The 57,671-nt window shown below is 59.0% G+C and carries 52 protein-coding genes (1 of these 52 running past the window's edge); 30 read left to right on the top strand and 22 right to left on the bottom strand.

Features of this window, described 5'->3' with window-relative positions:
* The 5 genes from ICA15_RS04230 to ICA15_RS04210 form a co-directional block, all read left to right on the top strand.
* Positions 1-114: the end of a retention module-containing protein gene (locus ICA15_RS04230; RefSeq protein ID WP_210553726.1), read on the top strand. It extends 9,243 nt beyond the left edge of the window; the window shows 114 of its 9,357 coding nt (coding positions 9,244-9,357); its start codon lies off the left edge, out of view; the stop codon is at positions 112-114.
* 542 nt (positions 115-656) lie between these two features.
* Positions 657-2,597 (top strand): hypothetical protein, encoded by a 1,941-nt coding sequence (locus ICA15_RS04225; protein WP_210553725.1) that lies wholly within the window; start codon positions 657-659, stop codon positions 2,595-2,597.
* Between the two features lie 119 nt (positions 2,598-2,716).
* Positions 2,717-4,063 (top strand): hypothetical protein, encoded by a 1,347-nt coding sequence (locus ICA15_RS04220; protein WP_210553724.1) that lies wholly within the window; start codon positions 2,717-2,719, stop codon positions 4,061-4,063.
* A complete protein-coding gene (locus ICA15_RS04215) occupies positions 4,005-4,661 on the top strand; it encodes a hypothetical protein (RefSeq protein WP_210553723.1) in 657 nt (218 codons plus the stop codon). Before ICA15_RS04220 ends, ICA15_RS04215 begins: the two co-directional genes overlap by 59 nt.
* Before the next feature lie 239 nt (positions 4,662-4,900).
* A complete protein-coding gene (locus ICA15_RS04210) occupies positions 4,901-7,669 on the top strand; it encodes an autotransporter outer membrane beta-barrel domain-containing protein (protein ID WP_224450848.1) in 2,769 nt (922 codons plus the stop codon).
* Positions 7,670-8,001: 332 nt separating this feature from the next.
* On the opposite strand, the gene ICA15_RS04205 is transcribed toward ICA15_RS04210, so the two are convergent.
* Together ICA15_RS04205 and ICA15_RS04200 are read right to left on the bottom strand one after the other, a co-directional pair.
* Entirely contained in the window at positions 8,002-8,397 is a 396-nt protein-coding gene (locus tag ICA15_RS04205) for a YbaN family protein (RefSeq protein WP_150617709.1), read from the bottom strand.
* 10 nt (positions 8,398-8,407) lie between these two features.
* Complete coding sequence (locus ICA15_RS04200; protein WP_150602977.1) at positions 8,408-8,995, bottom strand: YecA family protein; 588 nt, start codon at positions 8,993-8,995, stop codon at positions 8,408-8,410.
* A 378-nt stretch (positions 8,996-9,373) separates the two neighbouring features.
* Here ICA15_RS04200 and recQ point away from each other — a divergent pair, with 378 nt between their 5' ends.
* The 3 genes from recQ (at position 9,374) to ICA15_RS04185 (ending at position 14,175) form a co-directional block, all read left to right on the top strand.
* Positions 9,374-11,503, top strand: a complete 2,130-nt coding sequence (gene recQ, locus ICA15_RS04195; protein WP_150602976.1) for a DNA helicase RecQ — start codon at positions 9,374-9,376, stop codon at positions 11,501-11,503.
* A gap of 319 nt (positions 11,504-11,822) precedes the next feature.
* The gene (locus ICA15_RS04190; protein WP_150618563.1) at positions 11,823-12,257 is read left to right on the top strand and encodes a MarR family transcriptional regulator; all 435 of its coding nucleotides are present in this window, start codon (positions 11,823-11,825) and stop codon (positions 12,255-12,257) included.
* Positions 12,258-12,384: 127 nt separating this feature from the next.
* A complete protein-coding gene (locus ICA15_RS04185) occupies positions 12,385-14,175 on the top strand; it encodes a FimV/HubP family polar landmark protein (protein ID WP_210553722.1) in 1,791 nt (596 codons plus the stop codon).
* 183 nt (positions 14,176-14,358) lie between these two features.
* On the opposite strand, the gene ICA15_RS04180 is transcribed toward ICA15_RS04185, so the two are convergent.
* Positions 14,359-16,548: a patatin-like phospholipase family protein gene (locus ICA15_RS04180; RefSeq protein ID WP_210553721.1), complete on the bottom strand. Its 2,190-nt coding sequence runs from the start codon at positions 16,546-16,548 to the stop codon at positions 14,359-14,361.
* A gap of 71 nt (positions 16,549-16,619) precedes the next feature.
* Between ICA15_RS04180 and ICA15_RS04175 the strand changes: the two genes are divergently transcribed.
* Complete coding sequence (locus tag ICA15_RS04175) at positions 16,620-16,907, top strand: SelT/SelW/SelH family protein (RefSeq protein WP_093442622.1); 288 nt, start codon at positions 16,620-16,622, stop codon at positions 16,905-16,907.
* On the opposite strand, the gene ICA15_RS04170 is transcribed toward ICA15_RS04175, so the two are convergent.
* Positions 16,901-17,794: a DMT family transporter gene (locus ICA15_RS04170; protein ID WP_210553720.1), complete on the bottom strand. Its 894-nt coding sequence runs from the start codon at positions 17,792-17,794 to the stop codon at positions 16,901-16,903. The two genes, ICA15_RS04175 and ICA15_RS04170, sit on opposite strands and share 7 nt — an antisense overlap.
* A 153-nt stretch (positions 17,795-17,947) precedes the next feature.
* Positions 17,948-18,712, bottom strand: coding sequence for a helix-turn-helix transcriptional regulator (locus tag ICA15_RS04165; protein WP_210553719.1), 765 nt, complete (start codon positions 18,710-18,712; stop codon positions 17,948-17,950).
* Between the two features lie 135 nt (positions 18,713-18,847).
* Between ICA15_RS04165 and ICA15_RS04160 the strand changes: the two genes are divergently transcribed.
* Positions 18,848-19,663, top strand: coding sequence for a UDP-2,3-diacylglucosamine diphosphatase (locus tag ICA15_RS04160; RefSeq protein WP_150602970.1), 816 nt, complete (start codon positions 18,848-18,850; stop codon positions 19,661-19,663).
* Positions 19,664-19,748: 85 nt separating this feature from the next.
* Here ICA15_RS04160 and ICA15_RS04155 read toward each other — a convergent pair whose 3' ends face one another.
* Together ICA15_RS04155 and ICA15_RS04150 are read right to left on the bottom strand one after the other, a co-directional pair.
* A complete protein-coding gene (locus ICA15_RS04155; protein WP_150618568.1) occupies positions 19,749-20,339 on the bottom strand; it encodes an HD domain-containing protein in 591 nt (196 codons plus the stop codon).
* 26 nt (positions 20,340-20,365) lie between these two features.
* On the bottom strand, positions 20,366-20,677 hold the full coding sequence (locus ICA15_RS04150; RefSeq protein ID WP_210553718.1) for an Mpo1-like protein: 312 nt from the start codon (positions 20,675-20,677) through the stop codon (positions 20,366-20,368).
* Between the two features lie 164 nt (positions 20,678-20,841).
* Here ICA15_RS04150 and ICA15_RS04145 point away from each other — a divergent pair, with 164 nt between their 5' ends.
* Entirely contained in the window at positions 20,842-21,903 is a 1,062-nt protein-coding gene (locus ICA15_RS04145) for an AraC family transcriptional regulator (protein ID WP_210553717.1), read from the top strand.
* Here ICA15_RS04145 and ICA15_RS04140 read toward each other — a convergent pair.
* Positions 21,860-23,314 (bottom strand): TrkH family potassium uptake protein, encoded by a 1,455-nt coding sequence (locus ICA15_RS04140; RefSeq protein WP_150602967.1) that lies wholly within the window; start codon positions 23,312-23,314, stop codon positions 21,860-21,862. The genes ICA15_RS04145 and ICA15_RS04140 overlap by 44 nt on opposite strands.
* 121 nt (positions 23,315-23,435) lie before the next feature.
* Between ICA15_RS04140 and ICA15_RS04135 the strand changes: the two genes are divergently transcribed.
* Positions 23,436-24,002, top strand: a complete 567-nt coding sequence (locus ICA15_RS04135; protein WP_210553716.1) for a nitroreductase family protein — start codon at positions 23,436-23,438, stop codon at positions 24,000-24,002.
* 113 nt (positions 24,003-24,115) lie between these two features.
* On the opposite strand, the gene ICA15_RS04130 is transcribed toward ICA15_RS04135, so the two are convergent.
* The 6 genes from ICA15_RS04130 to ICA15_RS04105 form a co-directional block, all read right to left on the bottom strand.
* Complete coding sequence (locus tag ICA15_RS04130) at positions 24,116-25,456, bottom strand: sensor histidine kinase (protein WP_150602965.1); 1,341 nt, start codon at positions 25,454-25,456, stop codon at positions 24,116-24,118.
* Between the two features lie 170 nt (positions 25,457-25,626).
* Positions 25,627-26,076, bottom strand: a complete 450-nt coding sequence (locus ICA15_RS04125; RefSeq protein ID WP_047300241.1) for a Spy/CpxP family protein refolding chaperone — start codon at positions 26,074-26,076, stop codon at positions 25,627-25,629.
* Positions 26,077-26,332: 256 nt separating this feature from the next.
* Complete coding sequence (locus tag ICA15_RS04120) at positions 26,333-27,010, bottom strand: response regulator transcription factor (protein ID WP_150602964.1); 678 nt, start codon at positions 27,008-27,010, stop codon at positions 26,333-26,335.
* Positions 27,011-27,017: 7 nt separating this feature from the next.
* Complete coding sequence (locus tag ICA15_RS04115; protein ID WP_150602963.1) at positions 27,018-27,428, bottom strand: translation initiation factor 2; 411 nt, start codon at positions 27,426-27,428, stop codon at positions 27,018-27,020.
* Between the two features lie 431 nt (positions 27,429-27,859).
* Positions 27,860-28,159 carry a YciI family protein gene (locus tag ICA15_RS04110; RefSeq protein WP_096512859.1) on the bottom strand — a complete coding sequence of 100 codons (300 nt, stop codon included), beginning with the start codon at positions 28,157-28,159 and terminating at the stop codon, positions 27,860-27,862.
* A 1-nt stretch (position 28,160) separates the two neighbouring features.
* A complete protein-coding gene (locus ICA15_RS04105; protein ID WP_150594295.1) occupies positions 28,161-28,757 on the bottom strand; it encodes a septation protein A in 597 nt (198 codons plus the stop codon).
* An 87-nt stretch (positions 28,758-28,844) separates the two neighbouring features.
* On the opposite strand from ICA15_RS04105, the gene ICA15_RS04100 reads away from it, so the two are divergent.
* From ICA15_RS04100 to rluB, 6 genes are all read left to right on the top strand, one after another.
* Entirely contained in the window at positions 28,845-29,708 is an 864-nt protein-coding gene (locus tag ICA15_RS04100) for a PHP domain-containing protein (RefSeq protein WP_150602962.1), read from the top strand.
* Positions 29,709-29,721: 13 nt separating this feature from the next.
* A complete protein-coding gene (locus ICA15_RS04095) occupies positions 29,722-30,351 on the top strand; it encodes an L-threonylcarbamoyladenylate synthase (protein WP_041478985.1) in 630 nt (209 codons plus the stop codon).
* Positions 30,352-30,474: 123 nt separating this feature from the next.
* Positions 30,475-31,173: a segregation and condensation protein A gene (locus ICA15_RS04090; RefSeq protein ID WP_181818527.1), complete on the top strand. Its 699-nt coding sequence runs from the start codon at positions 30,475-30,477 to the stop codon at positions 31,171-31,173.
* Positions 31,174-31,184: 11 nt separating this feature from the next.
* Positions 31,185-32,186, top strand: coding sequence for an SMC-Scp complex subunit ScpB (scpB, locus tag ICA15_RS04085; RefSeq protein WP_210553715.1), 1,002 nt, complete (start codon positions 31,185-31,187; stop codon positions 32,184-32,186).
* A gap of 106 nt (positions 32,187-32,292) precedes the next feature.
* Positions 32,293-32,484, top strand: coding sequence for a DUF1289 domain-containing protein (locus tag ICA15_RS04080; RefSeq protein ID WP_007919669.1), 192 nt, complete (start codon positions 32,293-32,295; stop codon positions 32,482-32,484).
* A gap of 154 nt (positions 32,485-32,638) precedes the next feature.
* The gene (rluB, locus tag ICA15_RS04075) at positions 32,639-33,856 is read left to right on the top strand and encodes a 23S rRNA pseudouridine(2605) synthase RluB (RefSeq protein ID WP_150594291.1); all 1,218 of its coding nucleotides are present in this window, start codon (positions 32,639-32,641) and stop codon (positions 33,854-33,856) included.
* Between the two features lie 232 nt (positions 33,857-34,088).
* Here the strand turns inward: rluB and ICA15_RS04070 are convergent, their stop codons facing one another.
* Positions 34,089-35,054 carry a leucyl aminopeptidase gene (locus ICA15_RS04070; protein WP_150618574.1) on the bottom strand — a complete coding sequence of 322 codons (966 nt, stop codon included), beginning with the start codon at positions 35,052-35,054 and terminating at the stop codon, positions 34,089-34,091.
* 72 nt (positions 35,055-35,126) lie between these two features.
* Entirely contained in the window at positions 35,127-35,264 is a 138-nt protein-coding gene (locus tag ICA15_RS04065) for a hypothetical protein (RefSeq protein WP_042558177.1), read from the bottom strand.
* 893 nt (positions 35,265-36,157) lie between these two features.
* On the opposite strand from ICA15_RS04065, the gene ICA15_RS04060 reads away from it, so the two are divergent.
* Together ICA15_RS04060 and arfB are read left to right on the top strand one after the other, a co-directional pair.
* The gene (locus ICA15_RS04060) at positions 36,158-37,579 is read left to right on the top strand and encodes an amino acid permease (protein WP_150602958.1); all 1,422 of its coding nucleotides are present in this window, start codon (positions 36,158-36,160) and stop codon (positions 37,577-37,579) included.
* Between the two features lie 178 nt (positions 37,580-37,757).
* Positions 37,758-38,171: an alternative ribosome rescue aminoacyl-tRNA hydrolase ArfB gene (gene arfB, locus ICA15_RS04055; RefSeq protein WP_095122751.1), complete on the top strand. Its 414-nt coding sequence runs from the start codon at positions 37,758-37,760 to the stop codon at positions 38,169-38,171.
* Here the strand turns inward: arfB and ICA15_RS04050 are convergent.
* The 6 genes from ICA15_RS04050 to phhA form a co-directional block, all read right to left on the bottom strand.
* Positions 38,168-39,367 (bottom strand): MFS transporter, encoded by a 1,200-nt coding sequence (locus ICA15_RS04050; protein ID WP_210553714.1) that lies wholly within the window; start codon positions 39,365-39,367, stop codon positions 38,168-38,170. The genes arfB and ICA15_RS04050 overlap by 4 nt on opposite strands.
* 102 nt (positions 39,368-39,469) lie before the next feature.
* Positions 39,470-39,652, bottom strand: a complete 183-nt coding sequence (locus ICA15_RS04045; protein ID WP_042558181.1) for a hypothetical protein — start codon at positions 39,650-39,652, stop codon at positions 39,470-39,472.
* A 72-nt stretch (positions 39,653-39,724) separates the two neighbouring features.
* Entirely contained in the window at positions 39,725-39,856 is a 132-nt protein-coding gene (locus ICA15_RS28490; protein ID WP_263480689.1) for a hypothetical protein, read from the bottom strand.
* A gap of 312 nt (positions 39,857-40,168) precedes the next feature.
* Positions 40,169-41,362 carry an amino acid aminotransferase gene (locus ICA15_RS04040; protein WP_150602956.1) on the bottom strand — a complete coding sequence of 398 codons (1,194 nt, stop codon included), beginning with the start codon at positions 41,360-41,362 and terminating at the stop codon, positions 40,169-40,171.
* Positions 41,362-41,718, bottom strand: coding sequence for a 4a-hydroxytetrahydrobiopterin dehydratase (locus ICA15_RS04035; RefSeq protein WP_042558183.1), 357 nt, complete (start codon positions 41,716-41,718; stop codon positions 41,362-41,364). Before ICA15_RS04035 ends, ICA15_RS04040 begins: the two co-directional genes overlap by 1 nt.
* Positions 41,719-41,828: 110 nt before the next feature.
* Positions 41,829-42,620: a phenylalanine 4-monooxygenase gene (gene phhA / locus ICA15_RS04030; RefSeq protein ID WP_150602955.1), complete on the bottom strand. Its 792-nt coding sequence runs from the start codon at positions 42,618-42,620 to the stop codon at positions 41,829-41,831.
* Positions 42,621-42,992: 372 nt separating this feature from the next.
* Here phhA and ICA15_RS04025 point away from each other — a divergent pair, with 372 nt between their 5' ends.
* The 10 genes from ICA15_RS04025 to ICA15_RS03980 form a co-directional block, all read left to right on the top strand.
* A complete protein-coding gene (locus ICA15_RS04025) occupies positions 42,993-44,555 on the top strand; it encodes a sigma-54-dependent transcriptional regulator (protein WP_210553713.1) in 1,563 nt (520 codons plus the stop codon).
* 275 nt (positions 44,556-44,830) lie between these two features.
* Positions 44,831-45,571 carry a flagellar basal body rod protein FlgF gene (locus ICA15_RS04020; RefSeq protein WP_150618486.1) on the top strand — a complete coding sequence of 247 codons (741 nt, stop codon included), beginning with the start codon at positions 44,831-44,833 and terminating at the stop codon, positions 45,569-45,571.
* Positions 45,572-45,616: 45 nt separating this feature from the next.
* Positions 45,617-46,402, top strand: a complete 786-nt coding sequence (gene flgG / locus ICA15_RS04015; RefSeq protein ID WP_042558187.1) for a flagellar basal-body rod protein FlgG — start codon at positions 45,617-45,619, stop codon at positions 46,400-46,402.
* A 52-nt stretch (positions 46,403-46,454) separates the two neighbouring features.
* Positions 46,455-47,150: a flagellar basal body L-ring protein FlgH gene (flgH, locus tag ICA15_RS04010; RefSeq protein WP_150602952.1), complete on the top strand. Its 696-nt coding sequence runs from the start codon at positions 46,455-46,457 to the stop codon at positions 47,148-47,150.
* Between the two features lie 27 nt (positions 47,151-47,177).
* Positions 47,178-48,266, top strand: a complete 1,089-nt coding sequence (locus ICA15_RS04005; RefSeq protein ID WP_224450856.1) for a flagellar basal body P-ring protein FlgI — start codon at positions 47,178-47,180, stop codon at positions 48,264-48,266.
* Positions 48,267-48,277: 11 nt separating this feature from the next.
* The gene (gene flgJ, locus ICA15_RS04000) at positions 48,278-49,567 is read left to right on the top strand and encodes a flagellar assembly peptidoglycan hydrolase FlgJ (protein WP_210553712.1); all 1,290 of its coding nucleotides are present in this window, start codon (positions 48,278-48,280) and stop codon (positions 49,565-49,567) included.
* 23 nt (positions 49,568-49,590) lie between these two features.
* Positions 49,591-51,636: a flagellar hook-associated protein FlgK gene (gene flgK, locus ICA15_RS03995; RefSeq protein ID WP_210553711.1), complete on the top strand. Its 2,046-nt coding sequence runs from the start codon at positions 49,591-49,593 to the stop codon at positions 51,634-51,636.
* A gap of 13 nt (positions 51,637-51,649) precedes the next feature.
* The gene (locus ICA15_RS03990; RefSeq protein ID WP_150618489.1) at positions 51,650-53,218 is read left to right on the top strand and encodes a flagellar hook-associated protein 3; all 1,569 of its coding nucleotides are present in this window, start codon (positions 51,650-51,652) and stop codon (positions 53,216-53,218) included.
* Positions 53,219-53,326: 108 nt separating this feature from the next.
* On the top strand, positions 53,327-56,929 hold the full coding sequence (locus ICA15_RS03985; RefSeq protein WP_210553710.1) for a glycosyltransferase: 3,603 nt from the start codon (positions 53,327-53,329) through the stop codon (positions 56,927-56,929).
* A 231-nt stretch (positions 56,930-57,160) separates the two neighbouring features.
* The coding region (locus ICA15_RS03980; RefSeq protein ID WP_411959644.1) for a calcium-binding protein at positions 57,161-57,671 on the top strand (511 nt) is incomplete at its 3' end.

The following is a 57,671-nucleotide window of genomic DNA, read 5'->3' as shown; positions in this document are numbered from 1 at the left end:
AGCCACTACGGCGTCACGCCTGGCGCCGGTGGGATGATTGCCAGCGGGCACGACACAGCGACGATCATCAGCGGCATGTTGAATGATCATTCGTTGAAGGTGGATACGGTTTGATCTGAGGCAGAAACGACAAAACCCGCCGTCCCGATCATCGGGGCGGCGGGTTTTTTCATGCCTCAGACAGGTGACCCGTGTAGGAGTTGCCGAAGGCTGCGATCTTTTGATCTTGCTTCTAAAAAAGTCAAAAGATCGTCCGATCGCGGCCCGAGCCTTCGGCAGCTCCTACAGGGAGGTATTTGCCCTCAGGCATAAAAAAACCGCCGTCCCGTTCAATCGGGACGGCGGTTTTTTGTTTCATCACGAAACGTCAGGAATCGCGGCGCACAAGCCGGCGGATTCTGGCGTAGCTGTAGGCAACGACGCAAGAATCTGTGGCCGAAATCCGTGTCGGCAGGTTTCCTTTAAACGTTTGTTGTTTATTCCGTGTCGACCTGCCAGTTCGGCGAAATCTCCGACGAGCGGTAGCAATACCTGTAATTTCTGACAGTAGCCGCTTTCTGACGATGCGCGCTAAATGAAGCCAGCCATTCGAAAGTTGTCGCAGTGCGACAGCTTGCGAACCAGCAAGCCTCAACATTCGTCAGGGAATACGTGCGATGTCAGCTCACAAAACGCCGAACGATGAAACGACTCTCCCGAGTGGGCCGCGTGCTGATATTCCAGCCCCCAAGGTGCCCTTGGTGCTGGATCCGAATGATCCTCTGGGGCTACTGCCGCTGCGAGCATTGACGCGGGATCTGGAGGTCACGTTTGAAGGCCTGGACTTCAGCACCTTTCCCGGGAGCGTCGATTTGGTGGAACTGGGTTTCATGGCGCGTGGCGCCGATTTCATCGCTGTCAATGAGCGTGAGTACCCATCCAGTATTCCTGTGCAACAGCCGCAAACCCTCACTATTCCCAGGAGCCTTTTAATCCAGGGAGCTTACGACGTTTCGATCTGCTTTTCTCCCAGCATGGTCAACCCTGCGGAGTCCCTGAGGAAAAGCATCACTATTGACACCACCCAGCCCAATTTTGGCCTCCAGCCCCATGCGGTCATTTTTCCTGACGAGTTGAACGGTGCCATCACAGAAAGTTATCTGACGCAACACGGACAGGTCATCGTCGAGGTGCCGTTTTACTTAGATGTCACAACGGGCGATCGAGCAGTCTATTTCTGGACGGACACGCAGGATCCGAGTGACCGCGAAGTTGAGATCGGCGAGCAGGAATTCAGCGAGCAGGAGATTATCGACGAGCGTTTGCTGATCACGGTGCATGCCGATGAGATCCGCGCGTGGGGACACGGTGATCGCTATATGTATTACCGGCTCAGGGATCGCGCGGGTAATACCGGGCCGAATTCGAGGCGGGCGGGAATCTTTGTCGATCTCTCGCCGCTTCCAGGCGCGCTGCTACCTCCCGAGGTGCCTTTGACGCGTAAATTGCTCGACCGTCAGCAGGCCCGCGAAGGCGTTCAGGTGAAAATTGAACGTTATGATTTCGCGGACGCGGCGCATCGAGTCGCCATCGACTGGGACGGCACCGCACTGGCAGAGATACCGGTCGAGCCCAGCGGTTTTCCGTTGGAGACCACTGTCCCGTGGACGGCCATTCACGCACGGGGCAATGGCCCTTCACGACCCAAAGTGAGTTATCGCATCCGTCTGGCAGATGGCAGCTACACCGCATCTTCGCCTGACATTTCCGTGGCACTGGACTTGACCATAGCCGGCCAGGATCACGTGGACGCCCCGGCATTGCTCAATGAAACCCTGGTCAAACTGGAAATTCGCGGGCAAAAGTCCGATCTCGCCAACCAGTTGCGCAGTGTGGACTTCGGACTGCCGGCAAGAGCGTTACTGGTGCTCTACGACAATCCTCAGCCTTATGAGGAAATCGATGTGTATTGGGGGCCGATTCCGACGCCCGTGGCGACTTATCCGGTGAAGGCGGGTGATGTATCAGGCAGCCTTGTCGAGGTTGAAATCCCCTGGGAGCACATCCTGCCAGAACTGCAGAATCCGAATTTGCCGGTTTACTACGTCACCCGCAATGGTGTGAATGAACAGTACTCACGCAAGACCGAAGTCAAGGTGTCGATTGTCATCATCGAAAACCTGAAGGCACCGACATTCCCTCATGCAGGAAAAGAAGGCGTCTTGCATTGTTGTTCCGTTCCTCGCTTGTGGGAAGGCGTTACGGTTCATATAGCGGGCAACCCACACTTCGCAGCAAGGGATGAAGTGATTGTGCACTGGCAAGGATGTCGTGGGCTAAACGGAACTGACCCGATTGTGGACGCCTATCACGAATTTTCGAAAATCATTGATCCTGCGGAAGTTGCAAATGGCTTCGATATCGTCGTAGCTGATTACGAGAAGTTGATAGCACCTATGGTGAATAACGGTTCGGCCCTTGTCTGGTACATCTTGTACAAAGGAGATGATGGTATAGGTCGGTCGCGTCCGGATTTTGTAATTATCAATAGAACCATGCCCAGTGGTGAGATCTGTTCGCCAACGAATGAGGTTTTTTGCCGGGAAGTGAATTCCTGAGCAAATAAGCAGTAGGTGGAAGTCAGGTGTGGCGGATCAAGTTTTTATTGATCCGAGCGTTTGGTTGTTTCGCGAGTATGAGTTTTCAAATATCTGCTTTAATGATCAGGAGATGGATAATGACTGTCTATGAAAAGAATGCTAAGGGAAAATCCGGCAGAGCTGCAGTAAATACCATCCGTGCCGCCAAATCGGCTCGAGCGATAATGCCGCCGGTGTTTCAGGGGTTGTTGCCATCTGTTCCAGGAGATGAAGATAACAAGTTACCGAAAGCTCGGCAGAATGTTGATAATGACATCGTTATCACTCTGCCGGTGTTGTCTCCTCCACCGGTAGACCGTACGCCGGTAGACTTGCGTTTGTTGTGGCAAGGTGTGCCAGTGGGCGAGCTCAAGGAGCTGGAAACACCGTTAAACCTTCAGGAAACACTGACGTTGCCTTCACTTTATACAAGTGCTGAAGGCCTGTACCTGTTGAGCTATGAAATGTTAGTTGTTAATGATCCCACCAAAGATATCCCCTCTGTCCAGATTCTTATTGATAAGACAGCGCCTAATCAGAATGGCAAGGGAGCGGTCATACAGCTACCCGCCGAATATGATGATTTGCGTATTACAAAAGAGCGCCTGGAGGACAATCCAGAGATTATTTTAACGATTCCTCTACACCCTGATCGAAGAAACGGTGATATTGCCAACGTCTATATGGGGGCGAGTTTCCCGGCCGCGTTTATTGGCGCCTATGTGGCCCCCGATGACGGCAGTAGCGCAATGACGGTAACACTGAAAAAGCTGCAGGTCGAAAACGGCCGCGAGGGCGCGCGAATCATCTATTACACCTGGACGGATCGTGTCGGTAATGAGGGGCCGCCCTCCAGTGAACTCAACATTGTTGTCGAACTTACTTCGGCCCCCGCCAACCTGAAACCACTTGTAGTGCCTGCGGCGGACGCCCCTGACCATCTAATCACCCTAATGGAAGCCTACCCCAATGTTGGCGTAACCATTGAGGCGTATGACAACGTAGGTCCGCTCGATGAAGTGGCTTTGCTTTGGGATGGAATTGCGCAATCACGCCAACGGGTCGTCGATGCAGGTTTCCCGATAATTTTCGACATTCCCTATGAGCATGTGAAACGAAACGGCCTCGGGCATAGACCTGTCTCTGTGCGCTACTCCGTATGGCGGGGGGATCAGGAATACCCTGAACTGACTGCGGTGCCTGTGTTTATCGATCTGCGACGCCCAGGTACAGCGCCACCTGATCCTGAGAACCCGGAAGTCGGAAATCCAAACCTGGCACCTGTGTCGATTCAAGCGGCAAATACTGTCGAGCCCAACAAATTTGAACTGGACGATGCGGGGCATGATGGTACGGCGACGACAATTATTGATAACGTCCGCGTGGATGGGGATATTTATCAATTGTATTGGGGGGGGCGTAGCTGTTCCAGGAGGACGTTATGAAGTTGACGGGACGGAATTAGATGATCAAGAAATAGAGTTCATCATTCCACACGACTTTATTACAGCTCAAGGTAATAATCCGGCAGTACCGGTGCATTACGAAATTACCAACCCATCGTTGTCGGATGACAACGCCAACCCGTCGTTACGTCAACTTGTCAGTGTCTACGTCGTTGCAATTACCCTGCCTGAGCCGGTGATTAACTTTACTGAATTCAAGCGTGGTCAGGAATATTTAACCTGCTCGTCATTAAGGTCTATTGCTGGTCAAGGGCTTGTAGCTGTAATCACTGTACCCGGAGGAGCGCCTCTTGAGGATCAAATGGAGTTGAAGTTTATCTGGGATGGTTTTGGTTGGGATGGCACGGCGCCTGTTCCATTACCGCCCTATGAATTCACAAAGATATTGTCCAACAACGAGCATCTAAACGGGTTCACAGTGTATTTACCATACGACAAAGCATTGATGCCGATTCAGGATGGCACGGGAAGTATCAGGTATCAGGCTACAGTCGGTGCGCGTGAGGAAACCTCGGCTAAGCACGAGTTGCGAGTCATTGCGCGCGATGGTGCTGGAGCTGTCTGTCGGATATTTTGATGAGTAAATAAGTAGTTCATTAAAAAGGAAGACGTCAGTCTTCCTTTTTTTATTTCTACTGTCGTGTTTGTTTGCGGTCTGGAGTTTCTGCAAAGACGTCGTGCGGAAGTAGGACGCCAGCTGTGGAGAATTCGCTATTCAGTATCGGACTAATCCTACATTCGGCGGGAAGTTTTCGCATTAAGCTGCCGGCGGCTAAATAGCCATCCTCATCGGGCGGCAAAAAACTGGAGCATGTTGTGAAAATTCTACGAACGAAATTGGTGCTTTTTTCTCGAGGGCCTATAACTTTTATGGCGCTTTCACCTCTGTTGTTTATCAGTCCACCCCTGATGGCATTGACAAGCGTGGGAGCGGGCGAAAATGTAACTATTGTTGACAGTACGCCTGTTGATAATTATCTGGTGCGCAACGGCGGGGTGTTAAACACCGAAAATGCGCAAACCCATGAAGTGTTTGTACAGAGCGGTTCAACCATCAACGCGACAGGCGGCGCTTTCGTGGGGCGCAATCGCAATAGCGGCATTACCCTGACCAACAGTCAGGCATCACTGACCGGGGTAACGTTGAGCAGTGATGGGTCGGCGCTGACGCTGAGGCGTGAGATAGGCTCACCCACTGGTTCTTCTGCCGTGGTCACGGACAGTGTCATACGGGGCGGTAAATCGGGTGTACTGATCACTGGATTGAGTACGCTGGAACTTAACGGCGGTGAAGTCACGGGTTTGCTGGCGGACAGCGTCGGAATCGACATTTTCGCAGGCGAGGTTCGCGCCAACGGCACAACCATCAGTGGCGGCGCCAACGGTGTGCGGATGGCTGCAAGCAGTGGCAATCTGACTGACACCCTTCTGACGCTCAATGGTGCCACGCTGGAAGGACGGGAGTCGTCGGCCATTCTCGTTCAGGAAGGCGTTCAGGCACAGATCAGCGTTCTGAATAACTCGCAACTACTGGCTGGCAACGGCATTCTGCTCGATGTTCAAGATGCATCGGCGGCGGCCATGACGGTTATCGGCAGCGCGTTACAAGGCAATATCAACGTTGCTGGCGGCAGCACTGCCAATCTCACCTTTGATCAGAGTTACATGACGGGCGACGTACTGGTCGATGACAGCTCGAAAGCCAGCCTCACTCTGGACAATCATTCGCAGTTCACCGGTCGCCTGGACAATGTCGCCAGCGTCATCCTGGATAATTCTTCCCAGCTCACCGGCCAACTGGACAACGTTGACAGTGTCACTCTGCAAAATCATTCGCAGCTCTCCGGTCACTTGAGCAATGTCGACAGTGTCATCGTGGATAATTCTTCACGGCTCACCGGTGACCTGGAAAATATCGGCAGTGTCACTTTGCAAAATCGTTCAGAGCTCTCCGGTAACCTGGAAAATGTCGACGTCCTCGCCCTGGATAATTCTTCACAGTTCACCGGTCACCTGGACCATGTCGACAGCGTCACCCTGGACAATTATTCACAGCTCACCGGTGACCTGGAAAATGTCGGCAGTGTCGCCCTGCAAAATCATTCACAGCTCACTGGTGACCTGGAAAGTGTCGACGGCGTTACCCTGCGAAATCGTTCACAGCTCACCGGTCGTCTGAACAATGTCGACAGCGTCACCCTTCAAGATCATTCCCAACTCACCGGACGCCTGGACAATGTCGGCAGCGTCAATATCAGCAGCAACTCGAACTGGACGATGACCGCCAACGGTTCGATCGGTGCCTTGAGTCTGGATGGGGGCAGTGTCACTTTTGGCGCAGCGGATGCGCCCACTTCTTATCGCCAGCTGAACGTCGGTACGCTTTCGGGCAACGGCACGTTTGTCATGAAAGGCGATTTTGCCAGCGGTGAGCGTGACTTCCTGAATGTGACGGGCGCTTCGGCGGGTGATTTTGGTCTCGCAGTGGCTGCGTCGGGGCTGGATGCAGCCTCGCCACAGCAATTGATACTGGCGCGTACCGCCACGATCGATGCGGCGCAGTTTGCCTTGGCGGGCAACGGTGTTGTAGACGTCGGTACCTGGTCTTACAGCCTGAACAGCCGAGAGAATGACGACGGCGGCAAGGATTGGTTTCTGGATCCTGCCACCGAGGTGATCAGCCCGGGTGCGAGTTCCGTGCTGGCGTTGTTCAACACCGCACCCACCGTGTGGTACGGCGAGCTAAGTTCGTTACGCAGCCGCATGGGTGAATTGCGATTCAACGGTGGCGAGGCGGGCGGCTGGATCCGCACCTACGGCAATAAATACAACGTGGCCGCCGGGTCGGGTGTGGGCTATCAGCAACAGCAGCAAGGGTTGTCCCTTGGCGCTGATGCCCGGATCGGTGAAAGTCAGGTATTGGTCGGGGTGCTGGCGGGGACGAGCAAGTCCGATCTGGACCTGGACCGTGGCACTTCAGGCACGGTGAAAAGCTACTACGTCGGTCCGTATGTAACCTGGCTCGACAGCGAGACCGGTTACTACTTTGACGGCGTGCTCAAGTTCAACCGGTTCCGCAATGAGTCCAAGGTCAATCTCAGTGATGGCAGCCGCACCAAGGGTGACTATGACAATTGGGGCGTGGGCGCATCCGCCGAGTTCGGTCGGCACATCAAACTGGCTGACGACTACTTCATCGAGCCGTTCACACAATTGTCGGCAGTGCAGATTCAGGGCAAGCAATACACCCTGGATAACGACATGGACGCCGATGGCGACCGCATGCGTTCGTTGGTCGCCAAGGCGGGGGCCACGGTCGGGCGCAACTTCGCGTTCAATGATGGCGCCATCGCCCAGCCTTACCTGCGTGCGGCAGTCGCACATGAGTTCGCGTCGAACAACGAAGTGAAGGTCAACGACAATGTGTTCAACAACGACTTGTCAGGTTCTCGTGCCGAGTTTGGTGCGGGGGTGGCCGTTGCCCTGTCCGCGAAATGGCAAGTGCATGCCGATTTTGATTATTCAAAGGGTGAGCACATCGAACAGCCTTGGGGGGCGAATGTGGGCGTGAGGTTTAATTGGTGAGGTGCAGTTAAAGGATTGGTGTGCTGGCCTGTGACAATAAAAAACAATTTATCGGGACTTTCAAAAACCGCTGCTCTTTGACCTGAGCAGCGGTTTTTTTGTGTTGCCAATGGGGCGAACCATGCCCGCGAGCAGCAGGGGACGAAGCGGGGGTAGCAGTTAAAGGCTTCCGGATGCCGTGTCGCGACTCCTTCAGAGCGGTGTCGGTTGTCGGTGGGGCGGTTTGATTGATTAAACCTTTGCGTGGAGAGTTGCACACCTGTCAGATCTGACAGACGCGTGATGATTTCCGATGAATGGCGGGGCGCTTGCGGGGATTGTTGGAGAGTGACTCAATGCTTGCGCAGAGTTTTTTGCCGCAAAATGTAGACCGTGACAAGCACTGCGCTGGTCAACATGAACCCTCGCGCCCATGGGAGTGGCACCAGATAGCAAGAGAACAGAATGCTCGCCCACATCAGCCCGATCGCGTAGACCTTGCCCTTGAGTGGAATGCCGTTGCCATCGAGATAATCGCGAATCCATGGCCCGAGCCGGGGATGCTCGACCAGCCAACGATAGAAACGCGGAGAACTGCGGGCGAAACACGCGGCCGCGAGTAGCAGGAAGGGAGTGGTGGGCAAAACGGGGAGAAAAATCCCGATCACCCCCAATGCCACGCTGAGCCAGCCGATGGCCAGCAGGCAGTAGCGCAACATCAGGGGGCGGTTGCCTATGGGGTTGTCCATAGGCTGAATCTTAGTGGTGACGTGGCTTGAGGATCGCCGGTTTTTCGTCTGGCGCCTGGCACAGCAGGTACAGAGCTGTCAGGGCTTCCGGGATCTGCACGATCATGTCGTCCATCAGATTGGCGTCACTGGCGATGTCTTCGAACTCTGGCTGCTCGTCGAACAGGCCCGAACCGACCATGATCGGCAGGAGCATTTCGCTGACTTCTTCTTCGGCAGTTTCGAACCAGGCGGCTTCACGCAGGAACACGCCTTCCATGAAGCCGATGCACCAGCCGCGCAATTCCGAATCGTCCGGATCTTCGCCCAGATCCAGCTCGCACGGCAGTTCGAACTCTTCGTCGGACGCCAGTTGACGGGCGATGTGCGCCTTGAGGCCGATCAGGGTGGCTTCGATCTCGGCACGCTGAGCTTCGTCGCTGTAACGCGGCTCTTCAGCGAACAGGGCGTCGATCCATTCACGCTCCGGGACGTCTTCGGAGCAGATCGACAACGCGGTCAGGTAACCGTGGGCGGCCACGTAATCCAGCGCCTCGTCGTGCAGCTCGTCGGCGTCGAGGAAGACTTGCAGGCGGGTCAGTTGCTCAGCGAAGGACATTACGTTGCTACCTTGGGGAATCAATAATGCGGGAATTCTAGGCCTTCTTGCGTGCTCAAGCCAGCCGCATGGCATTTTTACAGGGCTGACCCCGTGTAGGAGCTGCCAAAGGCTGCGATCTTTTGATCTTGTCTTTAAAAACAGAATCAAAAGATTGTCCGATCGCGGCCCGAGCCTTCGGCAGCTCCTACAAGGGCGCAAAGAAACTGTCGACGGGTGTCGCCCTGTGCAGGGGAGGGCTCGGGTATACTGCCGCGTTTTGCGATCCCTGCCCGCATTGCGGTTGTCGTGCAATGCGTTCTTACGTTTTGTTTAAGCGGCCTTGGCGGTTCTGAACCAGCCTGAGCAGGGATGTATCGGTAGATTTTTGGAGTTTTTATGCTCGAACAGGCACAACGCGTCCTCAAGGACATCTTCGGCTACGACAGTTTCCGTGGCCGCCAGGGTGCAATCATTGAGCGCGTGGCCAGTGGCGGTGACGCGCTGGTATTGATGCCTACCGGTGGCGGCAAATCCCTGTGCTTCCAGGTCCCGGCGCTGCTGCGCGAAGGCCTGGCGGTGGTGGTTTCGCCGTTGATCGCCTTGATGGACGATCAGGTCGCCACCCTCGAAGAGCTGGGCGTGGCGGCCGCCGCGCTGAACTCTACGTTGAGTGCCGAACAGCAGCGTGATCTGGCAACGCGGATCAAGCGCGGCGAAGTGAAGATGCTCTATCTGGCGCCCGAGCGTCTGGTGCAACCGCGCATGCTGTCCTTTCTGCAAAGTCTCGACATAGCGCTGTTCGCCATCGACGAAGCGCACTGCGTATCGCAGTGGGGTCATGACTTCCGTCGCGAGTATCTGCAGCTCGGGCAACTGGCCGAGTTGTTCCCGACTGTGCCGCGCATCGCGCTGACGGCCACCGCCGACAAACGTACCCGCGAAGAAATCGTCGAACGCCTGCATCTGCAGAACGCCGAGCGCTTCCTGTCGAGCTTCGACCGACCGAACATTTTTTATCGCATCGTGCCCAAGGAACAGCCGCGCAAGCAGTTGCTGGCGTTTCTTGCCGAGCGACGCAGCGATGCCGGCATTGTCTATTGCCTGTCGCGCAAGAAGGTTGAAGAAGTTGCGACATTCCTGAGCGATCAAGGCTTCCCGGCGCTGCCGTATCACGCCGGTCTGCCCAACGAGCTACGCGCCTTCAACCAAAAACGTTTCCTCAACGAGGAAGGCCTGATCATGGTCGCCACCGTGGCGTTCGGCATGGGCATCGACAAGCCCAACGTGCGTTTTGTGGCCCACCTCGATCTGCCGAAATCCCTCGAAGCGTATTACCAGGAAACCGGGCGCGGTGGTCGTGACGGTCTGCCGGCGGATGCGTGGATGGCCTACGGTCTGCAAGACGTGGTGATGCTCAAGCAGATGCTGCAAAACTCTGAAGGCGACGAGCGCCACAAGCGTCTGGAGCAACACAAGCTCGACGCCATGCTCTCGCTGTGCGAAGAGACCCGTTGCCGTCGTCAGACGCTGCTGGCGTATTTCGACGAGCAGATGGCCGAACCTTGTGGCCATTGCGACAACTGCGTCGACGGCGTGCAGACCTGGGACGCTACCGAGCCTGCACGTCAGGCGTTGTCGGCGATCTTTCGCACCGGTCAGCGTTATGGCGTCGGCCATCTGGTCGATGTGCTGCTGGGCAAGGACAACGAAAAGGTTCGCAGTTTCGGTCATCAGCATCTGTCGGTGTACGGCGTAGGCAAGGCACTGAGCGAAAGTGAATGGCGCTCGCTGTTCCGTCAATTGGTTGCGCGTGGGCTGGCCGACGTCGACCACGAAGGTTATGGCGGCTTGCGTTTGAGCGACTCCTGCCGACCACTGCTCAAGGGCGAAGTGACCCTGGAACTGCGCCGCGATCTCAAACCGCAAGTCACCGCCAAGAGCGGCAGCAAGAGCCAGGCCAGCCAGCTGGTGCGCGGCGAGGAGCGCGAGCAGTGGGAAGCCCTGCGTGCGTTGCGGCGCAAACTGGCCGAAGAACACGGCGTGCCGCCGTATGTCATCTTCCCGGATTCGACACTGCTGGAGATGCTGCGCAGCCAGCCAACCTCGCTGGCGGAAATGGCCCGGGTCAGCGGCGTTGGTGCGCGCAAGCTGGAGCGCTACGGCGATGCTTTCCTCGAAGTGCTCGGCGGCGAGGTCGAGGCACCGAAAGTGGTGGCCGATGTGCGGCACGAGCTCATCACCCTGGCCCGCGCCGGCATGACCCCGATGCAGATTGCCGGGCAGTTGCAGTGCTCGGAAAAGAACGTCTACAGCATGCTCGCCGAGGCGATCGGCAAGCAGCAGTTGTCGCTGGAGCAGGCCCTGGACTTGCCTGAAGAACTGATGGGCGAAGTGCAGGACGCGTTTCTCGACGGCGAAGGCGAATTGCCGCCGGTCGCCGAAATCGCCGAACTGTTCGCCGGTCGTGTTCCGGAAGGCGTGCTGTATTGCGTGCGGGCCGCGCTGCAATCCGAGTTTGAAATGTAATTCGGGCCCGAGCCCCTCATCGGAACGCCGCCCGCCCAGCCCTCTCCCAGAGGGAGAGGGAGCCGACCGAGGTGTCTTGCGTCCGACATCGACCTGAAAGCCTGAGTCGATTACGGATTCAGTAAAGCCCTTTCAGGTCGACGAAATTCTCCAGCATCCCCCAATCAGTCCCCTCTCCCTTTGGGAGAGGGTTAGGGTGAGGGGCTTTTCAAGATGTAACGATTCAGTACAGAGCGACACTTGCCTATAGCTGCAGCTCATGCTTAGCTGACTAATAATTAGTTTTTCTCTATTACATCAGTCTAACCACGAGTGTTTTATGCCGTTAACCGATCAACACCGCTTTGGCATGCAGTTGGCCCAGATGTCCCGCGGCTGGCGTGCCGAGCTGGACCGGCGTCTGGCCGGCCTAGACCTGTCCCAGGCACGCTGGCTGGTGCTGCTGCATCTGGCGCGTTTCGCAGAAGCTCCGACCCAGAGTGAGCTGGCGCGAAGCGTTGGTGTCGAAGGCCCGACCCTCGCACGCTTGCTTGATAGTCTGGAAAGCCAGGGGCTGGTGCAACGCCAATCCGTGATGGAAGACCGCCGGGCGAAAAAAATTGTCCTTTGTGCACCGGCTCTGCCGCTGATCGAACAAATCGAAACCATTGCTACCAAACTGCGCCACGAATTGTTCGACGGTGTCGACGAGGCGGATTTAAAGGTGTGCATGCGTGTTCACGGGCACATTCTGGCCAACCTGGAAAAATCTTGAGGCATAACCGCGCACCAGTTTTTTGAGAGATCGCACTGAGCAGACTATAAGAACTACTAGGCAATATCGTGTTCGTACCGGATGTGCGAACGCATAGAAGTCGGTTTTGCTTATTTAAGGGATGCTCATGCTCGCAAGTTGGCACATGGTACTGCGCGTTTACGCCAAGGGATTATTGGTGGCTGGCGCATTCGGCTATTCGACCTTGTCGATGGCTTTGGGGCTGGGCGAGATCTCGGTTCACTCAGCCCTCAATCAACCGCTCAAGGCCGATATCGCTCTGCTCGATGTCGGCACGCTGACGCAGAACGATCTGTCGGTGAGCCTGGCCACGGCTGAAGAGTTTGGCCGTGCCGGGGTCGAGCGGGTGTTTTTCCTCAACGACCTCAAGTTCACGCCGATCCTGCATGGCAATCGCCAGATGATCCGGGTGACCTCCAGCAAACCGGTCAACGAACCTTTTCTGAATTTTCTGGTGCAGCTCAATCAGCCCAATGGCCGCTTGCTGCGCGAATACACGGTGCTGATCGATCCGCCGGGCTCACCGGGTATCGTCCCGGCTACCGATGAGCCAGACCCGCGCGCGCAATCCTCTGCATTCCCCACCGTCGAACCCGTGAGCGCGCCACCACAGGCAGCACAGGGCAAACGCGTCATGCCTGCCGCGCCTCAAACTGCATCGACGCCATCCAACGATGCACTGGCCGAACAACTGGCCGCCAGCGTGTTGCAGAACCAGCAGTTGCAAAAGTCCCTTGATGAGCTGAACGCCAGACTGCAGGCGCAGGATGTGCAGATTGCCGACGGCAGGAAGCAGGTCAGTGATCTGCAAACACGCTTGATCGAGCAGCAAAAGGCACCGCCCGCGCCCGCAGCGACACCGGCGCCAACACCGATAACTGCCGCTGCGCCAATCGAGTCCGCAGAGGACGGTTGGAATTGGCCATTGCTCGGTGGCTTGGTGTTGCTGGGGGCATTGGCCGGGTTGCTCGTGCACCGTCGACGCCTGCAACAGCAGCAGGGCGATGCACCGATGCCGTTGTTACCGTTGCGCAATGAGCCCGATGTGGACGAAACCGATTCCTCACAAGAATCGGCCGAACCGGTCAGGACGCAGGCCTCCGCCGATCACCGTGAAGAGCCAGCGGCGGGTGATGTGCTGGAAGCCGTGGCGATTTACCTGGCCTATGGGCGCCTCGGCGAAGCCGCCGGACTGTTGCGCGATGCGCTGCACAAAGAGCCGGAGCGCACTGATCTTGGTTTGCAGCTACTCGAAGTGCTAGGGCGTCAGGGCGATAGTGCCGCGTTCGAGCAGCAGGAAAGTCATTTGCGTGAGCAGGGGGTTGGTGCACAAGCCTTGCAGGATATCCGCGCTCGGCATCCGAAGCTGCTGGGTACTGCGCCGTTGGCGGCAGCCACGCCATCGGCCATTGGCATTGCTCCGGTCATCGTCACCGCCCCCGCGTTGCCCGAGGACAATTTCGAGTTGAATCTGGATGCGTTGTCGATGGACTCCAGTTGGGATCTGGAAGATAGCCGTCCGGCACAGGCTCAGTCCGCAACAGACGACTCCAGTTTCTCTTCCAGTTTGAAAGTGTTGCCACAGGACTTTGACCTGCCGGAGACCGCGGCCAGTGAAGACGCGGAGCTTGAATGGATCCCGGAGCCCGAGGCGCAGCCGCTGGACGATGACTTCCTTGAAGCATTTTCCGATCCGCTGCCGTCGCTGGCGTTGGAGCCGTTGGATTTACAGATGCCAGCACCAGACGAGGCGGGGGCGGGGAAGCTCGAACAGGCGCAGACCTGCATCGATGACGGAGACATCGACAGCGCGATTACGCTGCTCAATGAGTTGCTCAAGGACGGGGATGAGCCGTTGAAGCAAACCGCACGAACGCTTTTGGCAGGGATCCGCTGATCCCTTGTAGGAGCTGCCGCAGGCTGCGATCTTTTGATCTTGATTGTAGAAAGCAGGATCAAAAGATCGCAGCCTCGTTTCACGAGACAGCTCCTACAGGGTTTTGTCAGCAACGCTGAAACCTGTGGGAGCGGGCTTGCCCGCGATGGCAATAGTCCAGGCAACGTCCATCCTCAATCTTGATCAAAACGTCTGCCCCAGATTCAAATACACCGCCTGCTCATTCGCATCATTGAGCCCGTAACTGAAATTCAACGGCCCCAGCGGTGTATCGAAGCCGATAAATACACTCGCCGCATTGATGTAACCACTGTCGAACTCGTTGTCGTTGTTCCACGCTCGCCCACGTTCCAGCGATCCGCCGGCGTACAGCGGGAAGTCCAGCGGCAGATACGAGCGCGGTGTCAGCCGGCGGTAATACACCGCCCGCATCAGACTGATGTTCTGCCCGGAAATAGCATCCTCGCGGAACCCCGACAGCTGCCGCGCGCCACCGAGCAGGAAGCTCGACGTCACCACATTGGTGTCGTCGAGGGTACGGCCATAGCGACCGCCCAGAATCAATGTGTCCGGTCCGCGGCTCATGGCTTTATCGAATTTGAACTCCCACTGCCGATAACGCGTATCCGAGCCCAGGCTTGGGTCGAATTGCAGGAATGTCAGGCTGACGTCCTTTCCTTCATGGGGGTAGTAGACGTTGTCCAGTGAATCGTAGGAATACTTCAGCGAATAGAAGCCCTCGTTGAAATTCTCGCTGGGCAGATCCTGGTCGCCAATGCGCACATCGGCCTTGCCCCAGGCCTCACCGACGCCGAAGCGCACTTCGCCGTTGTTGCCGATTTGCCGGCCGACATTCAGGGCCATGCCGTAACGCTCGACGCGGTACTGGGCAACCGGATCATTGTCGAGCACCGCATCGACGTTTTGCGCCTCAAACACCACCGACGGCGCGATGAAGTAGCGCGAGCCAACGTCCAGCGGCTGATAGAACTCGCTGTACAGTTCCTGCTTGTCGCCAATCTGCACCCGCGTCAGCCATTCCGCGCCGAGACGATTGATGCCGTTTTTGCGGTAACTGGCACCGAGATTGAAAGCGCTGCTGCCGCGCATGTCGTCTGACAGGTTCAGGCCGACCCTCAGGTAATCGGTGCCACTGCGTTTGCCGCGGGCACTGATGACCAGGGTGTGATCCTGCCCCTTGTGCGCCACGCGGTACTGCACCTGTTCGAAGTAGTCGAGGCCGTACAAGGTGCCCATGTCCGAATGCAATCGACCCAGATCCAGCGGCTCGCCGATGTGTTGGCGAATGTAATAGCGGATCACGTCGTCGTCGACTTTCGAATCGTTCTCGACCTTGATCGCGGTGATGATCGGCGTGCGTTGCCCCGGCGCGCGAGCGGCATTGAGTTCGGCGTCCTGGGACTCGGCTGGCTTGAGACTGGCGAGGCGCGCATCAAGGATTCGGGTTGCGCGATAACCCGCATCGATCATTTCCTGGGCGCGGCCGAAATCAGTCACGCCGAAGCTTGCCAGCGCCGGCTGGATCAATACGTCCGTCGGTTTCAGCGCGGCCAGTTGTTCTTCCGAGTTGCGCCGGGTCATCAGGGTGATCGACTGGTTGAGCACATCGACCACAGTGTTCAGTTGCTTACGGCTGCGTAGCGGCGTACCGATGTCGACCACGATGGCGATGTCGACGCCCATTTGCCGCGCGACATCGAGCGGAATGTTGTCGGTCATGCCGCCGTCCACCAACAGGCGGCCGTCGAGTTCGACCGGCGCGAACACCGCCGGGATCGACATGCTGGCGCGAATTACCTGTGGCAGATGGCCCTTGCGAAACACCACTTTTTCGCCGTTGGCGATGTCGGTGGCCACAGCGCGGAAGGGGATCGGCAGCTTGTCGAAGTCTCGCGTGTCGCTGGTGTGAGCCAGCAAGCTTTCCAGCAGCAGTGCCAGATTCTGCCCCTGAATCACGCCCAATGGCAGGCCGAGGCTGCCGTCGTCGCGAAAGCTGAGTTTCTGTTTCACCAGAAAGTCGCGGTCATCCTGTTTGCGCCGAAACGGCACGTCTTCCCGGGGCGGCGCATCGGACAACGCTTGCTGCCAGTCGATGCCAAGGGCGAGTTTTTCCAGTTCATCAATCTTGTAGCCCGACGCATACAGGCCGCCGACCACCGCGCCCATGCTGGTGCCGGCAATCGCGTCGATCTTGACGCCTTGCTCTTCCAGCGCCTTGAGCACGCCGATGTGCGCCAGACCACGAGCAGCGCCGCCGGACAGCACGAGGCCGACTTTCGGTCGCGGCGTTTCGCTGGCAATCACGAACAATGGAAGAAAACCAAGCAGCAGGCAGAACAGCAGACGGCGCATTGTGAGTCTCGGGGCAAGCGATAAAGCCGAGTATTATAGCGGCGCCCTCTGTCTCCGGAGTTTCATTGAACATGACTGTCGCAAAAGCAGAAGTTGTCATCACCTATTGCACCCAATGCCAGTGGCTGCTGCGCGCCGCGTGGCTGGCGCAGGAGCTGCTCAGCACCTTCGGCGACGACCTCGGCAAAGTGTCACTGGTACCGGGCACCGGCGGGGTGTTTCACATCACCTGTGATGGCGTGCAGATCTGGGAGCGCAAGGCCGATGGCGGCTTTCCGGAAGCCAAGGTGTTGAAGCAGCGGGTGCGCGACCAGATCGATCCTGACCGCGACCTCGGCCACAACGACCGCACTCAGTGAGACGCGGCTTCGGCGGCGACGGTTTTTTTGTCGGCATTGCCTGACATTCGCGCAGACACCACGATGGCGACGATGATCAGCGCACCGCCGAGCAGCATGCGTAACGTCGGATTTTCATCGAACAGCCACCAGGCAATTGTGATGCCGTAGACCGGTTCCATGGCGAACACCACAGCGGCGGTGCGTGCCTTGATCACTGCCAGACTGGCAACGAACAGACTGTGCGCGACGCCGGTGCAGAACACGCCGAGCAGGGCGATCCACAACCAGTCCAGCGCGCGCACTTCGCTCAGTTGCGGCGCCGCCACCGGCAGCAGACACAAAGCCACCACGACGTTTTGACAGAGCGCCGCCTGCACTGCCGGGATTCGTCCGGAGCTGGCGCGGTTGGTCAGCGACAACAAGGAAAACAGCAGCCCGGACAACACCGACCAAAGCAAGCCTATGGTCGCGCCGCTACCGAGATCGAACGCGGGGGTTACCAGCACCAGACCGACGCTTACCAGCACCACCAGCAGAATCTCATTGGCGCGGATGCGCTCGCGAAAGATCAGCCCTTCAAGAATCACCGTGAACGCGGGGAAACTGGCAAAGCCAAGCGTCGCGATGGCTACACCCGCGACCTTCACCGAAATGAAAAAACTCACCCAGTGCCCGGCCAGCAATACACCGCTTAGCACGAGACGCCGCCAGTCCACGGCCTGAAGTTTCTGCCAGCCATGCTGGCTGGCGAATCGGGCAAAAAATGCCAGCGCGATGACGGCGAAAGCGGCACGTCCAAACACAATCACGGCAGGGGAGGCAGCGGCGAGTTTGCCGAACACGCCGGTCAGGCCGAACATCAAAGCGCCAATATGCAGGGCGCCGAGGGCGGTACGCGGAGTCATCGCAATCCTTCTATTTCAAACCCAGTCTCAATGTAGGAGCTGCCGAAGGCTGCGATCTGTTGATTTTGTTTTTCCGATCAAGATCAAAAGATCGCAGCCTTCGGCAGCTCCTACATATTGAAACGTGTAGAAGCCAATAAATCTGTCGGCAAACTATCGTCCTTTGTCGCCAGCCTCGCGCCGCAACTGGCCCGGCGATGCGCCAAATTCGCGCAGCACCGCGGCCGCAAATGCGCTTTGCGAGCTGTAGCCGACCCGACTGGCGATTTCGCCAATCGGCAGCACAGTCTCACGCAGCAGGGTCACAGCCTTGTGCAGGCGCCGACTGCGGATGTAATCCATCGGCGTCTGTCCGCATTCGGCCATGAAACGTGCATGCAGACGCGCACTGGACAGCCCGGCGACCCGCGCCAGATCGGCGACTTGCAGCGGATAAGCGGCGTTTTGCTCGATGTGCGCATCCAGCGCCGCGTAAGGCAGGCGTCGGGCGTTGAGTTCGGCAGGTTGCGCATGATTGAGGCTGGCCAGCAGCAGCACCGCGCCTTGCTGTGCAATCAGCGGATCGCTGACCGGGTTGTTCGCCAGCCAACTGACCAACTGGCTTTGCCCGGAATTCAGCGACAGGCGCGCAGGGTTGTCGAGCAAACGACGGCTGGCCTCGGCATGGGCACCGAGAGAGTCCGTCAGCCATTGCCCGTCGGGGATATCCAGCACCAGACAATGGCTGCCTTGCGGACTGCCGCAAGCGTGATGAGCGCCGGATGGAATCACCACGAAACTCTGCTGACGCACCTGACTGCCACAGCCCTCGACCTCGAAATCCAGCGCGCCGGACAAGCCGAACACCAGTTGTGCATGGTCGTGGCTATGGACGATCAGGTCGTGAGTGTAATGACGCAGGGTGAGGATCGGTCGCATGGCAGGTCGTCTCCGAAGTGACCGACAGTCTACACCGGCGCCCCTTGAGTACGTTGTCACAGGACTGACTCACGCTTGTCATGGTCGATTAACCCGGCCGGTGCACTCTTGCGAAAACATCGCAGAGGGTTGCCCATGACCAGCGCCGAGCTCGCCAGACCCAGCCGCAAACAACGGGTGCGAACCTTGTGGATTTCCGACGTGCACCTGGGCACGCGGGATTGCCAGGCCGAGCATCTGTCGCAATTTCTCAAGGGCTATCACGCCGACAAGGTTTATCTGGTCGGCGACATCATCGACGGCTGGAAACTGCGCGGCGGCATGTACTGGCCGCAGGCACACACCAACGTGATCCGCCGCTTGCTGACCATGAGCAAGCGCGGCACCGAGGTGATCTACGTCACCGGCAATCACGATGAATTCCTGCGGCGTTACTCGAAGCTGATTCTGGGCAATATCCAGTTGGTCGACGAGGCCGTGCACGTCACGGCGGACGGTCGCCATTTGCTGGTGATACACGGTGACCAGTTTGATGTGATCACCCGCTATCACCGCTGGCTGGCCTTCCTCGGCGACTCGGCGTACGAAATTACCCTGACGCTCAATCGCTGGTTGAACCACTGGCGCGCGCGATATGGCTACGGTTACTGGTCGTTGTCGGCGTACCTGAAGCACAAGGTGAAGACGGCGGTGAGCTTTATCAGTGATTTTGAAGAAGCCATCGCCCATGAATGTGTGAAGCGCGAGTTGCACGGTGTGGTGTGCGGGCACATTCACCATGCCGAAATTCGCAAGGTCGGCGAGGTGGATTACCTTAACTGCGGCGATTGGGTGGAGTCGTGCACGGCGCTGATCGAGCATTGGGACGGCACGATCGAATTGTATCGACTGGCGGATGCGCAGGCGCGGGAGGCGCAGCTCAAGGCTGCCAAAGTTGCCGAACTCGCCTGAAAAGCAAAAGATCGCAGCCTTCGGCAGCTCCTACAGGGGGACACATTCCAATGTAGGAGCTGCCGAAGGCTGCGATCTTTTGATCTTAGGCCGTGGTGTGTTCTTCCATCGCCGCCTTGTAGATCGAATTCTTCGGCTGGGCAAACAAACGCTCCATCATCGGCTCAAAGAAGCTCAACGGCAGCGTGTCGTACTCCGGATCAAACGCCGCCGCATCGTATTTGGCGCAAAACTCGGCGGTCGCCTGAAACTGCGGGTGCTCCTTGAACTGCTCGCGCAGATGCCGATCCATGCCCAGATGATGAAAGAAGTAGTAGCCCTGAAACACCCCGTGTTTCTCGACCATCCACAAGTTCTCGGCACTGACGAACGGCTTGAGAATTGCCGCCGCAATGTCCGGATGGTTGTACGAGCCTAACGTATCGCCAATATCGTGCAGCAGGGCGCAAACCACATATTCCTCGTCACGGCCATCGCGAAAGGCGCGGGTGGCGGTTTGCAGCGAGTGGGTCAGGCGATCCACCGGGAAACCGCCGAAATCACCTTCGAGCAATTTCAGGTGGGTGGTAATGCGTGCTGGCAACTGCTTGGCGTAGGCGCTGAAGTCTGCGGCGATAATCGCCCAGTCTTCCTGGGTGCCATCCTGCATATGGGTGAAGCGGGCACTCGCGTTCATTGGCAATCCTCGTTGTTGCTTGTTTTTCAGAACGCCACGCGACCCAGAATCATGTCGCGGTACATGACGAAGTCGCCGAGCAGGCTGTAGAGCGGATGCTGGAACGTCGCCGGTCGGTTCTTTTCAAAGAGGAAATGCCCCGCCCACGCGAAGCTGTAACCCGCCAGCGGCAGGGCCAACAACAGCAGCCACGCGCCTTTGGCGATGGTCAGCGCGAGAATGAAAATAACCAGGGTCGTGCCAATGAAATGCAGGCGACGGCAGGTGCTGTTGCTGTGTTCGCTGAGGTAATACGGATAGAACTCAGCGAAGCTGTTGAATTGTTTGATGTTTTCCACGACTGCGTTCTCTGTGGTTATTGTTCTGGCGACGAGTTGTGCTGCGGGTAGCTTATTTGAGTCTAGAGTGAACATTGGTGTGGGCCAGTGACAATCGGCGCCACTTTAGTATCCTTCGCAAATCAGGCCGTAGCATGCGGCCCCTCATGTAAAAGAAAAACACCATGAGCGAACGAACGACTTCTGCAAGCTGGGCGATGGGGATTGTCAAAGCATTGGAGATGGACGGCCTGGATTGCCGGGTTCTGTTCAAGCAACTGGGGCTTGATTACTCGGCTCTGGATGATCCGGATGCGCGTTTCCCGCAAGACTCCATGACCCGGCTCTGGCAACGGGCGGTGGAGGTATCCGGCAATCCGGCCATCGGTCTGAACATGGGCAAAGTGGTGCGCCCGGCCTCGTTTCATGTCGCCGGGTACGCGCTGATGTCCAGTAATACCCTGGTTGAAGGTTTTCAACGGCTGGTGCGTTATCAGCGAATCATCGCCGAAAGCGCCGACCTGAGTTTTCGTCTGCTGGATGAAGGCTACGCGCTGATTCTGACGGTGCACGGCGATCACCTGCCGCCCACCCGGCAAAGCGCCGAAGCGTCGCTGGCCTGCGCGCTCGCCCTGTGCGGCTGGCTGAGCGGGCGCACGCTGCATCCGGTCAAGGTGTTGCTGCAGGGCGATGAGCCGGCTGATCTGCAACCCTACAAACACGCTTTCCATGCGCCGCTGGTGTTCAGCGCGCCTTACGATGCGCTGATCTTCGAACGCGCTGACATGGAGGCGCCGCTGCCCACCGCCAACGAGGCCATGGCGCTGCTGCACGATCGCTTTGCGGGAGAGTACCTGGCGCGGTTTTCCGAAAGCCGCGTGACCCACAAGGCGCGGCAGGTGCTGTGTCGGTTATTGCCTCAGGGTGAGCCCAAGCGCGATACGGTGGCGCAGACTCTGCACCTGTCGCAACGCACGCTGCAACGAAGGCTGCAGGAGGAGGGCACGAGTTTTCAGCAGTTGCTCGATGACACCCGCCGCGAACTGGCCGAACAGTACCTGGCGCAGCCGAGCATGACCCTGCTGGAAATCGCCTATCTGTTGGGCTTTGCCGATCCGAGCAACTTCTTTCGTGCCTTCCGTCGCTGGTTCGACAGCACGCCCGGTGATTACCGGGCGCGGTTGGCCAAGGCGCCCAACGCCGTCAGTGACGCCAAAAGGCCGGTATACACAGTACAAACACCGTAATGATTTCCAGTCGGCCGAGCAGCATGCCGGCCGACAGGATCCACTTCGCGGCATCCGGCAGGGTGGCGAAGTTGCCCGCCGGGCCAATGGTCTCGCCAAGGCCGGGGCCAACGCCGGACACGGTGCTGGCGGCGCCGGTCAGCGCGGTCATCCAGTCCACGCCCAGCAGCGACAGGAGCAGGGCGATCACGCAGATGGTGATGGCGAAGAAGAACGAAAACGTCAGAATCGAACGCACGATCTCTTCGTCGAGCCGGTGACCGTTGTACTTCTGCTTGATCACCGCACGGGGATGGATCAGCTGATTAAGGTTGGCCTTGAGCAGGATGTAGGCGACCTGGAAGCGGAAGATCTTGATCCCGCCCGCCGTCGACCCGGAGCAGCCGCCGACAAAACCCAGATAGAAGAACAACATCAACGAGAAGTTGCCCCACAGGCTGTAGTCGCCGAGGGCAAAACCGGTGGTGGTCAGCACTGACGTCACGTTCAGCGCCACATGGCGCAGCGCATCCAGCCAATGCAGTTGGGTCGTCCACCAGTACCAGGTGCCGAGCACCAGCCAGGTCACCAGCAACATCGCCAGCATGCCCTGCACCTGCTGATCCTTGATCAACGCTTGGCGATTGCCGCGCATCGTCGCCACGTACAGGGTGAACGGCAGGCTGCCGAGAATCATGATGACGATCGCCACCCAGTGCACCGCCGGTTGCGTCCACTTGGCCAGGGATTGGTCGGAGGTCGAGAATCCCCCCGTGGAAATAGCCGACATCGCATGATTGATAGCGTCGAACAGACTCATCCCGGCCCACCAGAACGCCAGGCTGCCGAGGATGGTGATGCCGACATACGCCCCCACGATCAGCCGCGCCACCATGTGCGAGCGGGGCATGACCTTTTCCGAGCGATCCGACGATTCGGTCTGGAACAGGCGCATGCCACCGATTCGCAGTAGCGGCAGAATCGCGACCGCCATGCCGATAAAGCCGATGCCGCCAATCCAGTGCAGCAGCGAACGCCACATCAGAATCCCGGGGGACATGTTGTCGAGGCCGTTAAGCACGGTAGCGCCGGTCGCGGTAATGCCGGACATGCTTTCAAAAAACGAGTCGGTGTAGCTGATGTGCTGAGTCAGCAGGAACGGCAGCGCGGCGAAAATACACACCACCAGCCAACTGCTGACGGTCAGCAGGTACATGTCACGCGGGCGCAGGTGGATGTGTTCCGGGCGGCCCGGAATCACCAGTGCGAGGCCGGCAACGAAGGTGATCATGCTCGCCCAGAGGAACGACGGCAGATCGCCGGTGCGGTCGAAAATCACCAGGGTGGCCATCGGCACGACCATGGCAATTGCCAGAGTGATCAGGAAGATGCCGATGATGAAACCAATGATCCGTAAGGTCGGCAACGCCATGAAGTCTGCTCGGGCTGATAGGGGAAGGGCGCCATTCTACCCGTGGGGCAGGGCATGTAAACCGGCATCCTTTTGGCAGATACCGCTAGAATAGCCGCATATTTTTTTCAGGAGGTGGCCGATGCAGGCTCTCGACGCTTTGCTCAACCGTGTTTCCGTTCCACGACTGGTCGAACCGGCCCCCACCGCGCAGCAGCGCGAAGCCCTGTTTGCCGCCGCGTTACGTGCGCCGGATCACGGGCACTTGCAGCCGTATCGCTTTTTGACCGTCGAAGGCGCTGCGCGCGAGCAGATGGGCGAACTGTTGGCTGAAGCTGCGCAAAAGCAGGAAGGCGAAATCACCGAAGCCATGATCGACAAGGCGCGCAACGGCCCGCTGCGTGCGCCGCTGGTGGTTGTGGTGATCGCCAAACTGCAGGAACACGTCAAGTACCCGAAGGCCGAGCAGTTGCTGGCAGCCGGGTGTGCGGCTCACGGGATTTTGCTGGCGGCGTATGCGCAGGGGATTGGTGCAGTCTGGCGCACCGGTGATCTGGCGTATTCGCAGCATGTAGCGAAAGGCTTGGGGTTGGTAGAGGGCGAGGAGGTGATTGCGTTCCTGTACCTCGGTACACCGCAGAAAGAGCCGCGGGTGGCGGAGAAGGTTGATCTGGCCGAGTTTGTCAGCGCTTGGCCTGCCAGTTCCTGACACACCCCGATCATCTGTAGGAGTGAGCCTGCTCGCGATCGAGGTGTTTCAGTCACCTTTTGTACGGGCTGACACACCGCGATCGCGAGCAGGCTCACTCCTACAGGTTTTAATCAGGGCTGGACGACAGCCCCCGGCACCAGCGGCAATTCCAGACTGGCCACAAACCCGCCGTCAGGATGATTGGCCAGCACCAGACTTCCGCCATGCCGCTCCGCCGCACGCCTTGCAATCGCCAGGCCCAGCCCATGACCCGCCGCCGTCTGCCCCGGCGCTCGATAAAACGGCTCACCCAACTGACTCAGGTGTTCGGCCTGAACCCCCGGGCCATGATCGCGCACACTGACCACAATCCGCTCACCCTGACGCGAGGCCTGCATTTCAATCGCCTGACCCTGCGGATTGAAGCGCTGCGCATTGCGTAGCAGGTTGTCCACGGCGCGCTCGATCATGGTCGGCCAGCCTTTCAGACTCAGCTGCGGCTCGATATCCAATCGTACGGTCTGTTCCGGCGATGCCAACTGCGCATCCTTTTGCAGGGCGCTCAGCAACGTATTCAAATCCACGTCTTCAGCGCTGGCGTTGTCGGCATCGACCCGTGCCAGCACCAGAATTTCACTGATCAGCGCTTCCAGGCGATCGCATTCGCGAGTTAGTCGTGGCCAGAGTTTTTCGCGTTCTTCAGGGTTGGCCCGTTCTGCCAGTGCCAAGGCAATTCGCAGCCGCGCCAGCGGTGAACGCAGTTCATGAGAGACGTCGCGCAACAACTGACGCTGACTGCCGATCAGGCTTTGCAGGCGCGCACCCATGCGGTTGAAGTCGTTGGCGAGGACGCCGAACTCATCGCGACGGTTGGCCAGTTTGGCCAGGCTGTTCTGCTGATAAGTAGCCTGCCCCAGATCATGCACCGCGCCGCGCAAACGGCTGAGCGGACGGGTGATGGAGAAAGTCACCAGCAAGCTGAACAGGGTCAGTACCACCAGCGCAATGCCCAGCGCACTCAATGGCCAGAGCAGGCTTTCGCGGTGCCAGGAGTCGAGTTCGGGGTGTGGGATGCGGTAGATGAACAGGTAGGTGTCACCGGTTTTTTCACTGGTGAACTCATCGGTCAGGCGCCGCCACGGCAGGCGTCGGTCATCGTTGTTCTGGCGGGCTTCGAAGGCTGCGGCGCGACGGGGAAAGGTACCGCGCACCACCGGGTCCCCGCTTTCGTTCAGCACTTGAACGTCGATGTGGTACTGGCGCTTGCGTTGCTGGAGGATGTCCTGAGCGGCTTCTTCGCCTTGTGCTTCGTAGCTCTGCGTCCACTCAGCCGCGAGGGTGTTGAGGCCCGGATGGCGACTGAGGATCCACGCGTCCTGATTGAGCATGTGCCCCAACAGAATGGACAGCCCGGCAACCAGAGCAATGGCCAGCCAGAAGCTTGCGAGAATACGCCAGAACAGTGACCGCACAGAAAATCCTCAATCAAACGCGTAACCCCTGTAGGCGCTGCGGCACGCTGCGATCTTTTGATCTTGTTTTTCAAAAGCAGAATCAAAAGATCGCAGCGTGCCGCAGCTCCTGCAGGGGGCGGATGTGAACAGGCCCGACGGTGTTAGCCGTCGGGCCTGTGGTTAAAACATTATTGCGCTTTTTGCGGCTGTTGCGCTTTCCACGCCTTGAACTCAGCCCATTCGGCGCGACGCTCGGCCTTTTTCTTCTGGATCTCGTCGAATTTCTTCTGTTGATCCGGTTTCAGCACGGCGCGGACATCGGCCTCGGCTTTCTTGTGATTGGCCGCCACCTCGTCCTTCATGGCTTTCTGGTCAGCCGGCGAGAGTTTTTCCAGGTACTTGTCGACCACTTGCTTACGCTCGTGCATCTGCTCGCCCATGATCTTGCGGATCTGCTCGCGTTGTTCGCGGGACAGGTCGAGTTGGCTGTACGGGCCTTTGCCGTGCATGCCGTGCATCTGACCGCCGTGGCGTGGGCCGTCGAGCGGGCCACCCATCGGACCGCCGTCTTGCGGCATGGCCATGGCGACGGTTGGCAGAGCGGCAGCGAACATCAGAGCGATAAGAGTCTTGCGCATGGTGTATCTCCTTGTCTCGTTCCCGGTACGTTCCGGATGAGTTCAGATTACGCAGATCAAGGTCAGCGGCGGTCAGCGCTATGTAAAGCTTGGGTAAACACGATTTGTCATCAACCTTACAAACATCCCCCTGTGTAGGAGCTGCCGAAGGCTGCGATCTTTTGATTTTGCTTTTCACAAACAAGATCAAAAGATCGCAGCCTTCGGCAGCTCCTACAGGGGACGTCGTTTTATCGAGCATCCTCGTTTGTGGAGGTCAGAGGCAGTAGAAGTAACCGCGGCTGCGCAGGGCAACGATGCGCGGGCGCCCGTCGGGGTGCGGGCCGATTTTTTTGCGCAGGTTGCTGACGTGCATGTCGAGGCTGCGGTCGTACAGGGTCAGCTTGCGGCCGAGGGCGATCTGCGCCAGTTCCTGTTTGTCCAGCGGCTCGCCGGGTTGCTTGAGCAACGCTTCGAGCAGACGGCTTTCGGAAACGGTGAGGGTCAGTTCTTTCTCGTCGATGCTGACCACGCCGCGCACCGGGCTGAAACTCAAGTCGCCCAGCTCAAGCTGCGTCGACACGGCGGCCGGGTGGCTGCGGCGCAGTACGGCGCGCAGGCGAGCGGTCAGCTCACGCGGATCACACGGTTTTGCCAGGTAGTCGTCAGCACCCAGTTCCAGACCGAGGATGCGGTCCAGCGGTTCGCCACGGGCCGAGAGCATCAACACCGGCAGATCGGCGTGATCGTTACGCAATTGCTTGAGCAGTTCCAGACCGCTGCCATCGGGCAGCATCACGTCCAGCACCACTGCCGCCGGGGCCGCTTCGGCCAAGGCCTTGCGGGCGCTCTGGCCATCGTGGCAGGCACGTACCTGGAAGCCTTCCTGGCTCAGCCAACTGCTCAGGAGCTCACACAGCTCCTGGTCATCATCAATAATTAACAGCTCGCTCATGACTCACTCAATTTAACCATTGCCGACGTTTTCGGCTTGCGCCACTGGCAAAGATACCGCAGAGCAGCGCCAATAGCGCTACTCCGGCGCCAGTGACGAACCACTGCTGCTGATCGGTCAACAAGCGCGGCAGCGGGCTGGCCTGGGCTTCCTTGAGTTGCAGCTTGAGGCGCTGGTTCTCTTGGCGCAACCGGGCGAGCTGAGCGCTTTCACGTTGGTTGTCGGCATTTTGCAGTTGTTTGCTCAGTTCTTCCCGCTGCTGCTCGCTTGTTTTGAGGCGCTGCTGCAACTCGGTGATCTGGCTGCCGGCACTTAATGACAATGGCGTGGAGCTGCCGCCTTCGGTGGTTTCATCACCATGGGCGGGCGCCATGATCGACAACGTGACCAACATCAGACACAACGGACCCTTGCGCATCGCGACACCTGTTTCCAAATGGATATTGGGCAGGTTGTCGGCAGGCAAACGAGAATAATGAGCGATTGAGAGCTGCAGGAACCAGGAAGGTTCATTGCGCCGGAGCAGACGTGTTTTTGGTGCTGGTGATTTTGTGATGCAGGGGGCTTGGCAGGACAAGGGACTTGGGGGGGGCAGGTGACTTTGTGGTGCAAGGGAGTTGATGGTGCAGGTGACTTGGTGGTGCAAGGGAATTGAGGGTGCAGGTGACTTTGTGGCGAGGGGATTTATCCCCGATGGGCTGCGAAGCAGTCCTGAAAAAGGAGTATGCGGTGTGTCAGGCACACCGCATCGAATGGCTTTTGGGGCGGCTTCGCCACCCATCGGGGATAAATCCCCTCACCATAGGAATCCCCTTTGTCACAGCAATCCTGTAAGGGCCTGACTCAGCGTTAAGGCAGGACTTGCTTGAACGGCTTCACGACCACGTTGGCATAAACGCCTGCCGCGATGTACGGATCGGCATCTGCCCAGGCTTGTGCGGCGCTCAGGGAGTCGAACTCGGCGACGATCAGGCTGCCGGTGAAACCCGCTGCGCCTGGATCATTGCTGTCGACGGCCGGGTGCGGGCCGGCCAATACGATGCGGCCCTCGCCCTTGAGCACTTGCAGGCGTTCCAGATGCGCAGGGCGCGCGGCCAGGCGAGCTTCCAGTGAATTGGCGACGTCGGTGGCAATGATGGCGTAGAGCATGTCAGTCCTCGGTTTTTGGTGTTGTGGTATCGGCGTCATGCAGGTGACGGGACAGGTAAATGCCCTGTGCGACCAGGAACAGCACGGTCATGCCCAGGCTACCGAACACCTTGAAGTCCACCCAGATGCTCTGGAAGGTAAAGGCGACGAACAGGTTGGCGGCCCCGCAGAACAGGAAAAAGGCGATCCAGGCGATGTTCAGACGGGTCCAGACCGGATCCGGCAGGGTCAGCGCGTGGCCCATGATGCGTTTGATCAGCAGGCGGTCACCGATGAAGTGGCTGCCGATGAAGGCGACGGCGAACAGCCAGTTGACCACCGGGGCTTTCCATTTCAGGAAGGTCTCGCTGTGGAAGGCCAGCGTCAGGCTGCCGAACACGAGGCAGGCGATCAGGGTCAGCCATTGGCTCTTTTCCAGCTTGCGCTGTTGGATGAAAAGCGCGCCGTAGACCACCAGGGAGCTGATGATCAGCATCGCGGTGGCGCTGTAAATACCGCCTACAGTCACTTCATGGCCAGCGATGTCGACGACCCGTGGGTCAAGTTTGTAAACGATGAAAAACAGCAAAAGCGGGATGAAATCGATGAATTGTTTCACAGTGAGAGCCAGAAGCTGGATGTGGCGGCATAATAACAAACATATGGGCGCGCGATAGCGCCCGCTGATTTGAGGTTACAACTCCCCGTGAATGTTGATTTGCACTGCCATAGCACGGCCTCCGATGGCGCCCTGGCGCCTGCGGTTCTGGTTGCGCGTGCGTTCGAGAACGGCGTGCGAGTCCTGGCCCTGACCGACCACGACACCCTCGAAGGCCTCGCCGAAGCGCGCACGGCCGCTACCGAACTGGGGATGCAACTGGTCAACGGCGTCGAGTTGTCCTGCACATGGGGCGGGGCGACCATTCATGTGTTGGGTTACGGTTTCGACGTCAATGCTGCACCGTTGGTCGAGGCGATCGCCAAATTGCACGATGGCCGCTGGCTGCGGTCGGAAGAAATAAGCCGCAAGCTCGCCCTAAAGGGCATGCCCGGTGCCCTTGATGGCGCCCGGCAGATCCAGCAGGAACTGGGCGACAGCGGCAACGCCCCGGCCCGTCCGCATTTCGCCGACTGGATGGTGCGTGAAGGTTTTGTAAAGGATCGCGCGGAGGCCTTCCGCAAGTGGCTCGGCGCCGGCAAGCTGGGCGACGTCAAGCAGCACTGGCCAACGCTTGAAGACACCGTTGGCACACTGCGCGCTGCTGGTGCCTGGGTCAGCCTGGCGCATCCGTGGCACTACGATTTCACCCGCAGCAAACGCCGAAAGCTGATTGCCGACTATATTCAAGCAGGCGGGCATGCAATCGAGGTGGTCAATGGCCATCAGCCCGCGGAACAGGTGGGCAGCCTGGCAATCCTTGCCCGTGAGTTCGGTCTGCTGGTCAGCGCCGGCAGTGATTTTCATGGCCCTGGAGGTTGGTCCGAGATCGGCCAGTACCGGCCGGTTCCCGAGGACCTTCCACCCCTGTGGTGTCGGTTCAAACATGACACAGTTATTGCCGCCGTCTGAACAGGTAGAGAACGTGAGTCAATTTTTCCAGATACATCCGGAAAACCCGCAAGCGCGCCTGATCAAACAGGCGGTCGAGATCATCCGCAAGGGCGGGGTGGTGATTTATCCAACGGACTCTTCTTACGCCATTGGTTGCCAAATCGGCGACAAGACGGCCATTGAGCGCGTTCGACGCCTGCGTCAGCTCGACGAAAAGCACAATTTCGCGCTGATCTGCAGCGACCTGTCGCAACTGGGCAACTACGCCAAGATCGACACCGGCACTTTCCGCATTCTCAAGGCGCATTTGCCAGGGCCGTACACCTTCATTCTCAACGCCACCCGTGAAGTGCCGCGCCTGTTACTGCACCCGAAGAAGCGCACCATTGGTCTGCGCGTTCCCAGCCATCCGATCGCCCTGGCGCTGCTGGCCGAGCTCGGCGAGCCGCTGATGAGCGTGACGCTGATCATGCCCGGTGATGAAGATCCACTGACCGATCCATACGAAATGCGTCAATTGCTTGAGCATCAAGTGGACCTGATCATCGACGGCGGTTTTGGCGGCATCAAGGCCTCCACCGTGATCGACCTGACCGGCGACGACCCTGAAGTGGTCCGCGTCGGTTGTGGCGATCCGACCCCGTTCATGGTCGAGGCCTGAATGTCCGCAGTGGAAACCGTTGCCGATCCCCAGGCCGGCGCGCAGCAGGAGCTGCCGTTCGCCATGGTCTATGGCCAGGCGGTCATGGAAATGCCGCTGGACCTGTACATTCCGCCGGATGCGCTGGAAGTCTTTCTTGAGGCCTTTGAAGGCCCGCTCGACCTGCTGCTGTACCTGATCCGCAAACAGAACATCAACATCCTCGACATCCCGGTGGCGGAAATCACTCGCCAGTACATGGGCTACGTCGAGTTGATGCAGTCGGTGCGTCTGGAGCTGGCCGCCGAGTATCTGGTGATGGCCGCGATGCTCGCCGAGATCAAATCGCGCATGCTTCTGCCACGGGCCGAAACCGTCGAGGCGGAAGAGGACGACCCGCGCGCCGAACTGATCCGTCGCCTGCAGGAGTACGAGCGTTTCAAGGCTGCTGCTGAAGGCATCGACGGCTTGAGCCGGGTTGGCCGTGATGTGGTCGTGCCCAAGCTCGACGCCCCCGAAGCCCGGGCGCGCAAGCTGTTGCCCGACGTGGCGCTGGAAGAGATTTTGATGTGCATGGCCGAAGTGCTGCGCCGTGGCGACATGTTTGAAAGCCATCAGGTCAGCCGTGAAGCGCTGTCCACCCGCGAACGCATGAGCGATGTGCTGGAGCGGCTCAAGGGCGGCGGTTTTGTGCCGTTCGTCGAGCTGTTTACCGCCGAAGAAGGTCGCCTGGGTGTGGTGGTGACCTTTATGGCGATCCTTGAACTGGTCAAGGAATCCTTGGTCGAGCTGGTGCAGAATGAGCCGTTCGCCGCGATCCACGTGCGAGCCCGAGCCGAATAACGAGTCGAAACATGAACCTGACTGAACCCCGCGAGCTGGCGCCCCTGCTTGAAGCCTTTCTGTTGGCCTCGGGAAAGCCGCAATCCCTTGAGCGCCTTTTTGAACTGTTCGAAGAAGGCGAACGACCTGAACCGGCAGTCTTCAAGAAAGCCCTGACCCTGTTGGGCAAGTCCTGCGAGGGCCGGGCGTTCGAGCTCAAAGAGGTCTCGTCCGGCTATCGCTTGCAGATCCGCGAGAAGTTTTCGCCGTGGGTCGGGCGCCTGTGGGAAGAGCGGCCGCAGCGTTATTCCCGGGCCTTGCTGGAAACCATCGCGCTGATCGCCTATCGCCAGCCGATCACCCGTGGCGAGATCGAAGATGTACGGGGCGTGGCGGTCAACAGCAACATCGTCAAAACCCTGCTCGAACGCGAATGGATCCGCGTCGTCGGCTACCGCGATGTGCCCGGCAAACCGGCGATGTTCGCCACTACCAAGGGTTTTCTCGATCACTTCAACCTGAAAAATCTGGAAGATCTGCCACCGCTGGCCGAATTGCGCGAGATGGAAGCCGACCCGATCCTCGATTTCGACGATGCCCCGGTGCCGCAAGGCTTGCAGGAACTGGCCGACGCCAGCGCCGAGCCGGAGGAAGAGAAAGAGGAAACCAGTTTCCATACGCTGTTGCTGGAGCTGGACAGCATGGAGGAGGGGATCAAGACCGACTTCGACGATTTGTTGCGCGATGGCGCCGATGTCGAAGCACCGTCGACCGAAGCAGAAACCCAGATCGAGCCCGAGATCAAGCCCGAGATCGCCGAGCCGACGATTGAAGTTGAACTCGAAGAAGAGCCGCAAGCCGAACCTGAAGAGGACATTCTGGGAGTAGCCGAAGCACGGGAAAAACTGCTCGCTGCCGTGGCGGCTCTGGAACAGTCCGCGCCAGAACCCGAACCGGAACTCAGCGAAGAAGAAGCCGAAGCCCGTGCCCTGGCCGAAGCCATCGAAGCCGAACGCCGCGAGTTCGAGGACTGAGGTGAAGCTGAAAAGATCGCAGCCTGCGGCAGCTCCTACAGGGTTACGCATTCCAATGTAGGAGCTGCCGAAGGCTGCGATCTTTTGATCTTTCAAAGGTGCCCTGATGAGCTCAACCAAAGACCCCTGCATCAGCCTCTGCAAATTCACCGACGACATCTGCCTCGGTTGCGGGCGCAGCAAGCGCGAAATCAAGGCCTGGAAGAAACTCGACAAGGACGACAAGCGCACCGTACTGGCAGAAGCCGCGTTGCGCCTGATCAAACTCGGTGGCGCCGGTCGGCGGAAAAAGAAATAACCTTGGCCTGATCGACTAGTCTCTGATGCGCGATGCCGCACATCCGCGTATGATTCGCGACCCTTCGCCGATCCCTTCGGTGGAGAACCCAGATTTTTATGCTTCAGACGCCCAGCTCAGGACGGCTGAACAGACCACACCGGGAGGTGCCCAGATGAGTGACATCAATCAGAAAGACGACCAGGAAATCGGCCCAGCAGGCGAAAAACTGCAGAAAGTCCTCGCCCGTATTGGCGTCGGCTCGCGCCGTGACGTGGAAGCCTGGATCACCCAGGGCCGGATCAAGGTCAATGGCAAAGACGCCACCCTCGGTCTGCGCGTCGATATTCTCGACGCCATCACCATTGATGGCAAAGTGATCAAGCGTGAAGAAGCTGCCGAATCGGTACGCCGCGTGATCATGTACAACAAACCCGATGGCGAGATCTGCACCCGTGACGACCCGGAAGGCCGTCCGACCGTGTTCGACAAGCTGCCGCGTCCGAAAGAAGGGCGCTGGATCAACATCGGTCGTCTCGACATCAACACCACCGGTTTGCTGATGTTCACCACTGATGGTGAGCTGGCCAACCGTCTGATGCACCCGTCCTACGAGATGGACCGCGAGTACGCCGTACGTGTACGCGGTGAAGTCGATGACGAAATGATCGAACGTCTGAAGGCGGGCGTGGTGCTGGAAGACGGTCCGGCCAGGTTCACCGACATCAAGCAGGCGCCGGGTGGCGAAGGCTTCAACCACTGGTATCACTGCGTGGTGATGGAAGGTCGTAACCGTGAGGTTCGTCGTCTGTGGGAATCCCAGGGCCTGGTGGTCAGCCGTCTGAAGCGCGTGCGTTTCGGTCCGGTGTTCCTCAACTCCGATCTGCCGATGGGCCGCTGGCGCGAAATGAGCCAGTACGAAGTCGACATTCTGAGTGCTGAAGTGGGTCTGACACCGGTTGCGATGCCGCAACTGAACGCCAAGAGCAAAGACAAGCTTGAGCGTCTGCAGCGCAAATCGTCGCGCCCGATGGGCAAAACCGAGCGCGTGCGTACGTTGCGTCCAGCCGCTGGCGCTCCGACCGGCCCGCGTCCATCGCGCGAGCCGCACATCGAAGGCGAGCGTCCGGCCCGCAAGCCGGTTGCCCGTGACGGCGAGCGCGCTCCGCGTCCGGCCAACGGTCGCACCGAGCGTGGCGAACGTGGTGCACCTGCCGGTCGTGGCACGCCAGTGGCGGATCGTCCAGCGGACACCACCAACAAGCGTCCGGCCAAGCCTGCACCGAAGCGTCCGGGGATCAAACTGGCCGACGACAAGCCATCGGGCAAGCGTCGCGGCGCACCGGCAGGTTCCGGCCAGCGTCCGGGTTTCGGTCGCAAGAAACCGGAGTAAGGCAGCTGTGAGCTTCTAGCGACAAGCTTCAAGCTGAAGCAGAAACGCCAACCGCAGGGTTGGCGTTTTTTTTCGTCTGGCGAAAGGTATGTGGTGCTTTTGAGGGCCTCATCGCTGGCAAGCCAGCTCCCACAGGTTTTTGTTGCGTTGCATAAATCCTGTTAACACCGCAGATCCCTGTGGGAGCTGGCTTGCCAGCGATTAGGCCAATGCAGCCCGATGATTTCCAGGATCAGAACACAAACCGCCCATCAAACACCGGCTTGTCATCCAGCGCCAACACCCCTCCGGAGAAGATCAGGTCCAGGTGATGGCTGCCCTTGGCCCCGCCACCGAGCCCCAGATGCAAGCCACAATGGCGTTCCTCGAACCCGGCGTTGCGCGCATACAGGTCTTTCACGCCTTCGTTGGTGCCAATCCCCAGTTCCTCGATGCGCCGGTTCGACGGATTCGCATCCAGGTATTTGTTGAAGTCATGCTCCAGGCCCGGCACATCCGTGGCGATGCGGCTGATGGTCGAGTTTTCGATCCACAGTTCCAGCGGCGACTCCAGCACGCCGTACTTGCGTGCAAACGGAATGGTGCTGAGGAAGGTGCCCTTGAATTTCACGTGGCCGTTGATTTCTTCGCTGTGGGTGGCGATTTCACCGGGGGCCAGGTCGAAGTTGCCGATGCCGTTGATGTCGGTCCACTTCTTGATGCTGCTCAGCGGCGCTTCAAACCGTGAGCCGTGGTCATCGGTAAAGCTCAGCGTGGTGGCATGCGACATGCGCTGGATCAAATGGCTGTTCAGGCCCGCGATGCGTTGCGGGGTAACGCTGAACGTATCGTAAAAATAATCGCCGTAATCCTTGAACAGCAGCGACTTCTTCCAGTTTTGCGCCATGACCGCTTGCAGCGCGCGGACAAACTCCGGGCCGTCGGGGCGCGGGTTGGGCAGGGTGGAAGAGTCGTAGAAGAAAATGTACAGATCGCTGTCGGTAATCGCCGAAGTCAGCGCTGCGGTGCTCTCCAGGTCCAGTCGCCGGGCGCTGAAGCTGAAACGCGGATGATCGCCGGCCTGTTCGGCGATCGCGCCGGTCAGGGCTTCGTAATCAGCGGTGTGGCCGAGCAATACCTTCGCCGAGTCGAGGCCGGCGAGGGCTGGATGATGTTCGAGGTAGTAAAGGAAATGCGAGATCGCGCGGGGCTTATCCATGAGTCCTCCCTGACTGACCGTGAAGAAAGTGGCAGGCACGACCGGCCGGATCGTGCCTGCCCGGTGATGTCTTTACAGAGGCCACATCGCCGTGCCGAACGGAACGACCGCGTCGGCTTGCATCATTTCTACGGCGGCCTCGTGGGTCGGTGCTTCAAACCATTCGTCCAGTTGCAGTTCGCTATCCAAGTCTTTTTCCAATGCTTGCATGGTCGATCTCCTAGATGACTTTCACGGTTGTGACTGGCCGGTCGAGTTGGCCGGCAAGACGTGAAGAACCTAGTTCAGGGATTTTTATAATGCAAAAAATCATTCATTTAATTTTTAAATAGACTTTTTATTCTGTTTTTTGACAGCGGTTTTCTTATTAAAAAACAAAAAACTAAGGCAGCGGATTCGTTAGCAAGCTAGCGACCGTCAATTTGCAGACGTCTGACAGAAATTTCTGAATTGGAAACTCTTCGTTACGGACTGTAAATAAATGTTTACGAAAACAGCGATAAAGCCCCGTGAAAGGAGGCTGTTATCAAGGCTGTAAGGAAAACCTGCCGAAGCCCCATCGGGCGCGGGCTGCGCAAGGCTCTGGCGCGCTTGTTTCAGAGGCGTTTGAAGGGTGAGATGCGCCTCATGCCTGCCGTGCAGGTGCATAACAAGAAGGAGGCGCAATGAACGCCGTGACTGATTTCCACTTCTCACCGTGGGACGGTTTTTCCACTGTTCCCGTCGATGGCCCGCAAAGGCCTGACTCAATTTTTGCAGCCGCTCGAGCGTCTCGAGGCGGACACACGCAATCCCGGCAACCGACACGCTGATCCAGCGGGGTCTGGCGGCAGGGGGTTAGCGGTGTACAATGCGCCGCGTTTTAACTGTGACCCTCTGCGTAATCGCATGAATCTCAAGGCTATCCGCCTTGTTCACTCCGCCGCGCCACAAGCGTGTCGGGTTCGATTTCGTCACAGATAAAAACAAACAGGTGACGCATGACCGTTGTAAAAAAGCTGAACTCCTGGTGCCTGCGCTGGGGTTTGATCGGGGCTGCCTGAAATCGCAACCTTGCAGCAACGTCTACTGAACATCATCAAACCTTGCGTGAGACCTTTTTCATGAGTGGACAACCCTCGCAATCAGGCGAGCTGAAACGCGGCCTGAAAAATCGACACATTCAACTGATCGCCCTCGGTGGCGCGATCGGTACCGGATTGTTCCTCGGCTCGGCCGGGGTCTTGAAATCCGCCGGCCCGTCGATGATCCTCGGCTACGCCATCTGCGGCTTCATCGCCTTCATGATCATGCGCCAGTTGGGCGAGATGATCGTCGAAGAGCCGGTGGCCGGTTCCTTCAGCCATTTCGCACACAAGTACTGGGGCGGCTTCGCCGGTTTCCTGTCGGGTTGGAACTGCTGGATTCTGTACATTCTGGTGGGCATGTCGGAGCTGACCGCGGTCGGCAAGTACATCCACTACTGGGCGCCGGATATCCCGACCTGGGTGTCCGCTGCCGGGTTCTTCGTGCTGATCAACCTGATCAACCTGGCCAACGTCAAAGTCTTCGGTGAAGCCGAATTTTGGTTCGCGATCATCAAGGTCGTGGCGATTGTCGGCATGATTGCCCTCGGCAGTTACCTGCTGGTCAGCGGCAACGGCGGCCCGCAAGCCTCGGTCAGCAACCTGTGGTCCCACGGTGGTTTCTTCCCCAACGGCGTCAGCGGTCTGGTGATGGCCATGGCGATTATCATGTTCTCGTTCGGCGGCCTGGAAATGCTCGGTTTCACCGCGGCCGAGGCCGACAAGCCGAAAACCGTGATCCCGAAAGCGATCAATCAGGTGATCTACCGGATCCTGATTTTCTACATCGGCGCCCTGGTGATCCTACTGTCGCTGACCCCATGGGACAGTCTGCTGGCAACCCTCAACGCTTCCGGCGATTCCTACAGCGGCAGCCCGTTCGTGCAGGTGTTCTCGATGCTCGGCAGCAACACCGCCGCGCACATCCTCAACTTCGTGGTGCTGACCGCTGCGCTGTCGGTATACAACAGCGGCACCTACTGCAACAGCCGCATGCTCCTGGGCATGGCCGAGCAGGGTGATGCGCCGAAAGCGCTGGCGAAAATCGACAAGCGCGGCGTGCCGGTGCGTTCGATTCTGGCCTCCGCGGCGGTAACGCTGGTGGCGGTGCTGCTCAACTACCTGATCCCGCAGCATGCGCTGGAACTGCTGATGTCGCTGGTTGTGGCGACCCTGGTGATCAACTGGGCAATGATCAGCTTCTCGCACTTCAAGTTCCGCCAGCACATGAACAAGACGAAGCAGACACCGTTGTTCAAGGCGCTGTGGTATCCGTACGGCAACTACGTTTGCCTGGCGTTCGTGGTGTTCATTCTCGGCGTGATGCTGTTGATCCCGGGCATTCAGATCTCGGTGTACGCGATTCCGGTGTGGGTCGTGTTCATGTGGGTCTGCTACGTGATCAAGAACAAGCGTGGCGCGCAGCAGGCGCTGCACGCGGCGGGTTCAGCTGCGAAGTAAGCAAGCGGCACAAACAACAAACCCGGCCAATGTGCCGGGTTTTTTGTTGCCTTTGTAGGAGCTGCCGCAGGCTGCGATCTTTTGGCTTTAAATCACCAAGATCAAAAGATCGCAGCCTTCGGCAGCTCCTACAGGGTTGATGGCGTATCCTGCACGCTCTGAATACGGACGCTTTTCCATGCTGGTGATTTCCAACAATGTGCATCTGCCGGATGCCGAGATCGAATTGACGGCCATTCGCGCCCAAGGCGCTGGTGGGCAGAATGTCAACAAGGTCTCCAGTGCCATGCACTTGCGCTTCGACATTACGGCCTCGTCCTTGCCCGAGTTCTACAAGGAACGGTTGCTGGCGCTGCGCGACAGTCGCATCACCAGCGACGGCGTGTTGATCATCAAGGCCCAGCAATACCGCACGCAGGAAGCCAACCGGGCCGATGCGCTAGAGCGTCTGGTGGAGTTGATCCTCAGCGCCACCAAAGTCGAGAAGAAGCGTCGCCCGACCAAGCCGACCCTCGGTTCAAAGAAGCGCCGGCTCGAATCGAAAACCAAGCGCGGCAGCATCAAGGCCGGGCGCGGCAAGGTGGATTTCTAGTCTTCGCGGTATTTCGCGGTGTGCTTGTACAGATACACGCTCAGCGCCAAACCGCTCAGTGAGGCGAGGGCGGCGAACAGGAAGATCGAGGCGAAACCGAAACCGGCAGCAACGGCGCCGGCAATTGGCCCGGTGATCCCCAGCGACAGGTCGATGAACAGCGAGTAGGCGCCGACTGCCGCGCCACGGCTGGAGGCTGGCACCAGATTCACCGCTTCCACGCCCAGCGCCGGGAACACCAACGAGAAACCGAAACCGCTCAATGCCGCGCCGGCCAATGCCCAATGCGCATCGGGCGCCATCCACAGCAGCAACAGTCCCAATGTTTCTACCGACAAACAGGCAATCGCCACGCGGAAGCCGCCGAGGCGATTGATCAGGTTGCCGAACAGCAGCCGCGCGCCGATGAAACTGGCGCCGAACAGGCTCAGGCACAACACCGCGTTGTCCCAATGCTGCGTGGCGTAATACAGGGTGATGAAGGTGGCGATGGTGCCAAAACCAATCGAGCCGAGTGCCAGTCCGCAGCCGTGCGGAAAAACCCGCCTAAGCACATGCATGAACGGCAAGCGCTCACCGGCCACCACCGGGGCGGCGGTTTTCGGCCACGCCAGCAGCAAGCCCAGCGCGGCCAGCAAGATGATGCTTACGCCCATGCTCCACAAGCCCAATCGACTGACCAGCCACACGCCTAACGGCGCACCGATGGCGATGGCACCGTAACTGGCGATGCCATTCCACGAGATGACTTTGGCGGTGTTCGCCGCGCCGACGCGGCCGATGCCCCAGCCAATCGAGCCGGAGCCAACCAGGCTTTCCGCGCTGCCCAACACCAGGCGACCGATCAACAGGCTGATCAGGCTAAGCATCGGCAGGTTTGGCGTCCACGCGGAAATCAGCATGAACACGCCGCTAAGGCCACAACCGGCCAGGCCATACATGACGGCCAGTTTGCTGCCCTTGTTGTCGATGATCTTGCCGGCATACGGGCGGCTGAGCAGGGTAGCGAGGTATTGCACGCTGATCACCAGCCCGGCGACGACCGCGCCAAAACCCAGATCGCTGTGGACATAGCCCGGCAGCACTGCGAGCGGAATGCCAATGTTCAGATAACCGATAAAGGTGAAGAGGACGATGGAAACGACTTGCAGCGTGACCGCCAGGGGGCGCTGGGGCTCGGACATAGAGGACGACATGGGTAAAGATCCACGGGAGCAGCACAATAGATAGGCTGCTCATGATACCGGCGAGAAATAATCTGGGGCGGGAAAAGTAAAACTATTTGCCGGGCGGCGACTTCAGGGTTTGGCAGGAGCAACCAGTTGGGTGGTGACCAGTGCAGCGAGGGCATTTTCTTCGCTGCCGAAACGGGCGAGCAGGGCGGCTTGTTTCTCGGGGGAGAGGCGGCTCCAGATCTCGATCATTTTCTCGGTGGCGCCGATCAGGACAGCGGCTTGGCTTTCGGAGAATTCGTCGGTCATGGCGGGCTCGGTTCAGGCAGTGTGGAAAGCGCATATTAGCGCTTTCCACACGGTCTGTACGGCGGGTGTTGCTTACTCGTCGCTGTCGGCCGGACGGCTTTCAGCTGCTTCTTTGGGCTCGGCCTGTGCGGCGCCGGCTTGTTGCATGGTCGTCTGCTCAGGCTCGTGCAGGCTTGGGAAGGGGAGATTAGGAATCTCGTGCATGGTTGCGCTCCTCGCTAAGTCTGTTGATAGATCTGGTAGATCCGCGCTTTCAGAAAGCCTGCGCAGGATACAGCAGGAAAAATGACAATCAGACTTTTAATTCAATTTATTGCGACAAATGGCCGCAGGGGGGCGGCGGAAAGCAAAAGGCTGCTGCAAAAACACATGTAGGAGCTGCCGCAGGCTGCGATCTTTTGATCTTGTTTTAAAAGCAAGATCAAAAGATCGCAGCCTGCGGCAGCTCCTACATTGGATTGATCGTTCCCAGGCGGAGCGTGGGGACGGTCAGTACAGGGTGTTGCGGTGTCTCGCCTAGTTGCAGACTTCGGCGATGGCCTCGGCCAGCAGCGCCAGGCGTGTCGCATCGATGCCGGCAACGTTGGCCCGACCCGAACTCACCATGTACACACTGTGATGCTCGCGCAGTTGTTTCACCTGCTCCGGCGACAAACCGGTGTAGGAGAACATCCCGCGCTGCACGCCAATGTGTGCAAAACGCTCGCGCAACCCGTGCGGCTCCAGCGCTTCGACCAGGCCGCTGCGCAGCTGCGCAATACGCAAGCGCATGGCTTCCACTTCATCGGCCCAGCGGGCTTTCAGCTCTGGATCGGCGAGGATAGTCGCGACCACAGCTGCACCATGATCCGGCGGCGTCGACCACAGATTACGGGCGATGTTGGCCAGTTGGCTGCGGATGTCGATGAGCTTGTCGGCGCTTTTCGCGCAGACGATCAGCGCACCGGTACGGTCGCGATACAGGCCGAAGTTTTTCGAGCAGGAACTGGTGATCAAAAGCTCAGGCAGTTCGGCGGCGAATAACCGGGTTGACCACGCATCCTGCTCCAGACCATCGCCAAAGCCCTGATAGGCGAAGTCGATCAGCGGCAGCAAATCACGGCTGCGCACCACGTCCAGCACACGCTGCCAGTCGTCGTGGCTCAGATCGAACCCGGTCGGGTTGTGGCAGCACGCATGCAGCAACACCACGTCGCCCTTGGGCACTTCATTGAGCACCGCGAGCATCGCTTCGACGTCGAGACGGTTGTCACTGCCCACATAAGGGTAGTGACTGGCCTTGACCCCGGCCGCCGCGAAAATGGTTTCGTGGATCGGCCAGGTCGGATTGCTCAGCCATACGCCTTTGCCCGGCAGGCATTGGGCGATGAAGTCGGCAGCCAGACGCAGGGCACCAGTGCCGCCCGGCGTCTGAGTGGCGCCTGCACGCTGTTCGGCGAGCAGTTTCGAGTCGGCGCCAAGCACCAGCTCGTTGATGACCTTGCCGAACAACGGATTGCCGTGGCCACCGATGTAGGTCTTGGTGTCCTGGCTTTCGACCAGTCGCGCCTCGGCGATTTTCACCGCTTCAGGGATCGGCGTCAGGCCTTGGGCGTCCTTGTAGACGCCAACGCCCAGGTCGAATTTGCGCGGGTTAGGGTCCTGCGCATACGCCTCCATCAAACCGAGGATAGGGTCGCCGGGTACCCGGCCGATGGCGTCGAAGTGCATTACTTGCGCCCTTCAGCGGTCTTGGCCACTTCATCCGTGCGCGCAGCCATGATGAAGTCGTTGCGGTGCAGGCCTTTGATCGAGTGGCTCCACCAGGTCACGGTGACTTTGCCCCACTCGGTCAGCAGGCCCGGGTGGTGACCTTCGGCCTCGGAGATCTCGCCGACGGCGTTGGTGAAGGCCAGTGCGTGCTTGAAGTTTTTGAACAGGAACAGTTTTTCCAGTTGCATCACGCCATCGCGAACTTCGATGTTCCAGTCAGGGATCTGCTTGATCAGGATCGGCAGTTCTTCGTCGCTGACTTGTGGCGCATCGGCGCGGCAGGCTTCGCAGTGGGCTTGGTTCAAAGTAGACATGGTGGGCTTCCTGAAATCTGGAGGTGTTTTTTTATATTGGCCGTCAATGCCGCCACGCTAAAGCAAAGTGGCGGCAACTGACAGACTCACTTGTCAGCAAAAGTGGCGGGTCACGCCGCTTTCGGTTTTGGCGGAAATTTCGGCGCGTGCAGACCTAGCTGCATTCCTTGTCTGACCATGGCCATGATGTCTTCATGGGCCACATCGAACAGGCGCTTGAGGTTCGGCAGGACAAAGTACAGCGGTTGCAGGATGTCGATGCGATACGGCGTGCGCATCGCTTCCAGCGGGTCGAATGCCTGATGTTCGGGCTCGTCCGACAGCGAATAAACAGTTTCTTTCGGCGAAGACAGGATGCCGCCGCCGTAGATGCGTTTGCCTTGCGGGGTGTCGACCAGGCCGAACTCGATAGTCATCCAGTACAGGCGCGCAAGATAAACGCGCTCTTCCTTGGTCGCTTGCAGGCCAAGTTTGCCGTAGGTGTGGGTGAACTCAGCGAAATACGGGTTGGTCAGCAGCGGGCAGTGACCAAAAATCTCGTGGAAAATATCCGGCTCTTGCAGGTAGTCCAGCTCTTCGCGGGTACGAATGAACGTGGCCACCGGAAATTGTTTGCTGGCGAGCAATTCGAAGAAGGTCTGGAAGGGGATCAGCGCCGGGACACGGGCGACCTGCCAGCCGGTGGTCTCGCCGAGCACTTTGTTGATCTCGCCCAGTTGCGGGATGCGGTCGTGGGGCAGACCGAGTTTTTCGATACCGTCCAGGTACTCCTGGCACGCACGACCCTCGAGCACTTTCAGTTGGCGAGTGATCAGCGTGTTCCACACCGCGTGTTCTTCGGCGGGGTAGTCGATAAAACCTTGCGCATCGGGCTCGCGGGCCACGTATTGCGTCTGCTTCATACTGCTCTCCTGCTAGGGGAATTCGTTCTTGTTATGTCCAGCGATGGACTCAGAATTACCTGAGAGTGTGGCGGTGTGCAGTAGGTTGAATCGTACGGTCGTAGGAAACTTCTGTGGATTTCGTAAAGTATTCGTTACGGTTTTGCGGATATCTCGCAATTACGGCGATTCTCAGGTTTGAAAAGGTCAGCGGCTGTCACATAATCTTGACAACTATCTGCGCGCCTCGACAGAAAGTCTGGCGCCGTCCCCTGTAGGAGTGAGCCTGCTCGCGATAGCGGTGTGTCATTCAAAATCAATGCTGCCTGATGTATCGCCATCGCGAGCAGGCTCACTCCTACAGGTTTCTCATCGTTAATCCGGGCCTTTTATATGCGTATCAAAGTCCACTGCCAGAACCGCATCGGCATCCTGCGCGACATCCTCAACCTGCTGGTGGCGTACGGGATCAACGTCGCGCGAGGCGAGGTCGGCGGTGAGCATGGCAACGCGATCTATCTGCATTGCCCGAACCTGATCAATATCCAGTTCCAGGCGCTGCGGCCGAAATTCGAAGCGATTGCCGGGGTGTTCGGCGTCAAGCGGGTAGGGCTGATGCCGAGCGAGCGCCGGCACATGGAATTGAACGCATTGCTCGGTGCGCTGGAGTTTCCGGTGCTGTCGATCGACATGGGCGGCTCGATCGTCGCCGCCAACCGCGCGGCGGCACAGTTGCTCGGCGTGCGGGTCGATGAAGTGCCGGGGATTCCACTGTCGCGCTATGCCGAAGATTTCGATTTGCCGGAACTGGTGCGGGCGAATAAATCGCGAATCAACGGCATGCGGGTCAAGGTCAAAGGCGATGTGTTTCTGGCCGACATCGCTCCGCTGCAATCGGAACACGACGACAGCGAAGCCATGGCCGGTGCGGTATTGACCCTGCACCGCGCCGACCGCGTCGGCGAGCGCATCTATAACGTGCGCAAGCAGGAGTTGCGCGGGTTCGACAGCATTTTCCAGAGCTCCAAAGTCATGGCGGCAGTGGTGCGTGAAGCACGGCGGATGGCGCCGCTCGATGCACCTCTATTGATAGAAGGCGAAACCGGCACGGGCAAGGAGTTGCTGGCGCGCGCCTGTCACCTCGCCAGTCCGCGCGGGCAATCGCCGCTGATGGCGCTCAACTGCGCGGGGCTTCCGGAGTCGATGGCCGAGACCGAACTGTTCGGTTATGGCCCCGGTGCTTTTGAAGGTGCGCGCGCCGAAGGCAAGCTGGGTCTGCTGGAATTGACGGCGGGGGGGACGTTGTTTCTCGATGGCGTGGGTGAAATGAGTCCGCGCTTGCAGGTGAAACTGTTGCGCTTTCTGCAGGACGGCTGCTTCCGTCGCGTCGGCAGTGATGAAGAGGTTTATCTGGATGTACGGGTGATTTGCGCGACGCAGGTTGACCTGTCTGAATTGTGCGCGCGGGGCGAGTTTCGCCAGGATCTGTATCACCGCTTGAACGTGCTGTCGCTGCACATTCCACCGCTGCGCGAATGCCTCGACGGTTTGACGCCGCTGGTAGAACACTTCCTCGATCAGGCCAGCCGGCAGATCGGCTGTCCTCTGCCAAAACTGGCGCCGGCGGCGATGGATCGGCTCAGCCATTACCACTGGCCGGGCAACGTGCGGCAGTTGGAAAACGTGCTGTTCCAGGCCGTTTCGCTGTGTGACGGCGGCACGGTTAAAGCCGAACATATTCGTCTGCCGGATTACGGCGTGCGTCAGCCACTTGGCGATTTTTCGCTGGAGGGCGGGCTGGACGAGATCGTCGGGCGCTTCGAAAAAGCGGTGCTGGAGCGATTGTATTCGGAGCACCCGAGCAGTCGGCAATTGGGCAAGCGACTGGGCGTTTCGCACACGACCATTGCCAATAAATTGCGTGAGTATGAGGTGGGCAAGAACATCGAGTCCTAGGGTCAAAAGATCGCAGCGTGCCGCAGCTCCTACATTTGAAATGTAATCCCCCCCTGTAGGAGCTGCGGCACGCTGCGATCTTTTGATCTGTTGCCGCGAAGCGGCACAACACCGCCGGTTTTTCGACTTCGATACATTTCCCCTTTCCCCGCAATCCCCCTCAAGTCCTTTGTTTACCGGGCTTCGCCCTGCCAGAAAAAAGTTGGTCTGCAAATTGCTTATGGCTCAGCAGTACAGCAGTGGGCGGCAAACGTCCGGCATGCAGAGGAAAGAGCGTGGACAAGTACCTTTATGTGGCAATGACCGGCGCGAGCCAAAACGCGCTGGCGCAAAGGGCTCATGCCAACAACCTGGCGAACATTTCCACCAACGGTTTTCAGCGCGACCTGGAGCAGGCGCGTTCGATGCCGGTGTTCGGTGACAGCTTTCCGGCGCGCGCGTTTGCCATGAGCGAGCGGCCCGCCACCGACTTCACTCCGGGCTCGCTGGTGCAGACCGGGCGTGACCTGGACGTCGCCGTGACCGGCAACGGCTGGATCGCCGTGCAGAACCCGAGCGGCGGCGAAAGCTACGTGCGCACCGGCAGCCTCAACGTCGATGCCCTCGGTGTATTGCGCGCCGGCAACGGCATGCCGGTGATGGGCAATGGCGGTCCGATCGCCGTGCCACCCGAGCAGCAGATCGAAGTCGGTGAAGACGGCACCATCAGTATTCGCGCGATGGGCGAAGGCCCGCGTGTGATGGCCGAAGTCGACCGGATCAAACTGGTCAACCCGGACATCAAGAGCATGAATAAAGGCCTCGACGGCTCGATCTACACCAAGGACGGCCAGCCGGCGCAGGCCGATGCCAACGTCAAACTGGTGTCGGGTTTCCTTGAGTCGAGCAACGTCAATGCCGTCGAAGAGATGACCTCGGTGCTGGCCCTGGCCAAGCAGTTCGAGTTGCACATCAAGATGATGAACACCGCCAAAGACGACGACCAGGCCATGGCTCGGGTCTTGCAGATCAGCTAATTATCAGAACGTCGCGCCGTAAAACAGGCGCACGAGGAGAATCGAATGCTTCCGGCTCTATGGGTTGCCAAAACGGGTCTGTCCGCTCAGGACACCAACCTCACCACCATTTCCAACAACCTGGCGAACGTTTCGACCACGGGTTTCAAACGTGACCGCGCCGAGTTCCAGGACTTGCTGTACCAGATCAAACGCCAGCCAGGCGCCCAGTCGACTCAGGACAGCGAACTGCCGTCGGGTCTGCAAGTGGGTACCGGTGTGCGCATCGTCGGCACCCAGAAAAACTTCACCGCCGGCAGCCTGCAAACCACCGAGCAGCCGCTGGACATGGCCATCAACGGTCGCGGTTTCTTCCAGATCCTGCAGCCGGACGGCACCACGTCCTACACCCGTGACGGTACGTTCCACCTCGACTCCAATGGCCAGATCGTCAACGCCAGTGGTTTCGCTCTGGAGCCTGCGATCGTTATCCCGAACGACGCGCAAACCTTCACCGTCGGCAATGACGGCACCGTTTCCGTCACGCTGCCGGGCAACGCTGCCTCGCAAGTGATCGGCAACCTGCAGACCGCTGACTTCATCAACCCGGCCGGTCTGCAAGCCGTGGGCAACAACCTGTTCCTGGAAACCGCCGCTTCCGGCGCGCCGCAGGTCGGTACTCCGGGTCTGGCCGGTTTCGGCACCACGCTGCAGAACACCCTGGAAACGTCCAACGTCAGCACCGTTGAAGAGATGGTCAACATGATCACCACTCAGCGCGCTTACGAGATGAACTCCAAGGTGATCTCCACCGCCGACCAGATGCTCTCGTTCGTAACGCAGAATCTGTAATCAAGTCTATGAGGCGGCCATGAGGTCGCCTGCAACACCGTGAGGTAGGGTCATGAATCGCTTTGTATCTGTTCTGGCATTGAGTGGGGTCGTCTCGCTCGCGGGCTGCGTCGCCCCGACGCCCAAGCCCAATGACCCTTACTACGCTCCGGTGTTGCCGCGCACGCCGTTGCCGGCGGCTGCCAATAATGGCTCGATCTATCAGGCCGGTTTCGAGCAGAACCTGTACAGCGACCGCAAGGCGTTCCGGGTCGGTGACATCATCACCATCACCCTGAACGAGCGCACCCAGGCGAGCAAGAACGCCAACTCGCAGATGGACAAGAACAGCGACAACTCGGTCGGTCTGACCTCGTTGTTCGGTTCCAGCCTGACCACCAACAATCCGATTGGTGGCGGCGACCTGAGCCTGAACGCCGGCTACAGCGCCGACCGCTCGACCAAGGGGGACGCCAAGTCGGGACAGAGCAACAGCCTGACCGGTTCGATCACCGTGACCGTCGCCGACGTTTTGCCTAACGGCATCATCGCTGTGCGCGGCGAGAAGTGGCTGACGCTGAACACTGGCGATGAGCTGGTGCGAATTGCCGGCATGGTCCGCGCCGATGACATCGCTACCGACAACACCGTGTCGTCGACTCGCGTCGCCGATGCACGCATCACCTATTCGGGTACTGGCGCATTTGCCGACACGAGTCAGCCAGGCTGGTTCGACCGCTTCTTCCTCAGCCCGCTGTTCCCTTTCTAGGTGGCTACGTTGAATCTGAAAAGCCTCATGCTGGCCGCGCTGTTGTTGCCGGTGGCCTTCACTGCACACGCCGAACGGTTGAAAGACATCGCCAGTATTTCCGGCGTGCGTTCCAACCAGTTGATCGGCTATGGCCTGGTGGTCGGGCTTAACGGCACCGGTGACCAGACGACACAGACTCCGTTCACCCTGCAGACCTTCAACAACATGCTCTCGCAGTTCGGCATCAAGGTGCCGCCGGGTTCGGGCAACGTGCAGTTGAAGAACGTCGCGGCGGTTTCGATCAGTGCCGATCTGCCGGCGTTCGCCAAGCCGGGTCAGCAGGTCGACATCACCGTTTCGTCGATCGGTAACTCCAAGAGCCTGCGCGGCGGCACACTGTTGCTGACCCCGCTCAAGGGTATCGACGGCAACGTCTACGCCATCGCTCAGGGCAACCTGGTTGTCGGTGGTTTCGACGCCGAAGGTCGTGACGGTTCGAAGATTACCGTCAACGTTCCGTCGGCCGGTCGCATCCCTGGCGGTGCGTCGGTTGAGCGTTCGGTGCCGAGCGGGTTCAACCAAGGCAACAGTCTGACGCTGAACCTCAATCGCTCCGACTTCACCACCGCCAAACGCATCGTCGACAAGATCAACGACATGCTCGGCCCTGGCGTCGCACAAGCCATTGACGGCGGTTCGATTCGCGTGACCGCGCCGCTCGATCCGAGCCAGCGTGTCGACTACCTGTCGATCCTGGAAAACCTCGAAGTCGATCCGGGTCAAGCCGTCGCCAAAGTCATCATCAACTCGCGTACCGGCACCATCGTCATCGGCCAGAACGTGAAGGTTTCGCCAGCCGCCGTGACTCACGGCAGCCTGACCGTGACCATCACCGAAGACCCGATCGTCAGCCAGCCAGGCCCGTTGTCCAACGGCCAGACCGCTGTCGTGCCGCGTTCGCGAGTGAATGCCGAACAGGAAGCCAAACCGATGTTCAAGTTCGGCCCGGGCACCACCCTCGACGAGATCGTTCGTGCGGTGAACCAGGTCGGCGCGGCACCGGGTGACCTGATGGCGATTCTTGAAGCACTGAAGCAGGCCGGCGCGTTGCAAGCCGACCTGATCGTGATCTGAGGACGGCCACTATGGATATGCGCAAAAGCGGTGTGGTCGGCAGCAGCGATTCGGGTTCCTACTCCGACCTCAATCGTCTGAATCAGCTCAAGGTCGGCGACAAGGACAGCGATGCGAACATGCGCAAGGTTGCGCAGGAGTTCGAATCGCTGTTCCTCGGTGAAATGCTCAAGTCGATGCGCTCTGCCACAAATGCGTTGGGCGAAGACAATCCGCTGAACACGCCGGCGGCCAAGCAGTATCAGGAAATGTACGACCAGCAACTGGCCGTTTCCATGTCCCGCGAGGGTGGTGGTATCGGTCTGGCCGACGTGCTGATGCGCCAGATGTCGAAGAACAAACCGATGGCGCCGGGCGAGGCTGAAGCCGCCTCCGCTGCCAAGCAGGAAGCCGCGAAAGCCGCTGCCGCCAATGTCGCCACACCGATTGCTGCCGGCACCGTCGGCACTGGCCCGTTGTCACGCCTCAATGGCGAGCGTCCGCTGTGGGCCTCGCGTTCGGTGCATGCACCGAACACCCAGCTCGCGCACAGCAATGACATGGCGCTGATCAATCAGCGTCGTCTGGCCTTGCCGCCGAAACTGGCTGATCGTTTGCTCGCAGGGCTGGTGCCGTCGGCCACGCCTGCCGCGACAACTCAATTGCCGCAACGCGCCACGACTGCTGCCGTCACTGGCGCAGGCCCGCTGTACAACGGCGACTGGCTGGCGCGTGCCGAGGCCGAGAAAGCCTCAGGCGGCCAGATGCAGGTTTACGGCCGTGCGATGGCGCAGATTCCGCTGGCGCCGGCAAAAAAAGCCTTCAGCTCTGCCGACGAATTCGTCAACACCATGCTGCCGATGGCCAAGGAAGCCGCCGACCGTATCGGCGTCGATCCGCGTTACCTGGTGGCGCAAGCCGCACTGGAAACCGGTTGGGGCAAATCGGTCATGCGCGCGCAGGACGGCAGCAGCAGCCACAACCTGTTCGGTATCAAGGCGAGCAGCAACTGGCAGGGCGATTCGGCCCGGGCAATCACCAGCGAGTTCCGCAATGGCGCGATGGTCAAGGAGACGGCCGAGTTCCGTTCCTACGCCTCGTACAAGGACAGCTTCCACGATCTGGTGACTTTGCTGCAGTCCAATAATCGCTATCAAGAAGTGTTGAAGTCGGCCGATAACCCAGAACAGTTTGTACGCGAGTTGCAGAAGGCCGGTTACGCAACCGACCCGAACTACGCGAGCAAGATTTCGCAGATAGCCAAGCAGATGAACAGTTTTGAAAACTACGCTGCGGCGGGCGTTTCCACCACGCCTTTATAGGCACAAGGTATAAGGTCTGAACCATGAGTTTGCTCAATATCGGGATGTCGGGGCTGTCGGCTAGCCAGTCCTCTTTGGCTACGACAGGCAACAACATTGCCAACGTCGACACCGCCGGTTATTCGCGCCAGCAAACCGTGCAGGGCACTAAATCCTCGCAGCAGTTCGGCAGCGTTTTCATCGGCACGGGCACAACCCTGGCCGACGTGCGCCGGGTCTACAACTCGTACCTGGAAACCCAGTTGCACACCGCGACTTCGCTCAACAGCGAATCGGCGTCGTATCTGGCGCAAGCCAAACCACTGGACGGCACGCTGTCCGACGTCAACACCGGCCTGACCGGTGTGTTGCAGAAATTCTTCACCTCGATGCAGGGTGTATCGACTTCCGCCACCGATGACACTTCCCGTCAATCGGTGCTGACCGGCGCACAGGCGCTGACCGGTCGCTTCAACTCCATCGCCAAGCAGTTGAGCGACCAGAACACCACGATCAACGGCAGCCTGAGCGACATGACCGCCCAGGTGAACAAACTGGCCAACTCGATCGCCGCGCTTAACCAGAAGATCGGTGAGATCTCCACCAGCGGCGGTGCGCCGAACGATCTGCTCGACAGCCGTAATGAGGCCGTGCGCCAGTTGTCCGAGCTGACCGGCGCGCAAGTCGTCGAGCGTGGCACCAGTTTCGATGTGTATGTCGGCAGCGGCCAGCCGCTGGTCATCGGCAACACCACCAACTCACTCAGCACCGTGCCGAGCAAGGATGACCCGACACGCATGGGCATCCAGATGGATCGCGGCTCGAGCACCATCGACATCACTTCGGTGATCAGCGGTGGCGAAATCGGCGGTTTGCTGACTTATCGCAAAGAAGTGCTCGACCCGTCGCTCAACGAGCTGGGGCGTGTAGCGCTGGTCATCGCCGATCAGATCAACAGCCAGCAAGCCCAGGGCATCGACAAGAACGGTGACTTCGGCGCGGCGATTTTCAACAACATCAACAGTGCCGCGCTGATCAGCCAGCGCAGCATTGCGCAGTCGGGTAACAGCGCAGGCTCGGGCAACCTTGACGTCACCATCAAGGACACCGGCAAGCTGACCACCAGCGATTATCAGGTGACGTTCACCAGCGCCACCGATTACACCGTCAAGCGCTCTGACGGTACCGAGATGGGGACGTTCAGCACCAACACGACGCCACCGCCGGTGATCGACGGCTTCAGCCTGGCCCTAAAGGGCGGCGCATTGAGCGCGGGCGACAGCTTCAAAGTGACGCCGACCCGCAACGCGGCAGCGAGCATTCAGACGGTACTGACCGATCCGAAGAAAATCGCGGCAGCGGGTCCGTTGACTGGTGTGGCCAGCGCCAACGGTCTGGGCACTTTTACCCAGCCGACGCTCACCAGCAAGATCGATATCTACAACCCGACTGCCCAGGCTGACATGCAGGCGGCGCTGAAGAATTCGACGCCGGTCAAGCTGGTGTTCGGTGCGGTCTCCGGGGGCAGCCAGTCTTACACTTTCGTGGATGCCAAGGGCGGTCTCATCAGCAGCGGCACTATCGTTCCTGGTCAAGCGAACACGCTGGACCTGAAAGTCGGCATCGTTGATGCCAGCGGCAACCCGGTGCTGGACACCAGCGTTACGCCGAACGTACAGAAAACCTTCTCCATGCAGACCACCGTTGGCGGTACGCCGAAGCCTGGCGAAACCTTCACCATGAACCTGACCGGTGCGGCGTCCTCGGACAACCGCAATGCGCAATCGCTGGTTGGCCTGCAAACTGCGCAGACCGTCGACACCGGTTCGGCGAGCAAAGGCATCAGCCTGACCGACGCCTACAACAAACTCGTGACAAACGTCGGTACCAAGACCGCACAAGGCAAGTCCGACGTTGAAGCCACCACGGCGATCCTGACGCAGGCCGCCGGTGCGCGTGATTCGTTGTCCGGGGTCAACCTGGATGAAGAAACCGGCAACCTGGTCAAATACCAGCAGTACTACACCGCGTCTTCGCAGATCATCAAAGCTGCGCAGGAAACTTTCGCCACGCTGATCAACAGCCTTTAAGGAGTCGTAATTCATGCGCATTTCCACCGCCCAGTATTACGGAACGCAAGCTGCGGACTATCAGCGTAACTTCAACAAGGCGCTGGCCAGCGCCAGCGAGGCGAGCAGCCTGCAACGCATCAACACGGCCGCCGATGATCCGGTCGGTGCCGGTCGTTTGCTGCAGCTTGGTCAGCAGGCCGCGCTGCTTGAGCAGTACACCACCAATATCAGCAGCACCAAGAGTGCGTTGACCGTGCAGGAATCCACGCTGGATGCCATCACCACGGCGTTGAGCCGCGCCAAGGAAATCTCCCTGGCCGCCAACAACGGCACGATCACCGACAAGGATCGCCAGGCTTACGCGTCGGAACTGGGCGAGATCCAGAAACAAGTGCTGGGCCTGATGAACTCCAAGGATGCCGACGGCAACTACCTGTTCTCCGGTTCGAAAACCGACACCGCACCGTATTCGCAAAACACCGACGGCACCTATTCCTACAACGGTGACCAGACCACCATCAATCTGGGCATCGGCGATGGCCTGGCGGTCGGCACCAATACCACCGGTTGGGATGCATTCCAGCAGACCATCAACACCGGTCGCACCAACACCACCATGACCGCACCTGCGGTGGATGACGGTCGCGTTGTATTGTCCAACGGTACCGTTGGCACCGCTGCCACCTATAACTCGACGTTCACCAGTGGTCAGCCGTACACCGTCGCCTTCGTCAGCAGCACGCAGATGAAGATCACCGACGCGCTGGGTAACGACGTCACTGCTGACGCCAGCAAGAACGGCGTGATCAGCAACACCAGCGGTAGCAACCAGAGCTTCAGCTTCCGCGGTGTCGACATGAAGCTGAACCTCAACCTGAAGGCCGGTGATACCAACCCGGATGCGGTCATTGCCGGGCACAGTTTTCAACTGGCGGTGACCCCGGACACGTTCACCACTTCGCGTAGCCCGGGCAACTCTTCGACGGCGGTGATCACCGGTTCCAGCATCACCGATCAGGCGGCCTACACCGCGGCATTCCCGCAGGGTGGGGCGATCCTCAAGTTCACCAGCGCCACTGCGTTTGATCTCTACGCGGCGCCGGTAACCGCTGACAGCAAGCCTGTGTCTTCGGGCACTGTGGCCGGTAGCAACGCGACGGCAGCCGGTGTGACGTTCGCTCTGGGCAGCGCCCCGGCAGCCGGCGATCAATTCTCGATTCAGCCGAATAACCACCAGACTCAGAACGTGCTCGACACCCTGGGTCAGATGATTACCGCGCTGAATACGCCGATCGATGGCGACCCGGTGGCCAAGCAGAAACTGCAGGGCGCCATGGAAGCCGGTATCGGCAACATCGACGCCGCCACCAATCAGATCGGCACTGCTGTCACGTCTATCGGTGCGCGCGGCCAGTCGCTGGATATGCAATCCGCCACGAACGACAGCCTGAGCACGGCGAACACCACGACCCAAGGCTCGATCCGTGATTCGGATCCGGCTGAAGTCATGACCCGCCTGACCTTGCAGCAGACCATGTTGCAGGCCGCGCAACTGGCGTTCAGCAAGATCAGTCAGTTGGGGCTGTTCAACAAGATCTGATCCTCAACGGGTGCATAAACGCCCGTTTACCCTGTCCCTCAGTCATGTTTTTTTGCGGTATCAAGGGCTCGCTTTTCCGGGCGGGCTCGTACCGCCTGTGAGCCCGCCGTGAATTCACTTCCTCTTGTCAGCCTTGTTATTCCTGCCTTCAATTCGCGCTTTTTCGAGCGGGCATTGCGCAGCGCCGTCAGTCAGGGCTATGGCAATCTTGAAATCATTGTGTGCGATGACAGTCGCGGCAGTGAGATCGAAGACATCGTTACGTCGGTTGTCGAGCAGGCCGGCGTCGCCGTGCGTTATGTGCGTAATCCGCACACGTTGGGAATGGTCGGCAATCTGAAAGCCTGCCTGGATCAGGCGCAGGGCGAGTTCATCAAGTTCTTGTGTGACGACGATCATTTGTTTGCCAGCTGTATCGAGTATCAGGCTCGCGTGCTGGCCGAACGTGACGAGGTCAATCTGGTGCTGGCCCAGCGTCTGTTCTGGGACGCCGACGACATGGTGCTGCCTTCACGTCTGGAAAATACGCCACTGTCACCAATCAGTGGCTTGTTCAAGGGTGACGACTTGCTGGCAATCTTCGAGGCGTTCCCGGCGAACATCCTCGGTGGTTTCAGCAGTGCCATGTTCCGTCGCACCGATGTTCTGGAGTTGTTGCCGGCGCTGACGCAGCCCGAGCACTGCTTTGTGGCGAGCCTCGATTTCGCGCTGTTTGTGTGTTTGATGCGGCGCGGCAACGTGGTCGTGTCCAACCACGTGTTGAGTGTCGAACGCCTGTATCCCGATCGTCTGAGCGGCCAGCAAGCCATGAAAGACGCGCTCGAAATCGAGCGGCAATGGCTGATGCAAATGCTCAAGGCGCGCAGCGGAGAATCTGCGCCAGCAAAGGGTTGGGTGCGTTATGTGCCGTTGCCCAAGGCAGATGATTCGCCACGGGTCTGGGAAGAACTGCCGCTGAGCCGCACGCTCGGCACCAAACAGAGCGCTCAGATATGGGCGGTTGGCAGTAGCAGTCTGAGTTTTTCCGAACTCTATACGCAATGGCTGGAGTGCCGCACGCTCAGTGACGTTCAGCGCAGACTGTTGCCGGACACGCTGGCAGGCTGGCCGTCCACGCCGCGAATCGTGCCCATCGTGGTTGATGATCAGGGCAGTTCTGCAGCGCTGGAACGTACGCTGGAGAGTCTCGCCGCGCAGGTCTATGCGCCCGAGCTGACACTGGTGTTGTCTTCTACTTGCGCTGAGCCGGTACTGGACGGACGTGTATTCCATTTGCCGCTGCAAGACGATCGCCTGCAGCAGATCAATGAATTGCTGCCACAGCTGCAGGGAGCCGACTGGTTTTATCTGCTGCGTGCCGGTGATCGTCTGGTGCCCCCTGCCTTGCTGATGATGGCCGAGCGAATCGCCTTCAACAGCGATTTGCAGTGTCTATACAGCGATGAAGGCAGTTTGCGGGCGGGTGAGTCGGTGGAGCCGGCGTTCAAACCCGACTTCAACCTCGACCTGATGCGCACCTACCCTTATGTCGGCCGCACCCTGGCGTTCCAGCGTAATGCCTTTGTGGCGCTCGGCGGATTCGATTCGACGTTCACTGAGTTGGCGCCTCACGACCTGTTGTGGCGGATGGTCGAAGATCAGGGCACTCAGGTGGTCGGGCATCTGGCCGAGATTGCCATCGAGTCGACATTCGATTTGGCCGAGTGGCTATCGCTGCCGCAAGTGACTGAAAACAACCCGCGATTGCTGACGGCCCATCTTGATCGTCTGGGGATCGCCCACGACATGCGTCGCGGCAGCGTCGAGCTGCTCAATCGAGTCGATTACCGGCATGTGAGCCGGCCGTTGGTCTCGATCATCATTTCTACCCGCGACAAGATTTCGGCGCTGCAGCGCTGTGTCGAGAGCCTGCTGGAGAAAACCGCGTACAGCGAGTACGAGCTGTTGCTGGTCGACAACGGCAGCGAGACAGCCGAGGCCCAAGCCTGGCTGGCCGGTATGGCGCAACTGGGCAGCGAGCGAGTGCGGGTGCTGACATACCCGCAGCAAGGCAACGTCGCAGCCTTGCGCAATTTTGCCGTTGCCCAGGCGCGGGGCGAGTACGTGCTGCTACTCAACCCCTTTGCGGTGATCACTCAGGGTGACTGGCTCGATGAGTTGCTCAACCACGCCCAGCGTCCGGAAGTGGGCATCGTCGGTGCCAAGCTGTTCAATCCCGATGGCTATGTCTTGCATGCCGGGCTGGTGCTGGGCTTGCAGGGGCCGGCCGGTGTGCCGTTTTATGGTCAGGCGATGCAGTCCGCCGGGTACATGTTCCGATTGCAAGCGGTTCAGGACCTGAGTGCCGTCGGGGCTGATTGCCTGATGGTGCGCAAGTCGGTGTTCGATGCGGTTGACGGTCTGGATGAGCAGAGTCTGCCGCGCACGCTGCATGAAGTGGACCTGGCCCTGCGCGTCGCCCGGCAAGGTTATCTGGTGGTCTGGACCCCTTACGCGGTGCTGGCGCTCGGGGCGCAACCCGTCGAGTCGGTCATTGATGAAGCCGCAATCTCACATAGCGAGCAGGAAAAAACTTTTTACAAGCGCTGGCTGCCGGTGGTTGCCCGTGACCCGGCCTACAATCCCAACCTGTCGTTGAACGGGGCCACCCGTTCGAGTTTCACGCTCGAGCCGGGCCTGCGCAGTGGTTGGAGTCCTTTCAGCAATAGCTCCTTGCCGAAAATTCTCGGGCTGCCGATCAATGCCTCCGCCGTCGGGCACTATCGTGTCACCCAACCGCTGATCGAACTCGAAGCGGCAGGCAGGGTGCAGGGGCAGATTCGCTATAGCGTGAACCTGCCGCCAATTGTTGAAATCGAGCGTCTGTCACCTGATGTGATTGTTCTGCAGGGCCGTTATTCCGAAGCGCCGATCAACGAGATGCCAGTGCTGCGCGACTACTTCAATGCGCGGCGAATCTATGAGCTGGATGACTACGTGATCGATGTTCCCCACCGCAATGCGCATATCCGCAACATGCCGGACAAGCATCAGATGGAGCGTCTGGTTCGCCGTGCGATCGGCATGTGTGATCGCGTCGTCGTCTCGACTCAGCCGTTGGCCAACGCATTGTCGGATATGCATCACGACATTCGTGTAGTGCCCAACATGTTGGCCAAGGAATTCTGGAGCAACCTGCGCAGCCAGCGCCGGACCTCGAAAAAACCTCGCGTCGGCTGGGGCGGCGGTACCAGTCACCATGGTGACCTGGCGGTGATCGCTGATGTCGTGCGCGAACTGGCGGATGAAGTCGACTGGGTATTTTTTGGCATGTGCCCGGACGACCTGCTTCCGTACATGCATGAGTTCCACGGGGTAATCGCCCTCGACGCGTATCCGGCGAAACTGGCCAGCCTCAATCTCGATCTGGCCTTGGCGCCGCTGGAATTCCACATTTTCAACGACTGCAAGAGCAACCTGCGTCTGCTGGAGTACGGCGCCTGCGGTTACCCGGTGATTTGCACCAACACCGAGGCCTACCAAGGCTATCTGCCGTGCACACGGATCAAGACCAACACCACGGACGAATGGCTGCAGGCAATCCGCATGCACCTGGCCGACCCGGACGCCAGCTATCGCATGGGTGACGATTTGCGCGAAGTCGTGCTGCGCGACTACATTTTGCGCGGCGATAACTTGCGTTATTGGGAAAACGGTTGGCTGGCGGATTGATCGATTTGCGTTGGCCACCATGAAGAAAACAGGCGACTTGGCAGTCGCCTGTTTTTTTTTTGCTTGTGCGGTTCGTGTTTGCATCAACCTCGATACATTTTTATTACCACAGCTAAAGCTGTAATCGTTTCCTGTCGATATCAACACATTCGGCTCTTTTTGACGTTCGCTGCGACGACGTGATCGCCACGCGAATCGGTACCGGTTTCACAACAAGGCAAGGAAGAAATAATGGCTGTAATAAACGGGACAAACGGCGCGGATACGCTGACGGGTACCAGTGGTGATGATGAGATCAATGGGTGGGCCGGCAATGACATCCTCATTGGCGGCGCCGGTGCGGACAAATTAAATGGCGGTGAGGGGTTCGATACTGTCGATTACTCGGCTTCCTCGGCCGGCATCAACGTCGACATCCGACCAGGCACAGGCCTGGCAGGCGTTGGTGGTGATGCACAGGGAGATACCCTGACCGGTGTTGAAAAAGTCATTGGTACTGCATTCAACGATACGTTCACCACCGACGCCTACCTCTTCGCTACTTACGAGGGCGGCGCCGGGGATGACATCTATTACGTCAATGGCGGCGGCGTGACGGCCATCGAGCAAGTTGGCGGCGGCAACGATGAAGTGCGCGTGACCTACAAAGACCACACACTGGCAGCCAACATCGAACGCCTGACTTACACCGGCACTGGCTCGTTCACTGGCTGGGGCAATGCCCTCGACAACGTCATCACTG

Source organism: Pseudomonas sp. P116, from assembly GCF_020149425.1.
GTDB lineage: Bacteria > Pseudomonadota > Gammaproteobacteria > Pseudomonadales > Pseudomonadaceae > Aquipseudomonas > Aquipseudomonas anatoliensis.
Note: the sequence above shows the minus strand (reverse complement) of the source record. Positions and strands in the feature narration are given on the sequence as shown.

Coding starts and splice junctions, on each gene's coding strand:
- ICA15_RS04050 (WP_210553714.1), bottom strand. CDS start 39,367: ATGTCGTCCTCTATGTCCGAGCCCCAGCGCCCCCTGGCGGTCACGCTG.
- ICA15_RS04040 (WP_150602956.1), bottom strand. CDS start 41,362: ATGCACTTCGACGCCATCGGCCGGGTACCCGGCGACCCTATCCTCGGT.
- ICA15_RS04045 (WP_042558181.1), bottom strand. CDS start 39,652: ATGACCGACGAATTCTCCGAAAGCCAAGCCGCTGTCCTGATCGGCGCC.
- ICA15_RS04035 (WP_042558183.1), bottom strand. CDS start 41,718: ATGTCTACTTTGAACCAAGCCCACTGCGAAGCCTGCCGCGCCGATGCG.
- ICA15_RS04155 (WP_150618568.1), bottom strand. CDS start 20,339: ATGAACGCGAGTGCCCGCTTCACCCATATGCAGGATGGCACCCAGGAA.
- ICA15_RS04070 (WP_150618574.1), bottom strand. CDS start 35,054: ATGGATAAGCCCCGCGCGATCTCGCATTTCCTTTACTACCTCGAACAT.
- recQ (WP_150602976.1), top strand. CDS start 9,374: ATGCTCGAACAGGCACAACGCGTCCTCAAGGACATCTTCGGCTACGAC.
- ICA15_RS04225 (WP_210553725.1), top strand. CDS start 657: ATGTCAGCTCACAAAACGCCGAACGATGAAACGACTCTCCCGAGTGGG.
- ICA15_RS04080 (WP_007919669.1), top strand. CDS start 32,293: ATGAGCTCAACCAAAGACCCCTGCATCAGCCTCTGCAAATTCACCGAC.
- rluB (WP_150594291.1), top strand. CDS start 32,639: ATGAGTGACATCAATCAGAAAGACGACCAGGAAATCGGCCCAGCAGGC.
- ICA15_RS04205 (WP_150617709.1), bottom strand. CDS start 8,397: ATGGACAACCCCATAGGCAACCGCCCCCTGATGTTGCGCTACTGCCTG.
- ICA15_RS04185 (WP_210553722.1), top strand. CDS start 12,385: ATGCTCGCAAGTTGGCACATGGTACTGCGCGTTTACGCCAAGGGATTA.
- ICA15_RS28490 (WP_263480689.1), bottom strand. CDS start 39,856: ATGCACGAGATTCCTAATCTCCCCTTCCCAAGCCTGCACGAGCCTGAG.
- ICA15_RS04125 (WP_047300241.1), bottom strand. CDS start 26,076: ATGCGCAAGACTCTTATCGCTCTGATGTTCGCTGCCGCTCTGCCAACC.
- ICA15_RS04060 (WP_150602958.1), top strand. CDS start 36,158: ATGAGTGGACAACCCTCGCAATCAGGCGAGCTGAAACGCGGCCTGAAA.
- ICA15_RS04065 (WP_042558177.1), bottom strand. CDS start 35,264: ATGCAAGCATTGGAAAAAGACTTGGATAGCGAACTGCAACTGGACGAA.
- ICA15_RS04170 (WP_210553720.1), bottom strand. CDS start 17,794: ATGACTCCGCGTACCGCCCTCGGCGCCCTGCATATTGGCGCTTTGATG.
- ICA15_RS04140 (WP_150602967.1), bottom strand. CDS start 23,314: ATGGCGTTGCCGACCTTACGGATCATTGGTTTCATCATCGGCATCTTC.
- ICA15_RS04135 (WP_210553716.1), top strand. CDS start 23,436: ATGCAGGCTCTCGACGCTTTGCTCAACCGTGTTTCCGTTCCACGACTG.
- flgJ (WP_210553712.1), top strand. CDS start 48,278: ATGGATATGCGCAAAAGCGGTGTGGTCGGCAGCAGCGATTCGGGTTCC.
- ICA15_RS04190 (WP_150618563.1), top strand. CDS start 11,823: ATGCCGTTAACCGATCAACACCGCTTTGGCATGCAGTTGGCCCAGATG.
- ICA15_RS04120 (WP_150602964.1), bottom strand. CDS start 27,010: ATGAGCGAGCTGTTAATTATTGATGATGACCAGGAGCTGTGTGAGCTC.
- phhA (WP_150602955.1), bottom strand. CDS start 42,620: ATGAAGCAGACGCAATACGTGGCCCGCGAGCCCGATGCGCAAGGTTTT.
- arfB (WP_095122751.1), top strand. CDS start 37,758: ATGCTGGTGATTTCCAACAATGTGCATCTGCCGGATGCCGAGATCGAA.
- ICA15_RS04025 (WP_210553713.1), top strand. CDS start 42,993: ATGCGTATCAAAGTCCACTGCCAGAACCGCATCGGCATCCTGCGCGAC.
- ICA15_RS04220 (WP_210553724.1), top strand. CDS start 2,717: ATGACTGTCTATGAAAAGAATGCTAAGGGAAAATCCGGCAGAGCTGCA.
- ICA15_RS04145 (WP_210553717.1), top strand. CDS start 20,842: ATGAGCGAACGAACGACTTCTGCAAGCTGGGCGATGGGGATTGTCAAA.
- scpB (WP_210553715.1), top strand. CDS start 31,185: ATGAACCTGACTGAACCCCGCGAGCTGGCGCCCCTGCTTGAAGCCTTT.
- ICA15_RS04005 (WP_224450856.1), top strand. CDS start 47,178: ATGCTGGCCGCGCTGTTGTTGCCGGTGGCCTTCACTGCACACGCCGAA.
- ICA15_RS04180 (WP_210553721.1), bottom strand. CDS start 16,548: ATGCGCCGTCTGCTGTTCTGCCTGCTGCTTGGTTTTCTTCCATTGTTC.
- ICA15_RS04165 (WP_210553719.1), bottom strand. CDS start 18,712: ATGCGACCGATCCTCACCCTGCGTCATTACACTCACGACCTGATCGTC.
- flgK (WP_210553711.1), top strand. CDS start 49,591: ATGAGTTTGCTCAATATCGGGATGTCGGGGCTGTCGGCTAGCCAGTCC.
- ICA15_RS03990 (WP_150618489.1), top strand. CDS start 51,650: ATGCGCATTTCCACCGCCCAGTATTACGGAACGCAAGCTGCGGACTAT.
- ICA15_RS04115 (WP_150602963.1), bottom strand. CDS start 27,428: ATGCGCAAGGGTCCGTTGTGTCTGATGTTGGTCACGTTGTCGATCATG.
- ICA15_RS04160 (WP_150602970.1), top strand. CDS start 18,848: ATGACCAGCGCCGAGCTCGCCAGACCCAGCCGCAAACAACGGGTGCGA.
- flgH (WP_150602952.1), top strand. CDS start 46,455: ATGAATCGCTTTGTATCTGTTCTGGCATTGAGTGGGGTCGTCTCGCTC.
- ICA15_RS04215 (WP_210553723.1), top strand. CDS start 4,005: ATGGGGATATTTATCAATTGTATTGGGGGGGGCGTAGCTGTTCCAGGA.
- flgG (WP_042558187.1), top strand. CDS start 45,617: ATGCTTCCGGCTCTATGGGTTGCCAAAACGGGTCTGTCCGCTCAGGAC.
- ICA15_RS04110 (WP_096512859.1), bottom strand. CDS start 28,159: ATGCTCTACGCCATCATTGCCACCGACGTCGCCAATTCACTGGAAGCT.
- ICA15_RS04200 (WP_150602977.1), bottom strand. CDS start 8,995: ATGTCCTTCGCTGAGCAACTGACCCGCCTGCAAGTCTTCCTCGACGCC.
- ICA15_RS04175 (WP_093442622.1), top strand. CDS start 16,620: ATGACTGTCGCAAAAGCAGAAGTTGTCATCACCTATTGCACCCAATGC.